Annotated in this window: 52 protein-coding genes and 1 pseudogene (2 of these 53 only partly in view); 38 read left to right on the forward strand and 15 right to left on the reverse strand. The window is 65.0% G+C overall.

Annotation, left to right across the window (positions count from 1 at the left end; all coding sequences use genetic code 11):
• The 5 genes from NO366_RS12330 to NO366_RS12350 all read left to right on the forward strand — a co-directional run.
• Window positions 1-488: the 3' portion of a polymer-forming cytoskeletal protein gene (locus NO366_RS12330; protein WP_256531090.1), read on the forward strand. It extends 376 nt beyond the left edge of the window; the window shows 488 of its 864 coding nt (coding positions 377-864); the start codon falls outside the window, past its left edge; its stop codon occupies window positions 486-488.
• A 343-nt stretch (window positions 489-831) separates the two neighbouring features.
• Window positions 832-1,698, forward strand: coding sequence for an electron transfer flavoprotein subunit beta/FixA family protein (locus NO366_RS12335; RefSeq protein ID WP_256531091.1), 867 nt, complete (start codon window positions 832-834; stop codon window positions 1,696-1,698).
• Window positions 1,699-1,700: 2 nt separating this feature from the next.
• Window positions 1,701-3,317, forward strand: a complete 1,617-nt coding sequence (locus NO366_RS12340; RefSeq protein ID WP_256531092.1) for an electron transfer flavoprotein subunit alpha/FixB family protein — start codon at window positions 1,701-1,703, stop codon at window positions 3,315-3,317.
• Window positions 3,314-4,993, forward strand: coding sequence for an FAD-dependent monooxygenase (locus tag NO366_RS12345; protein WP_256531093.1), 1,680 nt, complete (start codon window positions 3,314-3,316; stop codon window positions 4,991-4,993). Before NO366_RS12340 ends, NO366_RS12345 begins: the two co-directional genes overlap by 4 nt.
• Window positions 4,994-5,024: 31 nt before the next feature.
• Entirely contained in the window at window positions 5,025-5,396 is a 372-nt protein-coding gene (locus NO366_RS12350) for a DUF8055 family protein (RefSeq protein WP_256531094.1), read from the forward strand.
• A gap of 75 nt (window positions 5,397-5,471) precedes the next feature.
• Here NO366_RS12350 and NO366_RS12355 read toward each other — a convergent pair whose 3' ends face one another.
• The 4 genes from NO366_RS12355 to NO366_RS12370 all read right to left on the reverse strand — a co-directional run bounded on the left by NO366_RS12355 (window position 5,472) and on the right by NO366_RS12370 (window position 7,452).
• Window positions 5,472-5,666, reverse strand: a complete 195-nt coding sequence (locus NO366_RS12355; RefSeq protein WP_090378222.1) for a cold-shock protein — start codon at window positions 5,664-5,666, stop codon at window positions 5,472-5,474.
• 142 nt (window positions 5,667-5,808) lie between these two features.
• Entirely contained in the window at window positions 5,809-6,288 is a 480-nt protein-coding gene (locus NO366_RS12360; RefSeq protein WP_256531095.1) for a hypothetical protein, read from the reverse strand.
• A gap of 141 nt (window positions 6,289-6,429) precedes the next feature.
• Window positions 6,430-6,876, reverse strand: coding sequence for a UPF0179 family protein (locus NO366_RS12365; RefSeq protein WP_256531096.1), 447 nt, complete (start codon window positions 6,874-6,876; stop codon window positions 6,430-6,432).
• A gap of 174 nt (window positions 6,877-7,050) precedes the next feature.
• Window positions 7,051-7,452, reverse strand: a complete 402-nt coding sequence (locus tag NO366_RS12370) for a DUF5820 family protein (RefSeq protein ID WP_256531097.1) — start codon at window positions 7,450-7,452, stop codon at window positions 7,051-7,053.
• A gap of 689 nt (window positions 7,453-8,141) precedes the next feature.
• Between NO366_RS12370 and NO366_RS12375 the strand changes: the two genes are divergently transcribed.
• The 5 genes from NO366_RS12375 to NO366_RS12395 all read left to right on the forward strand — a co-directional run bounded on the left by NO366_RS12375 (window position 8,142) and on the right by NO366_RS12395 (window position 16,383).
• On the forward strand, window positions 8,142-10,217 hold the full coding sequence (locus NO366_RS12375) for a PrkA family serine protein kinase (protein ID WP_256531098.1): 2,076 nt from the start codon (window positions 8,142-8,144) through the stop codon (window positions 10,215-10,217).
• Window positions 10,214-12,502, forward strand: a complete 2,289-nt coding sequence (locus NO366_RS12380) for a PrkA family serine protein kinase (protein WP_256531099.1) — start codon at window positions 10,214-10,216, stop codon at window positions 12,500-12,502. Before NO366_RS12375 ends, NO366_RS12380 begins: the two co-directional genes overlap by 4 nt.
• 52 nt (window positions 12,503-12,554) lie before the next feature.
• Window positions 12,555-13,877: a YeaH/YhbH family protein gene (locus tag NO366_RS12385; RefSeq protein WP_256531100.1), complete on the forward strand. Its 1,323-nt coding sequence runs from the start codon at window positions 12,555-12,557 to the stop codon at window positions 13,875-13,877.
• The gene (locus NO366_RS12390; protein WP_256531101.1) at window positions 13,870-15,921 is read left to right on the forward strand and encodes a SpoVR family protein; all 2,052 of its coding nucleotides are present in this window, start codon (window positions 13,870-13,872) and stop codon (window positions 15,919-15,921) included. Before NO366_RS12385 ends, NO366_RS12390 begins: the two co-directional genes overlap by 8 nt.
• Window positions 15,922-15,996: 75 nt before the next feature.
• A complete protein-coding gene (locus NO366_RS12395) occupies window positions 15,997-16,383 on the forward strand; it encodes a secondary thiamine-phosphate synthase enzyme YjbQ (protein WP_256531102.1) in 387 nt (128 codons plus the stop codon).
• A gap of 162 nt (window positions 16,384-16,545) precedes the next feature.
• Here the strand turns inward: NO366_RS12395 and NO366_RS12400 are convergent, their stop codons facing one another.
• A complete protein-coding gene (locus NO366_RS12400; RefSeq protein ID WP_256531103.1) occupies window positions 16,546-17,067 on the reverse strand; it encodes a hypothetical protein in 522 nt (173 codons plus the stop codon).
• A 104-nt stretch (window positions 17,068-17,171) separates the two neighbouring features.
• On the opposite strand from NO366_RS12400, the gene NO366_RS12405 reads away from it, so the two are divergent.
• From NO366_RS12405 to NO366_RS12425, 5 genes are all read left to right on the forward strand, one after another.
• Entirely contained in the window at window positions 17,172-17,885 is a 714-nt protein-coding gene (locus tag NO366_RS12405; RefSeq protein WP_256531104.1) for an SDR family oxidoreductase, read from the forward strand.
• A gap of 262 nt (window positions 17,886-18,147) precedes the next feature.
• The gene (locus NO366_RS12410) at window positions 18,148-19,266 is read left to right on the forward strand and encodes a branched-chain amino acid ABC transporter permease (protein WP_382274320.1); all 1,119 of its coding nucleotides are present in this window, start codon (window positions 18,148-18,150) and stop codon (window positions 19,264-19,266) included.
• Complete coding sequence (locus NO366_RS12415) at window positions 19,263-20,615, forward strand: branched-chain amino acid ABC transporter permease (protein ID WP_256531106.1); 1,353 nt, start codon at window positions 19,263-19,265, stop codon at window positions 20,613-20,615. Before NO366_RS12410 ends, NO366_RS12415 begins: the two co-directional genes overlap by 4 nt.
• A complete protein-coding gene (locus NO366_RS12420) occupies window positions 20,608-21,465 on the forward strand; it encodes an ABC transporter ATP-binding protein (protein WP_256531107.1) in 858 nt (285 codons plus the stop codon). The genes NO366_RS12415 and NO366_RS12420 overlap by 8 nt, the downstream gene beginning before the upstream one ends.
• Window positions 21,462-22,166: an ABC transporter ATP-binding protein gene (locus NO366_RS12425; RefSeq protein ID WP_256531108.1), complete on the forward strand. Its 705-nt coding sequence runs from the start codon at window positions 21,462-21,464 to the stop codon at window positions 22,164-22,166. The genes NO366_RS12420 and NO366_RS12425 overlap by 4 nt, the downstream gene beginning before the upstream one ends.
• 604 nt (window positions 22,167-22,770) lie before the next feature.
• Here the strand turns inward: NO366_RS12425 and NO366_RS12430 are convergent.
• Window positions 22,771-24,015, reverse strand: coding sequence for an ABC transporter substrate-binding protein (locus NO366_RS12430; protein ID WP_256531109.1), 1,245 nt, complete (start codon window positions 24,013-24,015; stop codon window positions 22,771-22,773).
• Window positions 24,016-24,526: 511 nt separating this feature from the next.
• Between NO366_RS12430 and NO366_RS12435 the strand changes: the two genes are divergently transcribed.
• The 12 genes from NO366_RS12435 to NO366_RS12490 all read left to right on the forward strand — a co-directional run bounded on the left by NO366_RS12435 (window position 24,527) and on the right by NO366_RS12490 (window position 37,739).
• Window positions 24,527-26,071, forward strand: coding sequence for an acyl-CoA carboxylase subunit beta (locus NO366_RS12435; protein ID WP_256531110.1), 1,545 nt, complete (start codon window positions 24,527-24,529; stop codon window positions 26,069-26,071).
• Window positions 26,072-26,132: 61 nt separating this feature from the next.
• Window positions 26,133-26,489, forward strand: coding sequence for a DUF8022 family protein (locus tag NO366_RS12440; protein WP_256531111.1), 357 nt, complete (start codon window positions 26,133-26,135; stop codon window positions 26,487-26,489).
• Between the two features lie 559 nt (window positions 26,490-27,048).
• Window positions 27,049-27,531 (forward strand): hypothetical protein, encoded by a 483-nt coding sequence (locus NO366_RS12445; RefSeq protein WP_256531112.1) that lies wholly within the window; start codon window positions 27,049-27,051, stop codon window positions 27,529-27,531.
• A gap of 179 nt (window positions 27,532-27,710) precedes the next feature.
• Window positions 27,711-29,552, forward strand: a complete 1,842-nt coding sequence (locus tag NO366_RS12450) for an acetyl-CoA carboxylase biotin carboxylase subunit (RefSeq protein WP_256531113.1) — start codon at window positions 27,711-27,713, stop codon at window positions 29,550-29,552.
• Window positions 29,553-29,660: 108 nt separating this feature from the next.
• A complete protein-coding gene (gene gfcR / locus NO366_RS12455; RefSeq protein ID WP_256531114.1) occupies window positions 29,661-30,311 on the forward strand; it encodes a transcriptional regulator GfcR in 651 nt (216 codons plus the stop codon).
• Between the two features lie 182 nt (window positions 30,312-30,493).
• Window positions 30,494-31,822 carry a mandelate racemase/muconate lactonizing enzyme family protein gene (locus NO366_RS12460; protein WP_256531115.1) on the forward strand — a complete coding sequence of 443 codons (1,329 nt, stop codon included), beginning with the start codon at window positions 30,494-30,496 and terminating at the stop codon, window positions 31,820-31,822.
• Between the two features lie 5 nt (window positions 31,823-31,827).
• Window positions 31,828-32,502 (forward strand): bifunctional 4-hydroxy-2-oxoglutarate aldolase/2-dehydro-3-deoxy-phosphogluconate aldolase, encoded by a 675-nt coding sequence (locus NO366_RS12465; RefSeq protein ID WP_256531116.1) that lies wholly within the window; start codon window positions 31,828-31,830, stop codon window positions 32,500-32,502.
• Window positions 32,503-32,657: 155 nt separating this feature from the next.
• Window positions 32,658-34,706 (forward strand): thrombospondin type 3 repeat-containing protein, encoded by a 2,049-nt coding sequence (locus NO366_RS12470; RefSeq protein ID WP_256531117.1) that lies wholly within the window; start codon window positions 32,658-32,660, stop codon window positions 34,704-34,706.
• A 251-nt stretch (window positions 34,707-34,957) separates the two neighbouring features.
• On the forward strand, window positions 34,958-35,380 hold the full coding sequence (locus NO366_RS12475; RefSeq protein WP_256531118.1) for a hypothetical protein: 423 nt from the start codon (window positions 34,958-34,960) through the stop codon (window positions 35,378-35,380).
• A 472-nt stretch (window positions 35,381-35,852) separates the two neighbouring features.
• Window positions 35,853-36,197, forward strand: coding sequence for a glutaredoxin family protein (locus tag NO366_RS12480; RefSeq protein WP_256531119.1), 345 nt, complete (start codon window positions 35,853-35,855; stop codon window positions 36,195-36,197).
• Between the two features lie 158 nt (window positions 36,198-36,355).
• Window positions 36,356-36,937, forward strand: a complete 582-nt coding sequence (locus tag NO366_RS12485; RefSeq protein ID WP_256531120.1) for a DUF7110 family protein — start codon at window positions 36,356-36,358, stop codon at window positions 36,935-36,937.
• Window positions 36,938-37,484: 547 nt separating this feature from the next.
• Complete coding sequence (locus tag NO366_RS12490) at window positions 37,485-37,739, forward strand: hypothetical protein (protein WP_256531121.1); 255 nt, start codon at window positions 37,485-37,487, stop codon at window positions 37,737-37,739.
• A gap of 70 nt (window positions 37,740-37,809) precedes the next feature.
• Here NO366_RS12490 and NO366_RS12495 read toward each other — a convergent pair whose 3' ends face one another.
• On the reverse strand, window positions 37,810-38,067 hold the full coding sequence (locus NO366_RS12495; protein ID WP_256531122.1) for a hypothetical protein: 258 nt from the start codon (window positions 38,065-38,067) through the stop codon (window positions 37,810-37,812).
• Between the two features lie 306 nt (window positions 38,068-38,373).
• On the opposite strand from NO366_RS12495, the gene NO366_RS12500 reads away from it, so the two are divergent.
• Window positions 38,374-39,618: an MFS transporter gene (locus NO366_RS12500; RefSeq protein ID WP_256531123.1), complete on the forward strand. Its 1,245-nt coding sequence runs from the start codon at window positions 38,374-38,376 to the stop codon at window positions 39,616-39,618.
• Between the two features lie 94 nt (window positions 39,619-39,712).
• On the opposite strand, the gene NO366_RS12505 is transcribed toward NO366_RS12500, so the two are convergent.
• Window positions 39,713-40,918, reverse strand: coding sequence for an aminotransferase-like domain-containing protein (locus tag NO366_RS12505; RefSeq protein WP_256531124.1), 1,206 nt, complete (start codon window positions 40,916-40,918; stop codon window positions 39,713-39,715).
• A gap of 183 nt (window positions 40,919-41,101) precedes the next feature.
• On the opposite strand from NO366_RS12505, the gene NO366_RS12510 reads away from it, so the two are divergent.
• Entirely contained in the window at window positions 41,102-42,325 is a 1,224-nt protein-coding gene (locus NO366_RS12510; RefSeq protein WP_256531125.1) for a metal-dependent hydrolase family protein, read from the forward strand.
• Between the two features lie 112 nt (window positions 42,326-42,437).
• Here the strand turns inward: NO366_RS12510 and NO366_RS12515 are convergent, their stop codons facing one another.
• Window positions 42,438-43,091: a phosphate ABC transporter permease gene (locus NO366_RS12515; protein ID WP_256531126.1), complete on the reverse strand. Its 654-nt coding sequence runs from the start codon at window positions 43,089-43,091 to the stop codon at window positions 42,438-42,440.
• A 283-nt stretch (window positions 43,092-43,374) separates the two neighbouring features.
• On the opposite strand from NO366_RS12515, the gene NO366_RS12520 reads away from it, so the two are divergent.
• Complete coding sequence (locus tag NO366_RS12520) at window positions 43,375-44,346, forward strand: phosphoadenosine phosphosulfate reductase family protein (protein WP_256531127.1); 972 nt, start codon at window positions 43,375-43,377, stop codon at window positions 44,344-44,346.
• Between the two features lie 356 nt (window positions 44,347-44,702).
• Complete coding sequence (locus tag NO366_RS12525; protein ID WP_256531128.1) at window positions 44,703-45,392, forward strand: YqjF family protein; 690 nt, start codon at window positions 44,703-44,705, stop codon at window positions 45,390-45,392.
• A 117-nt stretch (window positions 45,393-45,509) separates the two neighbouring features.
• On the opposite strand, the gene NO366_RS12530 is transcribed toward NO366_RS12525, so the two are convergent.
• Both NO366_RS12530 and NO366_RS12535 read right to left on the reverse strand, forming a co-directional pair.
• Complete coding sequence (locus NO366_RS12530; protein ID WP_256531129.1) at window positions 45,510-46,280, reverse strand: hypothetical protein; 771 nt, start codon at window positions 46,278-46,280, stop codon at window positions 45,510-45,512.
• 122 nt (window positions 46,281-46,402) lie between these two features.
• Window positions 46,403-47,248: an aldo/keto reductase gene (locus NO366_RS12535; protein WP_256531130.1), complete on the reverse strand. Its 846-nt coding sequence runs from the start codon at window positions 47,246-47,248 to the stop codon at window positions 46,403-46,405.
• A gap of 153 nt (window positions 47,249-47,401) precedes the next feature.
• Between NO366_RS12535 and NO366_RS12540 the strand changes: the two genes are divergently transcribed.
• Window positions 47,402-48,310 carry an RsmB/NOP family class I SAM-dependent RNA methyltransferase gene (locus NO366_RS12540; RefSeq protein WP_256531131.1) on the forward strand — a complete coding sequence of 303 codons (909 nt, stop codon included), beginning with the start codon at window positions 47,402-47,404 and terminating at the stop codon, window positions 48,308-48,310.
• A complete protein-coding gene (locus tag NO366_RS12545) occupies window positions 48,310-48,921 on the forward strand; it encodes a DUF7122 family protein (protein WP_256531132.1) in 612 nt (203 codons plus the stop codon). Before NO366_RS12540 ends, NO366_RS12545 begins: the two co-directional genes overlap by 1 nt.
• A gap of 38 nt (window positions 48,922-48,959) precedes the next feature.
• Here the strand turns inward: NO366_RS12545 and NO366_RS12550 are convergent, their stop codons facing one another.
• A complete protein-coding gene (locus NO366_RS12550) occupies window positions 48,960-49,346 on the reverse strand; it encodes a hypothetical protein (protein ID WP_256531133.1) in 387 nt (128 codons plus the stop codon).
• Window positions 49,343-50,029, reverse strand: coding sequence for a SatD family protein (locus NO366_RS12555; protein WP_256531134.1), 687 nt, complete (start codon window positions 50,027-50,029; stop codon window positions 49,343-49,345). Before NO366_RS12555 ends, NO366_RS12550 begins: the two co-directional genes overlap by 4 nt.
• A 336-nt stretch (window positions 50,030-50,365) precedes the next feature.
• Between NO366_RS12555 and NO366_RS18660 the strand changes: the two are divergent.
• The 4 genes and pseudogenes from NO366_RS18660 to NO366_RS12570 form a co-directional block, all read left to right on the forward strand.
• Window positions 50,366-51,144: pseudogene (locus tag NO366_RS18660) on the forward strand (ABC transporter ATP-binding protein); the annotation flags it as partial.
• Between the two features lie 222 nt (window positions 51,145-51,366).
• Window positions 51,367-51,666, forward strand: coding sequence for a TOBE domain-containing protein (locus NO366_RS18665; RefSeq protein WP_382274251.1), 300 nt, complete (start codon window positions 51,367-51,369; stop codon window positions 51,664-51,666).
• A gap of 281 nt (window positions 51,667-51,947) precedes the next feature.
• Window positions 51,948-52,862: a carbohydrate ABC transporter permease gene (locus NO366_RS12565; protein WP_256531135.1), complete on the forward strand. Its 915-nt coding sequence runs from the start codon at window positions 51,948-51,950 to the stop codon at window positions 52,860-52,862.
• A gap of 3 nt (window positions 52,863-52,865) precedes the next feature.
• Entirely contained in the window at window positions 52,866-54,059 is a 1,194-nt protein-coding gene (locus NO366_RS12570; protein ID WP_256531136.1) for an ABC transporter permease subunit, read from the forward strand.
• A gap of 176 nt (window positions 54,060-54,235) precedes the next feature.
• Here NO366_RS12570 and NO366_RS12575 read toward each other — a convergent pair whose 3' ends face one another.
• Both NO366_RS12575 and NO366_RS12580 read right to left on the reverse strand, forming a co-directional pair.
• Window positions 54,236-54,553 (reverse strand): hypothetical protein, encoded by a 318-nt coding sequence (locus NO366_RS12575; protein WP_256531137.1) that lies wholly within the window; start codon window positions 54,551-54,553, stop codon window positions 54,236-54,238.
• Window positions 54,553-55,812, reverse strand: coding sequence for an ABC transporter substrate-binding protein (locus NO366_RS12580; RefSeq protein ID WP_256531138.1), 1,260 nt, complete (start codon window positions 55,810-55,812; stop codon window positions 54,553-54,555). Before NO366_RS12580 ends, NO366_RS12575 begins: the two co-directional genes overlap by 1 nt.
• A 457-nt stretch (window positions 55,813-56,269) precedes the next feature.
• Between NO366_RS12580 and NO366_RS12585 the strand changes: the two genes are divergently transcribed.
• Window positions 56,270-57,671 carry the 5' portion of a nucleotide exchange factor GrpE gene (locus NO366_RS12585; protein WP_256531139.1) on the forward strand. The gene runs 65 nt beyond the window's last position, so the window shows 1,402 of its 1,467 coding nt (coding positions 1-1,402); the start codon lies at window positions 56,270-56,272; its stop codon lies beyond the right edge, outside the window.

The following is a 57,671-nucleotide window of genomic DNA, read 5'->3' on the forward strand; positions in this document are numbered from 1 at the left end:
CGACGATCGTCTTCCTGTTCGTCTACTTGAAGCACCTGCTCGTCGTCGGCGAGGAAGACGCCGCCCAGCGATTGATCGACGAACTGATCGACGAGGACGCGGCGGCCGAGCCCGAGACCGAACCGCTCGTCGTTCCCGCCAACGGGACCGTAAGCGACGACGCGTGGCGGGTATCGACGCCCGCACGAATCGGCGACGAGTGCCGTCTCCATGGCAACGTTCGCGCGGAATCCATCACCGTCGGTCGTGATACCGAACTGTACGGGAGTTTGCGAGCCCGGGGGGACATTCACGTCGAGTCGGGGACGGTAGTTCACGGTGACGTGACGACGCGAGACGGTTCGATCACGCTGGCTGAAGGCGTTCGCGTCCTCGGGGACATCTCCTGTGGCGAACTCGAGCTCGGTACAGACACCGTCGTCGACGGTGTCATGCGTGCGGCGGGCCAGATCACGATGCAGAACGATCCGCGTCCCGAAGCCGACTGAACCGGTGTGTCAGTTGCGAACCGGTGGCCGGATTGTCGCGCCAGACTCGATCGAGGATGCGGCCGTCGCGCTCGTACGGCCGTCACGCTCGGGGATTCGACGGCGCGCGATCGCCTAGCCCGACCCGTCAGCGACCGCCACGAACGGTCAGTAACCGCCGAATACCTCCATTCTCGCTGAAATACCCACGAAGCGGGTCACTCACGCGCGTCGCGTCGGGAACGCATACGTTCTATGACCTGTACGGAGCGGGGAGTGTCACCCCCACATCTTATTACCGTTTCCTTCGATAGGGAAACACGAGCATGGGACGAGTGACCGTCGAACGATTGCGAGGTGTACCGTGCGGTCGGTAGTCCTGACCAAAGGCGTCCCCGACTTCAGCGAAGGAGCGGTCTCTTTCAACGAGGAGGGTCACCTGGAACGGGGAAAGACGCCGACGGTGATGAACCCCAACGACGAATTCGCCCTGCAAGCGGCGTTGCAGACCCGGGTTCGTCACGGGGGGCACGTTTCGGTCATGAGTATGGGTCCGCCGGGATACAAGGAGATACTCGGCGAGGCGATGGAGTCCGTCTACGCCGACGATCTCTACTTGCTATCGGACCGTGCCTGCGCCGCGGCCGACACCTGGGCGACGGCGATCACGCTCAGCGCCGGTCTGGAGACCTACCAGGAGGAAGTCGGCGACATCGACCTGGTGTTCGCCGGCTTCAAGACGGCCGACGGCGAGACCGGCCACACCGGTCCGCAGACCGCCTGGGCGATGGACTGGCCGATGGTAACCCACGCGCTCGCCCTCGACATCGAACCCGACGAGGACCGACTGCGGGCGAAACGACTCGTCGAGGGCGACGTAGACGAGATCGAGACGGTCGAATCACGGCTTCCGAGCTTCGTCGTCGCCGATCCGGAGTTCGAACCCTCCTACCGGAAGGCGGCCCACCGTCTCGAGCACAAGCGCCTTCGCCGCGAGACGAGAGCGCGCGCCGAAGAGTACGAGGACCACGTCACCGTCTGGGACCACCAGGCCCTGAACCTCGACCCGGACAGCATCGGCCTCGACGGGTCACCGACGATCGTCTCGTCGGTCGATCCGATCCCCAAGGCGCCCTCCGAGCGGGAGGCGACGATGGTCGATCCCGCCGACGAGGACGGAATGACAACGGTGGTAGAGGAACTGCAACCGTTCGCGGCGGGGGGTGAGTGACGATGGTAGACCCCGACGAACACACGGTCGCGGAACTGCGCGACGAACTGGACGCCGTCGACGACCTCGACACCCTGAGCGCCGTCCTCGACGCCGAGCGCGAGGGCCAGGACCGAAAGACGGCACGCGAAGCCGTCGAGAAACGGATGGACGAACTCCGCGAGGCGGGCGAGGTCGACGCCCCCGAAACCGAGGGCGAGTACGAAGACCCCGACGACGCCGACGCGGCGGACGAAGCGGACGCGGATACGGACGGAGACGGCGACGAAACCGAACCCGACGCCGACGACGGCGATGGTGGCGAGGCGGACGACGCGGCGAAAGACACCGACGAGACGGACGACGCGGCGAACGACGCGGACGACGAGGCGGACAACGACGACGGGCTCAGCCACCCGACCCGGGACAAGAAGCACATTCGGGCGCTCCAGGGCGGACACTACGAGGACATGTGGGTCTTCTGTGAGACCCAGCAGGGCGAGTTGCTCGACGTCTCGAAGGAGATGCTCGGCAAAGCCCGCGAGTTGATGGATCAGTACGCCGCGGACTACGGCGACGACGAGCAGGTCGTCGCCTTCTTGATGGGGGACGACTGTCGCGAACTGGCGACAGAGGCGATTACGTACGGCGCCGACGTCGCCGTCTTCCACGACGACGACCGACTCGCACGCTTTCTCAACACGCCGTACACGCGGATTGCGGCCCACATGGCACGCGGGGAGGGAACCTTCGACGACGACAGCTGGTACGACTACGACGAACCGCGCTACGCCCTGTACCCCGCGACGAACAACGGCCGAGACCTCTCGGCGACGGTCCAGGCCGAACTCGACTCCGGACTCGCCTCTGACTGCTCCGACCTCTTCATCGAAGAGGAGAAGATATCGAACCCCGTCAAGACTGGCGAACCAGGGGAGAAGAAGGTGTTCGAGAAAGTCCTTCACATGAAGCGGCCGGACTTCTCCGGGTTCGAGTACTCCACGATCCTCTGTCTCGACAACCCCGATCGGGACTTCCACCCGCAAGGGGCGTCGGTCATCCCCGGGACGTTCGACGTGCCCGAGCCGGATCCCGATCGCGACGGACTCGTCGTGGAGCACGACATGGACCTCGACGAGGAGTGGTTCACCGTCACCGTCGAGGAGTACGACGAACTCGACGAGGGCGTCGATCTCACCGGACACGACGTCGTCGTCTGCCTCGGCCGCGGGATCGGCGACGCGCCGACCGAGGGCATCGAACTCGGACTCGACCTCGTCGACGCGTTCGAGGACGCCGCCCTCGGCATCACGCGCGGTATCGTCACCTCGTCCTACCAGTTCGACGGCCACGTGCAGGACTACACGGGCGAGGACCGACAGATCGGCGAGACCGGGCAGGTCGTGGCGCCCGACCTCTACATCGCTGCCGGTGTCTCGGGGGCCGTCCAGCACAAGGTCGGGATGGACGACTCGGAGACGATCGTGGCGATCAACACCGATCCAGACGCGCGGGTCCACGACTTCTCCGACTACTTCGTCGAGGGGGACCTCTTCGAGGTGCTCCCGCGGCTGACCGACGCGGTCGAGAGCGGTGACGTGAGTATGGAAGCGGTTGCCGACGGAGGTGACGACACATGACGGATACAGGCGAGTACGAACACTACGAGGCGATCGTCGTCGGCTGCGGTCCCGGCGGGGCCGCCGCCGCGGCGCGACTGGCAGATCATGGGGTAGAGACGCTGGTACTCGAACGCGGGGTGGAGGCGGGGTCGAAGAACGTCTCCGGCGGACTCGTCTACGCGGAGGAGTCGGCGCCGTACACGATGGACGACCTCTTCGACGGCTTCCGTGAGGAGGCGGCCGAACGACCGGTGACCGACTACGAGATTCACAACGTCGCCGGAAACAAGGTAAAGTCGATCTCACTCGAGGATCTCCACGAACACGACACCGACTGGTGTGACGCCGTCCTCCGGCGCAAGATGGACTCGTGGCTCGAAGACCGCGTCCACGAGAAGACGAGCGAGACGGGCGGTGGCGTCCTGACTGGCGTGCGCGTCAACGGCCTGCTGCGCGAGAACGGCGAGATCGTGGGGGTCACCTGCGACGAACTCGATCCGATCACGGCGGACGTGATCGTCGCGGCGGACGGCGTCAACTCCGAGCTCGCACGCGACGCGGGCCTGATGGACTGGGACGAGCCGGACGAGTGGTTCCAGGGCGTCAAGGCCGTCGTCGAGATGGATCCCGACGACATCGCGGATCGATTCGACGTCGACGAAGACGAGGGTGCAGCCCACCTGTTCTCTGGTGACCTCTTCTCCGGCGTCCGCGGCGGCGGGTTCCTCTACACCAACGAGGAGTCGGTCTCGATCGGGACCGTCTTCCACTTAGACAGCCTCCTCGCCGAGGAGGCGGAACCGCACGAGTTACTCGACGCCTTGCTGACACACCCGTTGCTCGCCCAGTGGCTCGGCGACGACTACCGCGAACGGGAGTACAGCGCGAAACTCGTCCCCGACTCGAAGAAGGTGGCGCACCCGTCGCCATATCGCGGGCGGCTCCTCCTGGTCGGGGATGCCGCCGGCCAGATGCAGGCCCAGGGTCCGATCATCAAGGGCATGAATCACGCCGTCTCCGCGGGTGCGCTCGCCGCGGACGCGTTCGCGAGTACACGCACCGAATCTGCGCCGGATGCGGCCGGGCGCAGCTACGTCGACATGCTGGAGAAGTCCGGCACGATGGACAAACTGCGCCCGCGGCGGTATCGACTGGCGAGTGCGGTCGGCGAGAACGACCTCGTCGAGCGTGTGACGAACGGCCTCCTGAAATCGAAGATCGGCCGCGTCGCGGCGACGAATCGGCTCTCGGCGACAGTCCTCGAGAAGGCGTACAACTCCCCATTCATGGTCGGGATGCTCCCCGACACGAGCACGGGGTACGTGACGCTCCCGACGGTCCTCGGCGAAGAGCTCGGACGGACGGTCCGCTGGGACTCCGAGGTCGATCCGCCGAGTCTGGAAGAACGCATCGGCGACCTCACGTACAATACGGACGTCGGCAACCCGCACATCCGCCTGTTAGACGAGTCCTACGAGGCGAGCGGGGCGGCGGTCGCGGCCTGTCCCGTCAGCGCCGAGGACTTCGGCGGTGGCTGTTATCGCTCCGAGGTCGTCGAGACGAACGGCTCCGCCGAGCGCCTGGTTAGCTTAGACACCCAGCCCTGCGTGGAGTGTGGGACCTGTGCCGTCGTGGCGGAGACGGAGTGGGAACACCCGAGCGGAACAAAGGGCGTCGAGTTCAAGCAGGGCTGACGGACTCGACGCCGCTCCTGACGCCACTTCGATGGAACACCACGGTGCGCGCATCCTGGCGCTGGCCCGGCGGGCAGAGCGGGACCGCCGTCGCTGTGAGAGTGATGGTCACGCCAGCGTCGCCGATCCCGAAGGGCGCTACCTCCGGGAGGGCGCCGGGCACGCTATCTGGCTCTACGTCGAGGGCCGCACGGGTGGCCGCTTCGTGCAGTTCTCACCGGCCGAGTACGACGCGCTCGAAGGCGCGATGAACGACTGGCTCGCGTGTTACGCGCGTTCCCGTGGCGTCGATTTGGACCCTGCGTTCACGCTTCGGACGGCCGCAGAACTGTTGCTGGAGACGCGAAACGTCCACGACGTTGCCGAAGTACTGATCGACGCTCCGACCCGCGGGTCGCGCTGACGGCGGCGCCGTCGCTCGCCGGCTAGCGTGTCGTGAAGAATGGTTCGTGATACCGGGAAAACGCTGGTCGCCGTTTTACAGGCGGGTGACGTTGGTCGCCCGGGGGCCCTTGGGGGCCTGTTCGATGTCGAATTCGATGTCTGTGCCTTCTTCGAGGTCCGGACCGCCAACGTCTTCCATGTGGAAGAAAACGTCATCGTCCGCGTCGTCCGTCGAAATGAAACCGTAGCCGCCTGTGTCGTTGAAGAAATCAACGTTACCTTCTGCCATTGCTTCTAAGGGGAGGGGAGGGCCACGGATAAGGCTTCCGTGGGTACCACTCACGCGTGAACACGGGACTCGGTGGCGCTGTAGACGTTCCCACGCGGCGTCTATTGCCTGGTAGACGCGATCCCCGGATCGAACGGTGGGATCAGTCGCTCACCGGTTCGGACGACGCCACCACGCCGTCGCGCTCGGGTGAGGGATCGTCGACCGGTCCGGCCGCATCGAGTGCGCGTCGGGCGTGGAAGGCGACCGAGAAGTCCTGGGGGCTCGGGATCGCACAGGCGAGCCAGCCGAGGACGAACGCGGTCGGGATGGGATGAGCGAGCGATGGCGCGTGGCCGACGGTCGCGAGCGCGAAGGGAGCTATCGAAAGGGTCAGCGGGGCGAGTGCACCAAGCTGGAGGGCCCACGTTGGCGAGTCGGGGCCGGGATCGGGGTGGACGACGGCCCACGGGGTTCGGGCGAGCCACCGGATCGGGTGGCCGTCGCGGCGGGGGAAGATCGACACGGTGTAGGGGATCCCACTCAGGTGGAGGACGGCGGCGTGGGTTCCTTCGTGGGCGAGGAGGCCGGCACTCACGCCGAGGGCGAGCGACGCCGTGACCAACGTGAGTTCCGGGACCATGCGCGCGAGCCACAGCGGGTGTCCACGGCTGTGTCTCGCATCAGGGGCTGGATCCGGGATCGAGAAACGCCTCGGGGTTTGCAGATCGTGCAGTTAAGAGGGGACGCGTCGTCTCTCGCCGATCGCGTTCGACGGGGCGACTCACCCGTCGGGATCGAGTTCGACGGTCGTCAGCGATCGATCGAGGTGACAGACCTCGTGCGGCGGGTCGCCGGTCACGCGTACGATTCGGGCCGACTCGGCGGGGTCGATCCCGTCCGGCTCGCACAGGTGGTGACTCGGGCACTCGACGTACGGACAGGGACCGCCGAGGGTGGCTTCGCTTCCGGCGAACGCCCCTTCGTCCGGCACGTTCGCCTGCACGGTCGTCGGTTCAACCTCCACGGCGCGTACGCCGCCGTCGTGGAGGGCACACTCTAAGAGCTGGGCGTTCTCCCTGACGTCGGTCACGCGGTAGCGCTGGCCTGGTTCCAGCGTGAGGCACTGGCTCCGGTACGGGCAGCCGGCGCAGGCGTCGGCCTCGCCCTCGTAGACGAACTCCGTTCCGGGTTCGGCAAGGCCATCGCCGATCAGGGTGATCGTCGACATGGGTCTATCTATTCGCCGAGCGAGGTTAAGCCCGGCGGGCCGAGGTGGTCGCTCCCACCGTGGACGGAGAATCGTCGGGTCGGTGCAGACGAGTTCGCTCTCCACGGAGACGGCAGACTTCCGGGGCGAGCAGGCTCCGCCAGTGGTGGTGAGAGTGACTGGTAGATGCGGGAGTCACTCCGATCGGCCGGTCAGCTCGTCCAGTCGATCCAGGTACTCGTGACGGGGTACCTGATAGGCGTCACGATACGCGATCTCGCCGGCGGCGAACCGATCGAGCAGGTCGAACGTAATCGCCTCGGCGTCGGCTCGCGTTTCCGTGCGGCGGACCTCGTCTACGTACACGTCCGGCTCCAGGTACAGGGTGACGAACCAGTCGTCGTGGACGGTCCGGTCGGTCGGATTCTGTGCTGGTCGGCGCGTCCGTGCGCCGTGCGTGAGATAACAGACGGGGAGGCAGGGTGCGGGGAAGTCACTCCCGTCGAACACGTCGGGGCGGTAGGCGTAGACCGTCCGACCCGTATCGTCGTCGGCCCAGACGACCCACCCGTCCGGAACGTCGGCCGGCGCTGGCATGTGCCCCGCTACGACACCCGTTCCTATAGCCTCCGTGGTTGGGGTGGAACACTCCGTCGCCACAGAGTCTGTGTCTGTCGGGCGTGGTGGCCGACGTCAGCGAGTGTCGAGCCTCAGATCCGGCCGCAGTGCGTGACGAGTGGACGGCGTTCGACGGCAGCGATCGACCGGCGTCGGAGCCGGATCCGACGCTTCGAACTGCGTGCCAGCGCCGATCGGTGTGCTGTCGCGCGAGCCGATCGTGGCACACGCAAGCACACGGTATACCCGCGCGTCTCCTGTTTCCGAACTATACGGACTCCAGCCGATTCAGTCTGCAGGGAGATTCGGACCGAAACACGCCGCCTATAAATCCCTTGGGGGCAAGCTTATATGGCTGGAATACTACCATATTAAACACCATCGATATCCGTTCGTCGATCGGTGCCGCACAGCTCGCGGGCGTACTCGCCCGTGTGAACGAGGCTCACAATGGTGTGGACGTCCCACCGAACGCGCTGGATCGGTCCCGCGAGGAGTTGCCGGTCACCGGTTCGGATTCGGGCCGGGAACGAACGAACCGATCGATGGAAACGGACGCCGTGCGAGCCGACGGCGACTGCTCCCTGCGGTTCGGGGGTCGGCGATCGGCCGTCCCAACGGCCAGACGCGCGACGGCAGCCGTGCGACCGACGGTCCTCAGTGATACTATGACCAGTGATACGGACACGCTCGAACGACTCAGTACCGCCTACCAGCAATCGATGCCCGAAGACCTGCGAACTGCCAGATCGTTCGGCTGGTACCTGGAGGAACTTACCGCCGACCCGAAGATCGCCCGGAACGCCCACCAGCGGGTCGCGGACATGTTCGATTACTACGGAACGACGTACGACGAGTCTCAGGGGCTCGTCGAGTACCATCTCGCCTCCCTCGATCCGTTGAACGACGGCGAGAACACGTTCTACGGTCGCGTCGTCCACCAGGCGATCCACGAGTTCGTCAACAAGGTCAAATCCGGTTCTCGCAGGCTAGGGCCCGAACGCCGGATCAAACTCCTGCTCGGCCCGGTTGGCTCCGGGAAGTCACACTTCGATCGACAGCTCCGTCGGTACTTCGAGGAGTACACCCTGAAGCAGGACGGCCGGATGTACACGTTCCGCTGGACGAACCTCTGTGACGTCATCCGTGATCAGGATCCGTCGGACGACGTCGTCCGCTCGCCGATGAACCAGGACCCGCTCGTCCTCTTGCCGATCGAACAGCGACGCGACGTCATCGACGCGATGAACGAGGCGCTGGACGCTCCGTACACGATCCAGAACGAGCAGGCGCTGGACCCGGAGAGTGAGTTCTACATGGATCGACTCCTCGCCCACTACGAAGACGACCTCCAGGCCGTCCTCGAGAACCACGTCGAAGTCGTCCGGCTCGTGGCCGACGAGAACAAGCGCCAGTGCCTGGAGACGTTCGAACCGAAGGACAAGAAGAATCAGGACGAGACCGAACTCACCGGCGACGTCAACTACTCGAAGATCGCCGTCTACGGCGAGTCCGACCCGCGCGCGTTCGATTATTCGGGGGCGTTCTGTAACGCCAACCGCGGCATCTTCTCCGGCGAGGAGCTGCTCAAACTCCAGCGCGAGTTCCTCTACGACTTCCTGCACGCGACCCAGGAGCAGACCATCAAGCCGAAGAACAACCCGCGGATCGACATCGACCAGGTGATCGTCGGGCGCACGAACATGCCCGAGTACAAGGACAAGAAGGGCGACGAGAAGATGGAGGCCTTCAACGACCGGACGAAACGCATCGACTTCCCCTACGTCCTTTCCTACGAAGACGAGGCTCGAATCTACGAGAAGATGCTGGAGAACGCGGACGTCCCCGACATCCACGTCGAGCCGCACACCCTGGAGATGGCGGGCCTGTTCGGCGTCCTCACGCGGATCGAAGAGCCGGATTCGGACCGGGTCGACCTCCTCTCGAAGGCGAAGGCGTACAACGGCGAGATCGACGAGGCCGACGACGTCGACGTCAAGAAGCTCCGCGAGGAGGCAGACCAGGTCGCGGAGATCGGCGAGGGCATGGCCGGCATCTCGCCGCGGTTCATCGGCGACGAGATGGCCGAAGCGATCATGGACTCGAAGCACCGCGAACGGGGCTACCTCTCGCCGCTGACCGTGTTCACTTTCTTCGAGGAAAACCTCGAGCACCACGGCTCGATCCCGGAAGCGGAGTTCGAGCGGTACTACCGCTATCTGGAACGTGTCCGCGAGGAGTACCGCGAGCGCGCCATCGAGGACGTTCGAAACGCGCTGGCGTACGACGTCGAGGAGATCCAGCGCCAGGGCGAGAAGTACATGGACCACGTGATGGCCCACATCGACGACGCCACGATCGAGGACGAACTCACCGGTCGCGAGCAAGAACCGGACGAGACCTTCCTGCGGGCCGTCGAGGAGGAACTCGACATCCCTTCCGACCGCAAGGACGACTTCCGCCAGGAGGTCTCGAACTGGGTGTCGCGGCGCGCACGGGAGGGCGAAGCGTTCGATCCGACCGACAACGAGCGGCTGCGGCGGGCCTTAGAGCGCAAACTCTGGGAGGACAAGAAGCACAACATCAACTTCTCCGCGCTCGTCAGCGCCGGCGAGATCGACGACGAGGAGCGCTCGGCGTGGATCGACGCGCTGGTCGAACAGGGCTACTCGGAAGACGGGGCGAAGGAGGTACTCGAGTTCGCGGGCGCCGAAGTCGCCCGCTCGGAGATCGAAGATCAATGAGCCACGGAACCGACTACGTCTCCGACGCCGATCGCGCCCTCGCGGAGACGTACGAGGACCCACAGAGCCTGGACGCCTTCGTCGACCGCCTCTTCGAGCGGCCGACGCTCGCGTCGCACGCCTCGAAGTACCTGCTCGACGCCATCGAGGCCGCGGGGACGCGGACCGTGCTCGAAGAGGGCGAGTACCGGACCCGGTACCGGTTCTTCGACGATCCTCACAACGACGGCGAACACGCCGTCCTCGGTAACACCGAGATGCTGAACGCGTTCGTCGACGACCTGCGCTCGATCGCCGCCGGCCGCGGTAAGGGCGAGAAGCTCATCTGGTTCGAGGGTCCGACCGCGACCGGCAAGTCGGAACTGAAACGCTGCCTGATCAACGGGCTCCGGGAGTACTCGAAGACGCCTGCGGGACGGCGCTATACGGTCGAGTGGAACGTTCGGTCGGCGACGGCGGAGGATCGACGTCTGAGTTACGGCGTCGATCCGACCGCGGCCGACGACGAACACTGGTTCGCGAGTCCCGTCCAGGCGCACCCCCTCTCGGTCTTCCCCGGTGACGTCCGTGACGACCTCCTCACCGCGCTCACCGATGCGTCCGACGAATCGGTTCCGATTCGGCTGGAGACCGATCTCGATCCGTTCTCGAGGGAGGCGTTCGACTACCTGGAAGAACGGTATCGCAATCAGGGCGAGGAGGCGCTGTTCTCTGCGATCACCGACGAACGCCACCTTCGGGTCCGTAATTACGTCGTCGACCTGGGGCGGGGAATCGGCGTCCTCCACGCCGAAGACGACGGGACGCCCAAAGAGCGCCTCGTCGGCTCCTGGATGCACGGAATGCTCCAGGAACTCGACTCCAGGGGCCGGAAGAACCCGCAGGCCTTCTCCTACGACGGGGTCCTCTCGCAGGGAAACGGCGTCCTGACGATCGTCGAGGACGCCGCCCAGCACGCAGATCTCCTGCAGAAACTGCTCAACGTTCCCGACGAGGGGACCGTCAAACTCGACAAGGGGATCGGGATGGACGTCGATACGCAACTTGTCATCATCTCGAACCCGGACCTCGAGGCCCAGCTCGATCAGCACGCCGATAAGAACGGGCTCGACCCACTGAAAGCGCTGAAACGCCGCCTGAACAAGCGCCGCTTTACGTACCTGACGAACCGGTCGATGGAGGCCGAGTTGATCGGGCGGGAACTGACCGATCAGACGGACGTGTGGACGGCGACCGAACCCGAACAGCTAGACGAGAAGGTACGCCAGCCCCTCGTGGTCGGGGTCACGACGGACGGTGGAACAACACGGGAGCGCGAACTCGCCCCACACACCATCGAGGCCGCCGCCCTCTACGCGGTCGTCACGCGGCTCGTCACCGAGGACCTGCCGTCGGATCTCGACCTCGTCGAGAAGGCGGTGCTCTTCGACCAGGGATACGTACAGCAGGGGGACACCCGCCGGGAACTCGACGACTTCGCGTTCGACGAGGACGCGCCGGACGGCACGCACGGCATTCCGGTGACGTACACGCGGGACGTGCTCGCCGACCTCCTCCAGGAGGGGAGCGACCGCCACCACGCGGAGCTTCCGGTCGAGGACGTCGTCATGCCGCGGGACGTCCTGGATGCGATGGCGGACGGGCTCTTCGAGGCGCCGATCTTCTCGACCGGGGAGCAATCCGAGTTCGAATCCCGCGTCGCGCCGGTCCGTGAGCACGTCTTCGGAAGACAGGAGGACGACGTGATCGAGGCCATCATGCACGATCGGCGGGTGGACGAATCGACCGTCGCCGAGTACGTAGAGCACGTCTACGCCTGGGAGACCGGTGAGGCGCTCACGGACGAGCGGGGCGATCCTGTAGAGCCCGACGCGCTCAAGATGAAACTCTTCGAGGTCGAGCAACTCGGGCAGTTCCGCGAGACCGATTACGATGGCAATCGACCGACGGAAGCCGTCCGCGAGTTCCGCCAGGAGAACGTTATCACCGCGCTGAACCGCTATGCGTGGGAGCACCGCGACGAGGGGTTCTCGGCGGCTGACGTCGACCTCACGTCGATTCCGGTGCTGACGGACGTCCTCGAGTCGTACGACTGGGACGACGTCCGTCGTACCTACCCAGACTTCGATCCGCACGCCTGGGACGACCCGCCCGGCGGCACCGAAACTGAGCGCGTAAAGGAGGCGGCGATCGAGCGACTGGTCGCGGACTTCGGCTACTCCGCGGCCTCCGCGGAGCTGACCAGTCGACACGTCGTGAGCCAGGTGAGTTATCAATGGGAGTGAACCGACCGAAACGCCTCGATCGAAAGCGGTCCGTACCAGGGGTGAGTTCGCCGTGGGACTGAGAGACGACGTAGAACGGTTTCAGTCGGTGGGCGAGGAGCGACGGGAGGATCTCGCCGACTTCATCCAGTACGGCGACCTCGGCCAGAGCGGCGCGACCGAGATCAACGTCCCCGTCAAGATCGTCGACCCGCCCGAGTTCGAATACGACCGTCGCGATCAGGGTGGCGTCGGCCAGGGCGACGGTGACACGCCCGACGTCGGTCAGCCGGTCGGCCCGCCACAATCCCAGCCGGGCGACGGCGACGAGGAGGGCGAACCGGGCGAGGAGGGTGGCGATCACGAGTACTACGAGATGGACCCCGAGGAGTTCGCCCAGGAACTCGACGAGGAACTCGGGCTCGACCTCGACCCGAAGGGAAAGACGGTCGTCGAGGAGACGGAGGGGCCGTTCACGGACCTTACGCGGTCCGGACCGAACAGCACGCTCGACGTCGAGCGCATGTTCCGCGAGGGACTGAAGCGGAAGGTGGCGATGGCGTTCGACGAGGACTTCGTCCGCGAGGTCTGCACGGTGGCGGGAATCACCCCGCGTGAGGTGTTCGAGTGGGCGCGCGAGGAGCGCCTCCCCGTCTCGATGGCGTGGATCGAACGCGCTCACGAGGACGTCGCCGACGAGCGCGGCCGGTGGGAGTCGATCGCCGACGTGGAGGCGTCCGTCGAGCGCGAACCGATCAGCCAGCGCATTCGCCGGGACGGCATCGACCACGTCCCGCTGCGGCGAGAGGACGAACGCTACCGCCACCCGGAGATCGTCGAGGAGCGAGAGAAGAACGTCGTCGTGGTGAACATTCGCGACGTCTCTGGATCGATGCGCGAGACCAAACGGGAACTCGTCGAGCGCGTGTTCACGCCGCTCGACTGGTACCTCACCGGGAAGTACGACACCGCGGAGTTCGTCTACATCGCCCACGACGCGGAGGCCTGGGAGGTCGAACGCGCGGACTTCTTCGGCATCCGCTCGGGCGGCGGGACGAAGATATCGAGCGCCTACGAACTGGCCGACGAGGTCCTCTCGGAGTACCCCTGGAACGATTGGAACCGGTACGTCTTCGCGGCGGGCGACTCCGAGAACTCCTCGAACGACACGTCGGAGCGGGTCATTCCGATGATGGAGGAGATCGACGCCAACCTCCACGCCTACGTCGAGACCCAGCCGAGCGGGAACGCGATCAACGCGACCCACGCCGAGGAACTGGAGAAGCACTTCGGCGCGGACGCAGACGACGTCGCCGTCACGTACGTCAACTCGTCCGACGACGTCGCCGACGCGATCTACGACATCCTGAGTACCGAGGGTGAGACCGATGAGTGATTCCGAACCGATCGACCGAACCGAGACCGCACCGCTTTCCGACACCGTTCGCAAGCGCGCGATCGCGACCGACCTCGCGGAGCCGGTGGCGGCCGCTCGCGACCTGGCGACGAAACTCGGACTCGATCCGTATCCGGTCCACTACTGGATCGTCGACTACGACGAGATGAACGAGCTCATCGCCTATGGCGGGTTCCAGCGCCGGTACCCCCACTGGCGCTGGGGCATGCAGTACGACCGACAGCGCAAGCAGGATCGGTACACTGGCGCGCGGGCGTTCGAGATCGTGAACAACGACAATCCATCGCACGCGTTCCTCCAGGAGTCGAACTCGATGGCCGACCAGAAAGCCGTCATCACTCACGTCGAGGCTCACGCGGACTTCTTCGCCAACAACGAGTGGTTCGGGCTGTTCACCGACGGACGAGCCGGCGACGACGAGGTCGACGCCGCGGCGATGCTCGATCGCCACGCGCGAACGATCGAGGGGTACATGACCGATCCCGAGATCGACCGCGCCGAGGTGGAACGCTGGATCGATCACGCTCTCACGCTCGAGGACACGATCGACCAGCACAGACCGTTCCGCGACCGCCTTGAACGCGAGACCGATTCCGAGGACGTCGACGACGACCTCAGGGAGAAGCTGGACGAACTCGACCTCTCGCCGGAAGTGACCCGGGAAGTGTTCGACGAGGAGTGGCTCGACGCGCGCGAAGCGGAGGCCGACCGGGGACCGACGTCGGCGGCGCCCGAATCGGACGTCCTCGGGTTCGTCCGGGAGTACGGCATGCAGTACGACCGGGAAGAGGGCCGCGCCGTCGAGATGACCGACTGGCAGCAGGACGTCCTCGAACTGTTGCGCGAGGAGGCCTACTACTTCGCGCCCCAGCAGATGACGAAGGTGATGAACGAGGGGTGGGCCGCGCTGTGGGAATCCCGGATGATGGCGGACGAGGCCTTCGCCGGCGACGACGAGGTCGTAGACTACGCCGATCACATGGCGAGCGTGCTCGCCTCGCCCGGACTGAACCCCTACAGCCTCGGACTCAATCTCTGGCAGTACGTCGAGAACGTCACCAACCGACGCGACGTCGTAGAACAGCTGCTTCGCGTCGAGGGCATCACCTGGCGAACGCTCTTGGACGAGGTAGCGTTCGACGCGATCCTCGATCGCCTGGAGCCGCCGAACGCCATCGCCTCCATCTCGGCCGAGACGCTCGACGACCTGGCGTCTCTCCCGGACGAGTGGATCGATCGCGAGGCGCTCGGGGCCGCTCGTGAGGGCGAGATCGACGTCGAGCGCTACCCGTGGCGCGTCCTCTCCTACGAGGGTCTCGCCCGTCGACACTACTCGCTGGTGAAGCCCGCGAATCGATCGGTCCTCTCGCGCGTTTCGCGCGATCAACTGGAGCGTATCGACCGGTACCTCTTCGACGACGATCGATACGACAGCGTCGAGGACGCCATCGCGAACGTGACCTACACGGCGGGGTGGGATCGCCTGTTCGACGTCCGCGAGAGCCACAACGACGTCACGTTCTTGGACGAGTTCCTCACCCCGGAGTTCATCCGGACGAACGACTACTTCACCTACGAGTACTCGCGAGCGACTGCCCAGTACCACGTTGCCAGTACCGATCCGGAGGACGTCAAGCGCAAGCTTCTCTTGCAGTTTACCAACTTCGGCAAGCCGACGATAACGGTGGCCGACGGTAACTACGACAACGCCGGCGAACTCCTGCTCGAACACGAGTACAACGGGATCGAACTCGACTTCGAACAGGCCCGGGCCGTTCTCGAACGCCTGTTCGAACTCTGGGGCCGGCCAGTGAACCTCCTGACGATCCGGAAGGAACTGGACGACCACGACGTCGAGGTGGCCAAGCGTCGCAACCGCGAACCCACACCGGACGAACGCGGCGTTCGCCTCCGCCACGATGGCGACGAGATCACGGTCGAACGCGTCGACTGGACCGCTGTGGAACACCTCGCTGCTGACGACGTCGACTACGACACGAGACCCGACGAGTGGCTCGCCTGAGTCGTCACCGACCGCGGTCCCTCGGCTGCGAGCCGTCGACGGTAGCTATTCCCCGTCGGCGTTCCTACTGGGGACATGGCATTCGACGTACGGACCGACGAACGGACGACGACCGTCGACGTTACCGACCGGGTGTCCGCGGCCGTACCCGAGGACGCGTCCGGCGTCTGTACCGTCTTCGTCGAACACACCACGGCTGCTCTCGTCGTCCAGGAGGACGAACCGCGACTGCGACGCGATATCGTCTCGTTCGTGCGAGACGCCGTCCCGGACGAGGGCCACGCTCACGACGAGCTGGACGGCAACGCGGACTCGCACCTTCGAGCCACGGTACTCGGTCCATCCGTGACCGTTCCCGTTCGCGACGGCGAGCTCGCGTTCGGCACCTGGCAATCCATCCTGCTCGTCGAGTGTGACGGTCCCAGAACGCGAACCGTGACGGTGACCACCGTCGACCGCTAGGGTGAGCCTGGTGTCGGTTCAAGCTAGATAGACTCGCGGCCGGATCCAGCCCGATCAGTTCGATGCCGATTCCAGGCAGGTAGATCCGATGCCGGTTCCAGGCGGGTCGGTCAGTTCGTGGTCGACTCCAGGCAGGTAGATCCGATGCCGGATCCAGTCCGGTCAGTTCGTGGTCGACTCCAGGTCGGTCAGTGTGGTCCCGGTGGTGAACGCGATCGGTTCGTCGTACTCGTCCTCGGCTCCGAAGAAGACGGCGAGCATCGTCTCGTCCGTGTCGTCGACGTCGATCGTAGCGCGGCCGTCCGTCTCGCCCGAGACGCTTTCGCCATCGGCGAGCGAGACGGACACCTCGTAGGAACCGGCCGTCGTCCAGACATCCGTGTAGATTCCTGCATCTTCGGTGCTCGTCTCGTTCGTCTCGCCCGTCTCGTTCGATTCCTCGGGACCGCCCCCGTCGCTCGAGGGAAGATCGAAGTCGGATTCAAGCACGGTCGTCCCCTCCGGGTCGACGACCGAGATCGTTCCCGCAAGGCGATCAGACGTGGTATTGAAGAGGTTAACGTCTCCGAGGACGGCATCGCCGATCCAGTTCGCGACCGCCGAACAGCCTGCGAGACCCACGGTGGCCCCCGCGGCGAGCCACTGGAGCACTCCTCGTCGAGACGGCGTTCGTTGCACACTCATAGTGTAAGCTGATTAAGCAGAATTCTATTTATCTATTGTGATCTTTACGCTGTCGCGCGGGGATCGCCCCCGAAATTGATCGTGGTGGAGGATGGACCGTCCCTATGGCACGATCAGCGACGTTCGACTTCGACGAGACTGTGACGATCGTCACCGGCGCGACCGGAACGCTGGGCGGTGCCGTCGCAGAGCGATTCCGTGAGGCGGGCTCCACCGTCTGCGGCATCGATGTCGCGGAACCGGAGGAACCCGACGGGACGTTCGCACAGGAGCGAACGAACTTTTATCAGGCCGACCTCACAGACGAAGGAGACGTCGAACGCGTGGTTGCCGAGATCGTCGACGAGCACGGCCGCCTCGACCACTTGCTCAATGTCGCGGGAACCTGGCGCGGCGGGCAACCGATCGAGGAGACTGACCGTACCGAGTACGATCTCGTAATGGACGTCAACCTGAAGACGGCGTTCCTGGCGTCGAAACACGCGCTTCCCGAACTGCAGGCGGCCGGCGGCGCGATCGTCAGCGTGAGTGCACGTTCGTCCCTCGAGGGCGGGGAGGGAGACGGCCCGTACCGAATTTCCAAGGCGGGGATCCGGCTGCTGACGGAGACGCTCGCGGCGGAAAACCGCGGGACGGTCCGCGCGAACTGTGTCATGCCGAGCGTCATCGACACCCCGGCGAACCGCGAGATGATGCCCGACGCGGACCAGGACTCGTGGGTCGACCCGGTCGACATCGCAGCCGTCTTCGCTTTCCTGTGCAGCGACGCGTCCTTGGTGACGAGTGGGGCGGCTGTCCCCGTGTACGGGGAGACCTGATCAGCCCGTATCCGTGAACGTGACCGTTCCATCCGATCTCCCGGAGTATCGTTCGTTCTGAGGCGTGCGTGGTACTTGTAGACGAACCAGGAACCGCCCCGTCGTTCGACCTGGATTGTCGTCGGTGTGGCTCGGAAGGGGTACTGTCGGTACCCGTCAATTGGGGGGTGCAGAAGTACCAGCACGCTGAGGTTATGTCCGTTCGATTTGTGGATGTGTAGCGTGAAGTATATTAGCCATGAGCCGAGAGTCGCAGACAGGCATGGGTGAGAATATCAGTGGGGGTCGAGCGACGGACGGCCTGTCGGCCGTGCGCGACCGACTTTCACCGACGTCAGGTGCTAACATCGGTGGGCTGCTTCTGGCTCTCCTGATGGTACTGTTGGTGGTCGATCTGATTCGCCGGCTGGTGACCGGTGACATCACGTTCGCATCGTTACTCGAATATCTGTGGTGGGGGCTCCGTGATGCCATGTACATCGGCCTCGCCGCTGTCGGTCTCTCGATGACGTACAGTATCCTTCGATTCGCGAACTTTTCACACGGGGATCTGATCACGACGGGTGCGTTCGGCGGCTGGGCTGCCGCGTACCTCGTCGGTGGCGTGGGGGTCGCTGGCGTCGGCGAGCTGATACTGGTTCGGGCGACGTCGGGCGGCGTCTCGCCCGAGGCGGTGGGACTGGACGTGTTCGCGTCTCCCCTCGCGATACTCGTCGGGCTGGTCGTCGCCGGCGCGATAACCGTACTCGTCGCGCTGGCCATAGATCGACTCGTGTACAAGCGAATGCGAGACCAGGGTGGTATCGCGATGCTCATCGCGAGTGTCGGCGTCGCGCTGACGCTCCGATACCTCCTCGCCATCATATTCACGAACAGCAAACGTGGAGTGACCGCGAGCGCGCCCGACGTCGGACCGTTTACGGCCCACGAACTGACGCTCGTCCTCATCGCGCTCGTCCTCATCGTCGGATTGCACCTCCTGTTACAGTACACGAAACTCGGCAAGTCGATGCGAGCGATGGCCGATAACAAGGATCTCGCGTTGATCACGGGCATTCCGACCGAACGAGTCATCACGGCGACCTGGATCATCGGCGCCGCGTTCGCCGGAATCTCCGGCTACCTCGTCGTCCTCGATCGCGGGTCCATCTCGATCAACCTCGGCTGGTTCCTCCTGCTCTTGATCTTCGCTGCGGTCATCCTGGGTGGTATCGGCTCGATCTACGGGGCGCTTGCCGGCTCGCTCGTCATCGGAATGACCGTCAACGTCTCGTTGATCTGGTTACCGTCAGACCTCTCGAAGGTCACCGCGTTCGTACTCATGATCCTGATACTGGTGTTCAAACCGAACGGTCTGCTAGGGGGGGTGGAGACGGCATGAGCGCCGAGACCGTCACCGAGTCGGACGGCGCGGACAACGCGCCGACGCCGATGGTTCGTCCGAGCTGGTTCGCCGACCTCGGTCGAATCGCCGCGGTCGTCGCCGCGACCTACGTGTTCTTCCTCGTACTGGGTCTCGTCGCCGGTCTGAACGTCGACTACATCATGAGTTTCCTCCAGCGAATCACGTTCTACGGCGCCGTCTTCGCCATGGGGGCACTCGCTCTGAACTTACACTGGGGCTACACTGGCATGTTCAACATCGGCGTGATCGGCTTCATGGGTGTGGGCGTCTACGCGATGTCGTTCGTCACCGCCTCGCCGGACGGCTCTCCGGCCGGACTCGGCCTCCCGATTCCGGTCGGGATCCTCGTCGGCTTCCTGGCGGCGTGTCTCGCCGGATTCGTCATCGCACTCCCCGCGCTTCGCGTTCGCGCGGACTACTTCGCGATCATTACCCTCGGATTCTCCGAAATCGTCCGGTTACTCGCCCTCTCGAGTTCGCTCAGAACCCTGCCAGGTGGCTACGGGACGGGTGGCGGGAGCGGGATCAGTGCGCCGCGGACGGACAGCGTGGTCACGTGGCTGCAGTCGAAACCGGTCACCGGCGAGCTCGTCGATGCCGTCGTCTGGGCCGGGGTCACCCTCGGCGGGATTCCGGACTCAGTCATGGAGAATTACGTCTATACGGGCATTCTGATCGGAATCGTAATCCTGATCTTCCTGCTCCTGACGCGGATCGCCTACTCGCCGTTCGGACGGGTGCTGAAAGCGATTCGCGAGGACGAACTTGCGGCACGGTCTCTCGGGAAGCGAACTGACCGTGCGAAAGTCGTGGTGTTCGTCCTCGGCTGCGGGCTGATGGGCCTCGCGGGCATGCTGTGGCTCGGCCAGCGGACGCTCGTCAATCCGAACAACGTCAGACCGATCTGGACGTTCTACATATTCGTCGCATTGATCGTCGGCGGGGCGGGCTCGAACACGGGCAGCGTTATCGGGGGCTTCGTCTTTGCAGCCTTCGTGTACGATTTCCCGAACTACCTGGGGCAAGTAATCGAGTCCTTCAGAGACGTATCGACGCCGTCGACGATCGCCGCCGCGCTCGGCTCGTCGGATCCCCTGGCCGTGTTCGACTACCTCGTCGTCGGTTCGATCGACGACATCAGATACATCGTCCTCGGCGTCGTCCTGATCGTTCTGATGATCAAACGGCCACAGGGGCTGTTCGGCAACCGGAAAGAGATTGCCGCCGCGGTCGACCTCAGTCGGCACGACGCCACCGCCGGGGGCGCCGAATCGACCGACGACGCTGCAACGACCGGTCACTCAGGAGGTGAGTCGGATGAGTAGCACCGAATCGAGCGACTCGGACCAGGGTGTTACGGGCGACGAATCGACGGACGAGGCTGCGTCGGACCGCCAGGTCGAGAACGCGGTACTCGAAGTGTCCAATCTCCACAAACGCTTCGGGGGGATCGTCGCGGTCGACGATACGAGCTTCTCGGTCGAACGGGGCTCGATCACCGGCCTGATCGGCCCGAACGGCGCCGGGAAATCGACGACGTTCAACTGTATTACCGGGGTCTATCAGCCGGACGGCGGAGCGGTTACGTTCGATGGCGACGACGTCACCGGCTGGGAGCCGCCCCGGATCGCGAATCGAGGGCTCGTTCGCACGTTCCAGATCGCGCGTGAATTCCCGGAGATGACCGTCCTCGAGAACATGATGCTCGCCCCGAAGAACCAGCTGGGCGAGCACCTCTGGCGATCGGTCCTTCCCGGGGCGCGCTCCGGGGTCGTCGAACAGGAGCGCGAGCTCAGAGACCGTGCCTGGGAGACGCTCGAGTTCTTCGAGATCGATCACCTCGCCGAAGAGTACGCGATGAACCTCTCCGGTGGGCAACGGAAACTCCTCGACCTGGCACGGGCGCTCCAGACGGACCCGGAGATGCTCATGCTGGACGAGCCGATGGCCGGTGTCAATCCGACGCTCGAAGAGAAGATCTTAGACCGGATCCACGCCCTTCGTGAGGACGGTTACACCTTCCTCATCGTCGAACACGACATGGATCTGATCATGGAACACTGCGAACACGTGATCGTAATGCACCAGGGGCGCGTCCTAGACGAGGGGGCGCCGGAGGCGGTTCAGTCGAACGAGCAGGTCATCGAAGCGTACCTCGGAGGTGAGGTCGAATGACGTTACTCGACGTCTCCGATCTCGACTCGGGCTACGGCGACCTGCAGATCATCGACGGCGTCGACATGATTGTCGGCGACGGCGAGTACGTCACCATCGTCGGCCCGAACGGGGCCGGCAAGTCGACCGTGATGAAGTCGATCTTCGGACTCACCACCTACATGGGTGGGTCGGTCGAGTTCAAGGGCACCGAGATCAGCGGGTATCGCCCGGAGGATATCATCTCGACGGGTATCGGCTACGTCCCGCAGAGCGACAACGTCTTCCCCTCGATGTCGGTGATGGAGAACCTGGAGATGGGCGCGTACATCTTAGACGAGGTCCCCCAGGAGCGGGTCGATCGTATCTTCGACCGATTCCCGATCCTGGAGGAGCGGTCCGGTCAGACAGCCGGCGACCTGAGTGGCGGCCAGCAACAGATGCTCGCGATGGGTCGAGCGCTCATGCTCGATCCCGATCTTCTCTTACTCGACGAACCGAGCGCGGGCCTCGCGCCCGATCTCGTCCAGGACATGTTCGATCGCATCGATCGCATCAACGACGACGGAACGGGTGTGTTACTGGTCGAACAGAACGCGAAGGAGGCGTTACGCCGGTGCGATCGCGGCTACGTGCTCGTCCAGGGACAGAATCGATACGAGGATTCGGGAGACGCGTTACTCGCCGACGAACAGGTCAGGCAGGACTTCCTCGGCGGATAACGAGGTCCGTTCCCCGACGCGAATTACCCAAGAGGGCTGTGATCCGCCACTAGGACGCTACTGGGTGGCGACGCTCGGCTCGTGTGGCGCCACTGTGACGTCTCGACACGGTAGTACACCACTTGGCTTTGTACCACGTCACAGAATTGTACGGAGGACGCTCACGACTTCACCCGTGAGGCATCCGACTCCGTCGTCGACACTCGGTGTGTCCGGGTTCCGGTCGAGATTCGACCATTTTTCAGGTGCTCTCAACCGGCGATGTTCGGATACGCGAACGGATCCGGCGCAAGCGTTCACGGGTAGGAAGGTGGGTTGTCGTCGAGCAGGAGCGAAGCGTCCGCTCACGATCAGGGCGCTCGAAGCGGTGGCAGCAGTCCGGTTCCTGGCAGTAGTATCTGAACACGGCTTCCCAGCCAGACCGTACGTTCTTCGTCGCGGTGACATCCAATCAGACGGCGACGCTGGGATGACTCGGTGCCACCAGCCCACTCTGTGTACGACGGCACTAGGATGACACTCTGTGTCGAGGCGAACCGACTGCCGGGTCACTCTCTCGGACCTGTCGAACACGCCGTCGAAAAAAGTCGATCGAGCCGCGTCGTCAGGCTTCGTAGGTGACGCTACGTTCGACGCTGTAGCCGTCTGCACTGTAGCTACCGATCTCGTACGTGACGGCCGAGGGGTTACCGTTTTCGAGGAAGTCGACGGGTCCGGATGCGCCCTGGTAGTTGATCGCGTCGCCGTTCTGGGCCATCTCGACCGCATCGGCGAGGTTACCGGGGCCGACTTCTTCGCCGTCCGGGTTGGCGACCTCTCGGATGTTCTGGGAGATCGTGGGCCCGTCCACCTCACCGCCGTACAGCGTCGCGAGGATGAGGACGGCGCTTGCGTCGTAGGCCTGCGCGTTGAATACGCCCGGTGCGTTGTCGTACTCGGATTCGTAGAGGCTGGTGAAGTCTTCGATCCCCTGGCCGTCCGCTCCGGGGGCCGTCCCGATGACGTTCTCCATGGGGTTCGAGACGTCGTCGGGGAGGCTCTGGTCGATGAGTCCGTCCGGAACGAGAATCGGCATCTCGTTGTCGTAGTTCTCGTAGAACTCGCGGAGGATCACCTGCCCGGCTTCCGGGTAGCCGACGAGCATGAGCATGTCGGGATCCGTTCCGGCCGAGTTCTCGAGCTGGGACGTAAACGAGGTGTTGGACGAGTCGAAGGAGACCTCGCCGAGGATTTCGGCGCCACGGTCCTCACAGCCGGCGACGAATTCCTCGTTGAGTCCCTGCCCATAGTCGTTGTTCAGGTAGAGCGTGGCGATCGTACTCGCGCCCTGATCGTTGACGGCGATCTCCGCCATCGCGTCGCCCTGCCAGGCGTCGCTAGGGCAGGTCCGCAACAGGTAGTCGCCGTTCATATCCGTGATGTCGGGACTGGTACTCGCCGGCGAGATGCCGACCACTTCGTTCGGGATGAGGATGTCTTCTGCGATATTGATCGTGACGGCCGAGGACGCCGCACCGGTGATCGCCGGATATCCCGAGTCGACGAGCGTCTGGGCCTGACTCACGCCGACCTCGGGTCTCGTCTCGGTATCCTCTCGACCGACGTCGATGGTGAGGTCCGTGTTGTTTTCGATCTGCGTCGCCGGCAGTTCGGCGCCGTCGGCGATCGGCGTCCCGAGCGACCCTAACTGGCCGGATTCCGGCTGCAGGATCCCGAGCCTGGGCTCTATGTCGCCGCTCCCGCTCGAACCACCGTTCCCACTGAGCGCGTCGAGACAGCCCGCGATTGAGACCGTTCCCGCTGCACCCATCCCGCCGAGCACCTGTCGCCTGTTCAGCTTTCGTGCCATGAGGTACCGTATAGCGGTCCATTATATAGTAGTTATGTATTCGTTTCCACAGCGGGTTGTTTTATTATATCGGGAAGAAACGGCCTTACACCTTTGGAATCTAATGTGATTCCCCGACTTTAAACAGAATTGATGTATGTATTCTGGCTAAAACTTGGGCCTAGTGTGACAAAACCGACGGCTATAGGATTTGGACGTATCGATTACTGTTCACGTGTTGTTCCCCGAGCACGAATCGGATTCGGTTCCACGTCCCCGACACGGTCGCGATTCCGGATTCCTGATCTCACGGAGGGTGTGCGCGCACCTGTCCATGGGTCGGTCGGGTTCGTCGCAGTGACATCCGACCGCGAATCGCGTTCGAGGACCCTGTCTCACTCGTTCTGTAGCCGAATACCTTCGACTCGCGGCCGGACGCGTTGACGCATACGTTCACTGTAGCAGAACGCTTTTTGGGGGGCTGGTCGTTCGTCTCGACAATGAGTCTCGCAGGGTGGAACGGACGATGACGATGGAAGACCGCATCGAAGAACTGGAGCGACTCCGTGCGGAAGCGCGTCAGGGTGGCGGCGAAGAGCGCATCGAGCGCCAGCACGAGAAGGGCAAGCTGACCGCCCGCGAGCGCATCGAGTACTTCCTCGACGACGACACGTTCACCGAGTTCGACCAGCTTCGCACGCACGACGAGACGAACTTCGGGATGGACGCAAAACAGGTCAAAGGCGACGGCGTCGTGACCGGCTACGGCGAGGTCGACGGCCGGAACGTCTTCGTCTTCGCCCACGACTTCACCGTCTTCGGCGGCTCGCTCGGCGAGGTCTTCGCGGAGAAGGTCTGCAAGGTCATGGACATGGCGATGGAGGTCGGTGCGCCCGTCATCGGGCTCAACGACTCTGCGGGCGCGCGGATTCAGGAGGGCGTCAAGAGCCTCGCGGGCTACACCGAGATCTTCCGGCGGAACCAGCAAGCGAGCGGCGTCATCCCGCAGATCTCCGCGACGATGGGACCCTGCGCCGGCGGTGCGGTGTACTCCCCCGCTATCACGGACTTCATCTTCATGGTGAAGGACACGAGCCACATGTACATCACCGGCCCCGGCGTCACCAAGACCGTCACCGGTGAGGACGTCACGCACGAGGAACTCGGCGGGGCGATGACCCACGCCGGCGAGACCGGCGTCGCCCAGTTCGCCTGCGAGTCCGAGGAGGACGCACTCGACAAGATCCGCCGCCTTCTCTCGTACCTCCCGCAAAACAACGTCGAGGATCCCCCAAGGGTCGAGCCCTGGGACGATCCGGAACGACGCGACGATGCACTCGAGTCGATCGTCCCCGACAATCCCCAGAAGCCCTACGATATGACGGACGTCATCGCGACGACCGTCGACGAGGGCTCGTTCTTCGAGGTCGCGGAGAACTACGCGAAGAACCTCGTCGTCGGCTTCGGCCGACTCGACGGCCGATCGGTGGGCCTCGTGGCCAACCAGCCGCGAGTCAACGCCGGGACTCTCACCGTCGACGCCTCGATGAAGGGATCGCGCTTCGTTCGCTTCTGTGATTCGTTCAACATCCCGATCGTCACCTTCGTGGACGTTCCCGGCTACATGCCGGGCACCGATCAGGAACATCGGGGGATCATCCGCCACGGCGCGAAACTGCTCTACGCCTTCTCCGAGGCGACCGTCCCGCTCTTGACCGTCATCACGCGCAAGGCCTACGGCGGTGCCTACTGCGTGATGGCCTCGAAGAACCTCGGCGCGGACGTCAACTACGCCTGGCCGACCGCCGAGATCGCCGTCATGGGGCCGAAGGGCGCTGTGAACATCCTCTACCGGGACGAACTCGCCGAGGCCGACGATCCGGACGCACTTCGGGAGGAACTCATCGAGGAGTACCGCGAGGAGTTCGCCAACCCCTACACGGCGACGGACAAAGGGTTCCTCGACGACGTCATTCGGCCCACCGAGACCCGGCCGCGCCTGATCCGCGACCTGGAGATGCTCCAGTCCAAGCGCGAAGACACGCCGGACAAAAAACACGGGAACATCCCGCTGTGACGGGGGGCGATCGATGAGTCGAAACGAACCCCCTATATCGGGCGACGATGATGGCGATACCGTGACGGACGACGCGAACGATGGCCCCGCCGATACGGCTGGCGACATCGACGCAGGTGGTGACGCGGACCGGACGGCGGGGACCGACGCGGAGATCTCGCTCGACGGCGACGTCTCGCTGTCGATCCCGCCGTCGGCTACGCCGTCCGAGACCGCGGCGATCGTGGCCGCGATCGGCGCGCACCTTCGCGACCGGGAAGCGGCGGCCGCGGCGGCAGAATCTTCGGATACGACGTGGGACGGCCAGCGCTGGGCGTTCGCCGGCCGAACCGGCGCGTTACAGGGTCGATCGACACGCGTCCCGTCCGCTGCCCCAACGGACCCGTGGACGGCGGCCGGCCGGACCGACCGGTATTGAAACCACGTAACGCCGGACGATGACACGAGAGTCGTACAGTGACGGACGATTCGTAGAGTGACGGGCGTACTCACGCCCGTAGCGGGCGCTGGTGGTGTGAGGAAATTCTTTGAACCGGCCGTATTCTCTGCGATCTCCGAAGCGGGATCCCCGCATCTATCCTCTCGACTTTGGGTACCCGCAAGGATCGCCGGGCCTGTGAGAGCGGCCGCTGCCCGAACCCGTCGGATATGTGAGGGATATACCAGGATATATATTAAGAATGATAAAAATAAAAACAATTATTATAGATAGGATTAGTGTTCCGAGCGCAATGTCGGATGATAACGGGCGACGTTCGCACTTTCGGCGGAGAGACCTTCTGAAACGAGCCGGCGCCAGCTCCCTCGGGATCGGGGCTATCGTGACCGGGACAGGCGCTGCGCGAGAGGATCGCCCTCGCGACATCGCCGAGGGTCCGGGTCCGAAAATCGACACCGATCCCGAACGGTTCCGATCGGAGCCGTCGTACCGACGCCAGGTCGTAGCGAAGACGACGGCGGGACTTCGCCGACAACTGGTGACACTGGAGTACCTGGATACCGCCGACGTGTCCTTCGAATTGCAGACGCGGTTACCGGACGACCGAACGATCGACGCGAGTTTGCCGGTCGACGGATACGACGTCACCGAGTCGAAAGCCGATGGCGTCCTGATCAGTCTCTCCTATACCCGCGCCGCCAGGCCGATGACGATCTTCGTCCGTCCATCGTACGGACGGGCCCACGCCGTCGTCGAAACCGACGATGGTGACGTCATCGTCACGGCGGATGGTGAAGTGTCTCCCGCCGACTGCGAGGAGGATACGTACTGTGAGTTCTATTCGTGTGATCGATGTTTCTGTGACCCGTACGGCTACCCCGCCTGTTTCGAGGAGGGGAAGGAGACGACCCAGCGGTGCTGCCAGTCCGAGAGCGGTTTCAACTGCTGGATCGTCAGTCAGGGAGCGTGTGGGAGTTGCTCCACTGCGGGATTCGATTGTTCCTGTTGCCCCTGGAGCTGAGTGCGTTTTCGGACGGGATCGATCGACTTCGGGGCGGCTTCAGTCACGGCCCGGGATCGATACTCAGTGGGGGAAGTGACGGGCTAGACGGCGTTCCGTAGCGGTCCGGGGTTGGTTCGACCCACCGCGACTCCGTTGCGAAAAAGTAAGGTACGCCCCGAGCAACCGTCCGAGCAGGAATGTTCCGGAAAGTCCTCGTCGCGAATCGCGGCGAGATCGCCGTCAGGGTCATGCGGGCCTGCGAGGAACTGGACGTCGAGACAGTCGCGGTCTACTCAGAGGCGGACAAGAACGGTGGGCACGTTCGCTACGCCGACGAGGCCTACAACGTGGGCCCCGCCCGGGCGGCGGAGTCCTATCTGGACCACGAGGGCGTCATCGAGGCCGCGCACAAGGCCGACGCGGACGCGATCCATCCCGGCTACGGGTTCCTCGCCGAGAACGCCGAGTTCGCCGCGAAAGTCGAGGGCGAGGAGGGGATCACCTGGGTCGGTCCATCTAGCGACGCGATGGAGAGCCTGGGGGAGAAGACCAAGGCCCGGACGATCATGAGCGACGCGGACGTGCCGATCGTCCCGGGGACGACCGATCCGGTCGAGTCGGCCGAGGAAGTCGAAGCGTTCGGCGAGGAATACGGCTACCCCGTCGCGATCAAGGCCGAAGGCGGCGGTGGCGGCCGCGGGATGAAGGTCGTCGAATCGGCCGACGAGGCCGCGGATCAACTCGAGAGCGCCAAACGCGAGGGCGAGGCCTACTTCGACAACGACTCGGTCTACCTCGAACGCTACCTCGAGAACCCGCGCCACATCGAGGTGCAGATCGTCGCCGACCAGCACGGCAACGTCCGTCACCTCGGCGAGCGCGACTGTTCGCTCCAGCGCCGTCACCAGAAAGTCGTCGAGGAGGGCCCGTCCCCGGCGCTGACCGACGAATTGCGCGAACAGATCGGCGAGGCCGCCCGTCGCGGCGTCGCCGCCGCGGACTACACGAACGCCGGCACGGTGGAGTTCCTGGTCGAGGAGGATCCCGACCGCGACGGCCTGCTGGGCCCCGACGCGAACTTCTACTTCCTCGAAGTCAACACGCGGATCCAGGTCGAACACTGCGTCACCGAGGAGATTACGGGTATCGACATACTCAAGTGGCAACTTCGGATCGCTGCCGGGGAAGAACTCGACTTCGCCCAGGACGACGTCGAATTCGACGGCCACGCGATCGAGTTCCGCATCAACGCCGAGAACGCGGCGAACGACTTCCAACCCGCCTCCGGTGGGACGCTCACCACCTACGACCCACCGGGTGGCGTCGGCGTCCGCGTCGACGACGCGATGCGTCAGGGCGACGAACTCGTCACCGACTACGACTCGATGATCGCGAAACTCATCGTCTGGGGTGCCGATCGCGAGGAGTGTCTCGCCCGCTCGTCGCGCGCGCTCGCGGAGTACGACATCGAGGGTGTCACGACGATCGTCCCCTTCCACCGGCTGATGTGCACCGACGAGCGCTTCGTCGAGGGCACGCACACGACGAAGTATCTCGACGAAGAAGCGGATCGCAGCCGATTCGAGGACGCCCAGGAGCGCTGGGGCCCGGACGAACCCGCGGCGGAACCCGAGGACGTCGACGTCGTCGAGCGCGAGTTCACCGTCGAAGTCAACGGAAAGCGGTTCGAGGTCGACCTCGAGGAGCGCGGTGCCGCACCGCTGGCCAACGGCGGTAGCGGCGGTTCCGCGGGGGCGCAGCGACCGTCACAGGGATCGAGTGCCAGCGCAGACACCGGGAGCGAGACGGCGGACGTCTCTGGCGACGGCGAGTCGGTCACGGCCGAGATGCAAGGGACCGTCCTCTCCGTCGAGGTCGGAGAAGGCGACGAGGTCGCCGCAGGGGACGTCGTCGTCGTGCTCGAAGCGATGAAGATGGAGAACGACATCGTCGCCTCCATCGGCGGCACCGTGAGCCAGGTGCCGATCGCCGAGGGCGACAGCGTCGACATGGGCGACACGCTGGTCGTGCTGGAGTGAGGCTTCGACTCGAAGTGTTTCGTTTTCGCCGGTATCGATTACGGAGCCGTTTTGCCCAACTGTTCGGTCCCTGTTAGCACTTTGAGGCTGTGCGATGTAGCCCGTCCTATGAAGAACGTCGACGACCTCATCGAGGGCGCGGCCGAACTCGCGGATCAGGGCCTCTCGCGCGGAGAAATCGCGGACGAACTCAACGTCTCGCGAGAGACGGCGAGCTGGTTGGTCGACCGGAGCGGGCTGGACACCGATACCGAGTCGGGGGGGCAGACCGCTTCGGAGCCGAGCCGGCCGCAGGACGTCCACGTGGACTGGTCGGCGATCGGGCGCGACTCCCGCCGACTGAACGCGATCGCCGTGGCGATGGCCGATCTGCTGGCGAAACACGGCGAGGATGTCGATCTGACGGTCGGGATCGAGAAGGCGGGTGGCCCGGTCGCGGCGCTCGTCGCGCGGGAACTCGAGACCGACCTCGCGACGTACGCACCCGCGAAGCACCAGTGGGAGGAAGGCGACATCGCGGAACTCACCGGCTCGTTCAGCCGCAACTTCGCGGGCATCCGCGATCGGGAGTGCTACGTCGTCGACGACACGATCACGAGCGGGACAACGATGAGCGAGACCATCGAGGCGATCCGAACCGAGGGCGGGGAGCCACTGGCCTGCGTCGTCCTCGCGGACAAGCAGGGGCTCGACGACCTAGATGGCGTTCCCGTCTACTCGCTGTTGCAGGTGATCAACGTCGGCCGACACGACGCGTGAAGCCGCCTCGCACTCGTCACTTGATCCCAGCGGTACCCCCTGCTACCGAACGGATCCGATCCGCATCCGACCCCTGAATCGATCCGTGACGAACTGCGTTCTGGCCTCGGTGACGATCCGTGTTCCGTACCGGTCGCGTCGGCTGAACCAACAGCTACAACGGTCGACGTGCTTTGAGGGCCATGGGAATCGACTACAGCGCGCTTCGGGACCCGAACGCCGAGTACACGATGCGCGATCTGTCGGCCGACTCGATGGGCGTCACCGCGAAACGCGGCGGCGGCCGCGACGTCGAGATCACGGACGTCCAGACGACGATGGTCGACGGCAACTTCCCGTGGACGCTCGTCCGGGTCTATACGGACGCCGGGATCGTCGGGACGGGCGAGGCCTACTGGGGGGCCGGTGCGCCGGAGTTGATCGAGCGAATGGTACCGTTTCTTCGCGGGGAGAACCCCCTAGACGTCGATCGCCTGACGGAGCACCTCGTCCAGCGGATGTCCGGCGAGGGGTCGATCGGCGGCGTGACGGTGACGGCCATCTCGGGTATCGAGGTGGCGTTGCACGACCTTGTTGGCAAGATCCTCGACGTGCCGGCCTACCAGCTGCTCGGCGGGAAGTACCGCGACGCGGTTCGCGTCTACTGCGACTGCCACGTCGAAGCGCCCACGGACGAGGGTGACACTGCCGATGGAGGTGACACCGGCTACGGGAACGGACCGCCGACACGGGCCGCCACCGGCGAAAACCCGCCACCGGCCGAGCCGCTCGTCCAGGCCGAGGAGGCCGAACGCGTCGTCGAGGAGCTGGGCTACGACGCTCTGAAGTTCGATCTCGACGTGCCATCCGGTCACGAGAGGGACCGGGCGAACCGTCACCTGCGCGACGCCGAGATCGAACACAAGCGATCGATCGTCGAGGCGGTCACCGAGGCGGTGGGTCACCGGGCGGACGTGGCCTTCGACTGCCACTGGTCCTTCACCGCGGGGAGCGCCAAGCGACTGGCGAACGCGCTCGAACCGTACGACGTCTGGTGGCTCGAAGACCCCGTTCCGCCGGAGAACCACGACGTCCAGCGTGAGGTAACGCAATCGACGTCGACGCCGATCGCCACGGGGGAGAACGTCTATCGCACGCACGGCCAGCGCCGGCTCCTGGAGGATGGCGCCGTCGACATCGTCGCACCGGACCTTCCGAAGGTCGGCGGCATGCGCGAGACCGCGAAGATCGCCGATCTCGCCGACCTCTACTACGTCCCCGTGGCGATGCACAACGTCTCTTCGCCGGTCGCGACGATGGCCAGCGCACAGGTTGGCGCGGCGGTCTCGAACGCGCTGGCCGTCGAGTTCCACGCCTACGAACTGGAGTGGTGGGCGGACCTCGTCGAAGAGACCGTGATCGAGGATGGGTACATCGAGATTCCCGAGGAGCCCGGTCTCGGGGTGACGCTGGACATGGACGTCGTCGCCGAGCACATGGTCGAGGGCGAGGAGCTGTTCGAGGAGGCCTGAGTCGAATGGACGCGAATCCAGCTGCCGATACGGACGGTGACGAACCGCTCGCCACCATCGTCGACAGCGGCGTCGTCGCCGTGCTCCGCGGGGTCGATCGCGAGGCCGTGGGTCCGGTCGCGAACGCGCTCGTCGAGGGTGGTGTGCTGGGCATCGAGATCACGGCCGACGATCCCGGCGCAACGGAGAAGGTGTCACGGCTGCGTAGCGAACTCGACGGGACCGACGCGGTGATCGGTGCCGGAACCGTGCTCGACCCCGCCACGGCGAGTGCGGTCGTCGACGCCGGTGCGTCGTTCGTCGTCACACCGCACACGGCGCCGGACGTCGTCCGGACGTGCAACCGTCGCGGCGTCCTCTCGATGTGCGGCGTGCTGACGCCGACGGAGGCCGTGACCGCGATGGAGGCGGGGGCGGACGTCCTGAAAGTCTTCCCCGCCAGTAGCGTCGGTCCGGACCACCTCTCCGCGCTCGCCGGCCCGCTCGGGAACGTGGCGATGATTCCCACCGGCGGCGTCTCGTTGCAGAACGCGGCCGACTACATCGACGCCGGCGCGTGCGCGGTCGGCGTCGGGAGCGACCTGGTCGACGGCGACGCGATAGCCACGGGGGACGTCGACACGCTCGAACGCCGCGCCGAAAAGTTCGTGGACGAAGTCGCCGACGCCCGCGCGGAGTGAGGTGCGTTCGCGATCGAGAGTGACGCCGTGGCGGATCGGCACCCAGATCACGCGGGCGTCGACGGCACGAGCGTCCGTCCCGTCTCCACGTCTCGGTCCTCGTCGACAGCGCGGGGAGCGGGATTCCGGACGTCGCCGAGGAACTGGACCTGCACATGCCCGCGGCGGGGGAGGGCCAGCACCTGTTCTCGCCGCTGGACCTCGATCCGACGGTCGCGGACACGGACGGCGACGGCCTTCGGGACGACGATGAGGTCGACATCGCCGTCAGTTACGTCCACTCGAGTTCCGGCGGGAAACTGCGCGGGTACGTCTCCCAGGCCTACTCGCACCCCGCCCGTGTCGATTCGACCGGTGACGGGCTGACTGACCCCGAGCAGACCGAGGGTTGGCTCGCCACGTACGCGACGAACGAAGAGCAGACGGAGACGTTCCTGGAGGAACTCGACGCGGCAGAGGACATCGGCGATCTGGACGAGGATATCCTCGAAGAGACACGTGTCTTTGCCGACCCGCTGGTCGAGGACACCGACGGTGACGGGCTCTCAGACGCCGACGAGTTGCGCTACGGGACGGATCCGGAGGCGACTGACACGACGGGCGACGGCGTGTCGGACGGCGAAGCGCTGACGGGCGCGTACGATCCGAGGCTGTACGACCTTCGGCCGCCGTCGATCGAGGTCTGGGACGCGTCGTACGACGGCGAGCCGATCTTCGAGGGGACGTACCACACGGAGTACTACGTCGAGGATCCGGCGGGGCTGGCGGAGTCGGAGGTGCTGTACAACGAGGAGGTCAGGGAGACCCACTCACTGGACGGCGTGTCGAGCGAGCCGATCGACAGCGCGGTGACGATCGGCGCGGCAGAGATGGTTGGCGATATGTTCTCGGGGTCGACGATCGCGGTCACCGCGGAGGATCGAAACGGGAACGTAGAGCGGGTGGTGGCCTACGAGCGGACCAACCTCATGGGGCAGATCTCCGAGGAGTTGCGCGCCCAGGGCCTGAGCCACGCGACGGTCGAATATTACATGGGCGTGCTCTCGGGGCTGACGTCGGGTGCGGGCGAGATCTACGGCTTCCTGCTGGCGCTGTACAAGAAGCCGATCGAGACGATCGCGGCGATGACGGATATCATCGACGTGATCACGAACTTCACGGAAGTGATCGCGTCGCTTCCGGCGGCGATCGACGCCCAGCAGGATCAAAACAACCCGCACGCGCCGGGGAGCGAGTTCTACCAGGAGTACCGGATCGGGTGGTACGAGGGCTACGTCGGCTGGTTCATCCTGGAGGCGCTGGTGCCGGGCGGCGCGATCGTGAAGGCGGTGAAGAACACGAAGCGCTTCCAGAAGATCGCCAGCAAGCTGGACACCGGCGAGATCAACCGGGCGGCGAAACTCGCCGGTCGGGTCAAACACACGACGAAGACGCAGGCGAAATTCGCGCGGACGCAGCTGTCGCGCGGGTTGCACACCTCGATCGGGGTCACGCGCGACGCCGGAGAGCGCGTCCTGAGCGAGATCCGGACCGCGGGCGCGCAGTATCGGGTCGCGACGTTGCTCCACCGGCACGACGTCGATGGTGACGCCCTGAACGATCTGGACCCGGAAGCGCAGTCGACCGTCGGGCCGACGATCCAGCGTGGCGGTGCGAAGACCGCGGAGGCGATGACCGACGGTGGCGTCGACGACGTCTGGCGTGTACACAACATGGATTTCGACGTCGATTCGGAGAAGCTCGCGTCGAATCTGGTGGATCACTCGGATGAGATCGAACTGGAGCAGCTCGTCGACGATCTGGAGGTGCTGTCGGAGGCTGGGGTTCCCGGACGGAATCGTATTGCTGATGACCTTCTTGAAGCGGAGGCAAGTAACATTGATGGCCCGGCGTTCGAAGCGAGAGTTACTATCGAAAAGGGCGTAGACAACGTGAAAGAAGTGCAAAAACCGAATCCCTACTCAAGGGGTGATATAGATGTCGTGACCACTGATGGCCGGGTTATCGAGGCGAAAAGCGGCGATTATTCAGGAGCGGTAAAAGGAGATGAAATGTATAAGAAACTCGAAAACAAGATCGGACAATACCAGCAATACATCGAGGTCGAGGGAGGCACTCTCGAGGTAGCTTTAAAGACGGAGCCTCACGAGGATATCACGGACATGGTCGAATCCAACGGTGGGGAGGTGGTCACGTATCCATGAGCGATTTCCTCTCAATTCCCTATCTCCTCGAGTCGGAACCGGAACCAGCGGAAATCGAGTCGCTCCTCCGTTTCTGTTTCGACGACTTGGAATGTTCGCGTTCGCCGCCGGATAGCGACGATGCTCGCCGGTTCGGCTACTCGACACAGTGTACCGATGGAATCTGCTACGAACCGACCGTTGACGAGGCTGTCAACGGAATCGTTCGAACAGAAGGCGGTACGCTGTGGTTGTGGTACGGTGATCTCTACGTGGGGATTCACGTCCCAGGCCAATCACCGAAGCGTATCGACGTGCCAAATCTATCGCTGTCTATCGACGAGTGGTACACCAAACCCAGGAATTACGAATCCCCGGAACTCATCCCGGAATTCATTCACGCCCTCTACGACTATCTCTCGCCGATCTACGTTTATGGCGACATGTATCTTGATGAATCGGTACTCTCGGAATCAGGCATCGAACGAGGCGAGATTGAAGATCTCTTCTGGGTGAACGGATTCGGGCCGGAGATGGTCGAGAACCTCGGTCGGGAACGAGTCCTGGAAGCACCCGCGTGGCGTGTCGATGAGCGCGAAGACGGCGGGGTCTTCCTCTGGCTGTCCAAATATGCGTTCACTGGACGCAGTGAGTATCTGGAAGCGCTTCACGAGCAATTCGGACTCGAATCGTAAGCTGATTCTCCCCGAAGTTCTCACTGATCCCCTTCTATCAGAGATTTAGCGGGTGGAGACCCTTGCTGGCTGAGTCACGCACACGACGGAGACGCAGGCGCAGTTCACGCGGACGCAGCTGTCGCGCGGGTTGCACACCTCGATCGGCGTCACGCGGGACGCCGGTAAGCGCGTCCTGAGCGAGATCTGGACCGTGCCACGACCATCACGGCAGTACTTCACTCGTCACGACGAGTCCCGTTCAAACGGAACGGGGCTGTAGAGAGTAGTCTCCGCGAGCGACCGAAGGGAGCGAGCGGGCCGACGACCGATGTGGAGTGACGCGAAGCGTCACGAAACGGAGGGAGGAGTGCTTTTCATCGAAGTTTTTCCGAGGGACGTCGCGTTGTTCGGCGAAGCCGACAGCGCGACAGACCGCAGAGAAAAAGTTCGGGTCGCAAGGCATATGCGGCCGAGCGTCCCTAGAGGGGATATGGACTTCCCACCGAATCAGGGGCTCGATCAGGACGAGGTCACCGAACAGGTCGACGAGGCGATCGCGGAGAACGACGTCGTACTCTTCATGAAGGGGACGCAGCTGATGCCTCAGTGTGGGTACTCCCGGAAGGCGCTAGGACTCATCTCCCAGCACCGCGAGGAGTTCGAGACGGTGGACGTCCTGGAGTCGATAGACGAGTACCGCCAGGCGCTCTCGGCCCAGAGCGGCTGGGAGACGATCCCGCAGACCTACGTCGACGGCGAGTTCGTCGGCGGGAGCGATATCCTGGAGGAACTCCAGGAGCAGGGCGAACTCGCGGAGACGCTCGACGCGGCGTGAGCGGGCCGCCGAAAAAATCTCAGAATCGTGGTACGTGCAGCCGCGAACCCGTCACCCGATGGTGATTCATCCGGTCTCTCGCTTGTAGTATCGAACAGCAGGTCATTTAAGCGCCGCCCTCGTATGGACGAGTAAGCGAGCACTCCAGAACTGTCACCATGTCATCAGAGGAATCCGGACACGTATATCGTCTCCACTCGACGCTCGAACTGCCCCTCGAGGACCTACACGATCACCTCGACGAAGCCACCTACCCCGACGGGATCGCCGACGTGGAACTCACCCGGCGCAACAACACCCTCATTCTCAAGGCCGACGCCGAGGACGATAGCGTCAGCAAGTACACGCCCTCCGCCCAGCTCAAGGCCAGCGTGACCGAGAACCGCGTCTACGAGGAGGACCCCGACGAGCGCCGGAACGCCTTCCGCTGGGAGGACGAGGAGGAAGAGGAGATCGAATCGGAACTCGTCGAGTACGCCGCCTTCAAGGGCGACCGCGAGACCGTCCTGCAGAACTCACTCCTGCAGTACGAGATGTTCCTCGTCCTCTGTGACATCGCCGAGCAGTCCGAGAAAGGCACCCTGACTGCCATCTCCGACCACGACGGCGACCTCGAGGCGACGCGCATCGTCGACGGCGAGGTCCGCCCCGCCGACGTCGAGGTCGTCGAAGGCCCCCGCGACACGTCGAACTCCTCCGGCGGCGTCAACTGGCGCGACAACAAGTTCATCAGCGACTGATTGGTCTCTCCACTAGCCCATCTCCACCTCACCCGGATAGCGTCTCGTTCAGATGTCAGTTTCACAACTTTTTCTGTTCCCGGAAGACGTTTCAAAACCGGTGTGTATACGAGCGTCGCTTCTCCACTCACGGTGGCCCGCCCCCGATTAGCGCACCGATCGGATTTCGACACGCTGGCGGCTACTCGGTCCCCTTTCGTGGAAATGGGTTTGCGATACCGTGAGGACCGTTATATCTCCGTAACCACTCTTTGATTCCAATCCGAATACCAGTAACTATATTACTCATCACGTCAAACATGCGCACGGAAGCTACGTCCGCACGGGCACGAAGTGCCCCGGATGTTAGAGGCACCCGGGACGTGGCTTCCAAATCCTGAAGAGGGATTTTGGTCGCCATGTTACGAAACACACCACCACGACAAAAAGGTCTCGCCCGCTCTCGGTCTAGAGAGTCGAAACGTTATCCGTCGCTCACGTTCGATTTCCGGGATTGGGGGCCGAGATCCACCGGGTGGCACGTTCTGCCGTTCCGTGGTGATCTCGGATGAGATCCGTCGAATCGTCGAGCGGCGGGGCCGGCGAGGCGCCTCGCATCTGCGAGTGCTACCGGTGTGATCGCGACGTGGCGCGCCCGTTCCTCTTTCGGGTTACCGTCGAGGTGCCCGACGTACTCTCGGAGACGTACGCCGACTCGGAACGTCTCTGCTGTGAGCACTGCGCCGCGGCGATGAACCTCTCCGAGTTCTCCCGACGGATGAAAACGCACGCAGAACGCCGCGACGAGGCGTCGGGCGGCTGAGGACACGGGCGTCGTTCCGGTGCCAATCCGGCCGCGCACGCCGTGTGCCCGCAACGAGGCACGTTCTGTGTTATAGAACGATCACTATTCCGACAGCGACGAAATAGGAGGCCAACAGCAACAGTCCGGGCCCGTCGTAGTCAGTCCCTGGAATCATGCCGATGATGTGCAGGACGAACGCGATGGCGAGGCCAACGAAGACGAAAATCGAGTAGATATTCGATAGGGCCAGGATCACTCCAGCGACGACCAACCCTGCGGCTATCACCACGTCGAAAACCTGCCCATCGAGATCGAACGATTCCGAGACCGTTCCTGAGCCGGACATGCGTACTTGTGTAACCCATTTGTGTGTACAAAAGTTGTGATGATGGCGATCGAGGGTGGAACGTCCGTGCTGTCTGGTTCGAGTCACCGGTACTGTAGCGGCCGCGCTACTATCCGTCCCCACTGTCGACGGTTGGTGGTCCCCCATCACCGTACCGATCGGCACGTCGACTCCTTCCGACTCAAAGTCAGTTCGTTCCGACAAAGGTGAGTTCGCTCCGACAAAGGTGAGTTCGAATACGGCCACGCTCGCCGGCCGCATCACCGCTTTCGAAGCCGCTTTGTGCCGGCCGTTCGACGTGAACGCGTGTCCCGTTTCGCGAGTCTTCGGGGATTCGACCGCGGCGTCTGGGTCGTCGCGATCGCCCGCTTCGTGAACGTCCTCGGCTCGGGGATGGTCTACCCTTTCGCGACGCTGTACTTCTACCGCGAGGTGGGTATCCCGTTCACGCTCGTGGGGACGGGTCTGTTCGCGAACTCGCTCGGTCTGGCGACCGGCACGCTGGTCGGCGGCTTCCTGGCCGATCGGTACGGTCGTCGTCCGGTGATGGTGGCGAGCATGGCGCTCGCGGCGCCGTCGCTGGCCGCGTACGCGCTGGTGACGACCGCCGTCGAGTTCACCGTCGTCGCCGCGATCGCGGGCCTGGTGCTCGGTCTGTTCGCTCCGGCGAGTCAGGCGATGGTCGCCGACCTCTCGACGGACGCCCAGCGCGAGCGAGCCTACGCGCTCCTGAAGGTGGCGAGCAACGCCGGGTTCGGCTCGGGGTTCGTCCTCGGCGGGGTGATCTACGGCGTGACGCGGACCGGTGTCTTCGTGGCCAACGGCGCGACGAGCGCCGTCGTCGCCGTCGTCCTCCTCGCTCTGCTTCCGCGGTCACCGGCGGCCGATCGGATCGAGACCGGCGTCGCGTCGCTGCGCGAAACGCTCGCCGCCTGGGGCCGCTCGGTCACCCACCCGACGATCCTCGGTCTCGCCGCCCTCAACGTCGGCTTCGCAGTCATGTACGCACAGATGAACTCGACGATTCCCGTCCACACGGAGGCCGCGTTCGGCCTGACGAGCGAGCAGCTCGGCACGCTGTTCGTCATAAACCCGCTCGTCATCGTCGTCTTCCAGCTGCCGATCGTCTCGCGTATTTCGGCCTGGCGGCGAACCCGCGGACTGCTGGTCTCCGTCGGATTCTGGGCGCTCAGTTTCGTCGCCGTCGCCCTGTCGAACGCCGCGCCGTGGGCGCTCGGCGTCGCCCTCGTGGGAGCGTTTCTCGTCCTGCGGACGCTCGGGGAGATCCTCCACGCCCCGCTCGTCACGTCCCTTGCGAGCGACGTCGGGCCGGCGGCCGAACGCGGCACGAAGTTGTCGGTCATCGAGGTCGCCAAGCGCCTCGGTTTCGGTATCGGACCCGTCGTCGGCGGCCTGTTCTTCGATTACGGGGTCGATCACCTCCTCTGGCCGGCGCTGGTCGTCCTGAGTTTGGGTATCGGCGCCGGTGTCGTCGCCCTGGAGCGACGGATCACGCCGGGCCAGAACGGCGTGGGCGTCGCCGCCGAGTGACCGGCGGGGACTTCCTTCGTAGCCGACGACCAGCGGAGATCGACGAGGTCCCTGTCGACGACCGGCGAGGAGGACTGTCTCCCGATCACTCCAGTCAGTCGACCACGGTGGCCAACGCAGCGATCGCGTCGTCGAACGCGTCCGGGTCGGCGTACGAGAAGGAGAGCCTGAGCGCGTTCGAGCCGGCGTCCGGGTCGGCGTAGAACATCGAGCCCGGCAGGTACGTCACGCCGGCGTCGATGGCGTCGTCGAGTCGGTCGTCGGTGTCGACTGACTCGTCCAGCTCGACCCAGACGAAGAAGCCGCCGTCGGGATCGGTCCACGTGGCGCTCGCCGGCATGTGGCGTTCGAGCGCGTCGAGCAGCCGGTCCCGGCGGGCCGCGTACGCCTCGCGCAACGGCGGGAGCGAGGCTTCGAGGTGGCCGGCGTCGCAGTAGTGGCCGATCACGCTACGGGTGAACGTGTTCGCTCCGCCGGCCGCGAGCGCGTCGATCGCGTCGCGGATCGGCTCGGCGGCGACCAGCCAGCCGAGACGGACGCCGGGCGCGATGGTCTTCGCGAACGACTCGACGCGGATCACCCGACCGGCGTCGTCGAGGGCCGCGAGCGGCGGGACGGTCTCGCCTTCGTACCTGAGGTCGGTGTAGGCGCCGTCCTCGACGACGGCGAAGTCGAACTCGTCTGCGAGCGCGAGCAGGCGTTCGCGCCCCTTCCGCGAGAGCGTGGTCCCCGTCGGGTTCTGGAAGTCGGTGATCGTGTAGAGGAGTTTCGGGATCGGATCGCCCGCCGCTCGCCGCGCGTGGAGTCGATCCGCGAGCGCGTCGACGTCGAGCCCCGCGTCGTCGACCGGCAGCTCCTCGATCTCGACTCCGAAGTTCCGGAAGACGGTGAGCGAGCCCATGAACGTGGGCCGTTCGACGGCGACCACGTCGCCCGGTTCGAGGAACGCTCGACAGACGCTATCGACCGCGTGGGTCGCGCCGTTCGTCAGGAGGACGGCCGTCTCGTCGGGGTCGATCCCGCGGGCCGTGGCCCGGTTCCTGACCGCCGATTCTAGCAGATCGGCGTATTCACCGCCCCCGTACTGGAGGGCCTGTCTCCCTTCAGACGCGAGGACCGTTTCGATCGATTCACGGAGTCGATCGAGACGGAACGAATCGGGATACGGGAAGCCGAACGCCAGGGAGACGGCGTCGGCCGTCGCGAGCCGGCGCCAGCTGCCGTACCCGGACCCATCGAGCGTCGTCCGGGCTTCGGGCGTGAGCAATTCGGAAACGGGGTGTTCGGCGGAGTCTCGCATTCGTTGTCGGAGGGACGGTCGACCGGTAAAAAAGCGTACGCATCCCGTCGAGTGCGACACGGTTCGGGTGGCGGTTTCGAGGGACGACGGAGCCACGGACCGTACGGGACGTGTAGTCCGGCGATTGTGCGGTGGCGTGCCGGGAGCCAAAGGTGTTTGGGAGTCGGTCGCATTCGACCCGCTATGCGCTACGTCGATTGCGGTTCGTTGTTCGACGCCGAGGAGGGAACGGTCGTTCGCGACGCCAGGCTCGTTATCGAGGACGGCAGGATCGCGGACGCCGGGCCGATCGAAGACGTCGCGGAACCGGTTGACGGCGAACGGATCGACCACTCCGGCGAGTTCGTCCTCCCCGGGCTGATCGACGCGCACCTCCACCTCTGGGGTGTTCGATCGATGGACCCGTTCGACCAGCTGATCGAGTCCGATCGTCAGGCGATAAAAGCAGCCCGGGGGACGATGGACTGTCGGACGCTACTCGAGGCCGGGTTCACGACCGTTCGGGACGTCGGCAGTGACGTCGCGATCGGCCTCCGCGACGCGATCCTGGAGGGTGAGATACCTGGGCCCCGGGTCTTCTCCAGTGGGCGGGCGTTCTCGCAGACCGCGGGCCACGGCGACCGTCACTTCCTCCCCAGGCGCTGGCTCGACACCGACGACGATCAGGCGGTGGTCGACGGCGTCACCGAGTGTCGGAAGGGGGCTCGGCGGCGAATTCGTCAGGGGGCAGATCTCATCAAACTCTCGACGACCGGCGGCGTCCTCTCCGAGAAGGACGAACCGCACCACAGTCAGTTCGTCGACGCGGAGATCGCCGCGTTCACGGAAGAAGCCCATCGGGTCGACATCCCGGTCGCCGCCCACGCCCAGGGCGCATCGGGGATCAAGAACGCGCTCAGAAACGGCGTCGACACGATCGAACACGGGATCTACCTCGACGAGGAGGCGATCGATCTCTTCGACGAGACGGGCGCGATCCTCGTCCCGACGCTCTCCATCGTCGATCGCATCTGCGAGTACGGCGCCGACCACGGCGTCCCCGAGTGGGGGCTGGAGAAGGCCCGGCGCGTGCGCGAAGATCACGTCGAGTCGATCCGGTGGGCCTACGACGAAGGGATTCCCCTCGCCGCAGGGACCGACTTCATCGGCCCGGACCTCGTTCCCCACGGCGAGAACGCGATGGAACTCGAACTCTTCGTCGACGCGGTCGGTATGGAACCGATCGAGGCGCTGGAAGCGGCGACGTCGGTCGCCGCGGAGACGATCCCGGCGGACGACGTCGGGTCGCTCACGGTCGGCGATCACGCCGATTTCGTCGCCGTCGACGGTGATCCAACCGCGGATATCTCGATCTTACGTGGCGATCCGGCGGCGGTCTACGTCGACGGCGAGCGTCCGGCGACGTGAGGCCGGCCGTCTCGCGGACGGCTCTCACGGTGTGTCGCGTCTGAGCAGTCGGCGACGGATCCGAGAACGGTGTCTCGACCGGGACGTGTCGATCGTGTTCGGTTCGTCGCGCCTACCCTTCTGCGCGACGCTCGCTGCGATCCAGGCTGCCGGCGCCGGGGAGTACGCCCACGATCTTCTTGGCGTACCCGAGTTTTAGCAGGCCGATCTGGATCAGGATGCCGACGACAGCGAGCGCGAGGAAGAGCGGTTCGGTGGCGTCGAACAGGATCGGATCGAGACTCGCCGCCGACTGGGCCTGTGCGAACGACTCGAAGGTGAGCGTCCGGCTGGCCAGCGCGGCACCGATGAACGAGGTCAGCGCGATCATGGTCGTGTTGGTCAGCGTCATCCCCGCCAGCGCGACGCCGGCACCGATCGCGATCGCCGCGCCCGCTTCGACGAACCAGGCGCCGTCGACGAGGATTGGCGCGAGGACGGTCAGTCCGAGGTAGGTCCCGATGCCGAATCCGATCGCGGCGATCGCGAGCGAGAGCAGCATGTGTGCGACCAGGACGCCGACGACGATTCCGATGGTGATACCGATGCCCGAGGCGACGAGTTCGCCGACCCCGGCTGCGGTGGCGACCGTCGGCGCTACCATGTAGCCGCCGCCGGCGCCGAGTAGCGCGCCCATGAGTGCGACTCCGTACCGTGCGAGTGTCGCCCCGGCGATCAGGAGGACGATCCCGATCGCGACCGGCGCGACGACCAGTGGGTCGAGCATGGCGGAACGTTCGTTCACAGTGGCAAGTACTTTGCGCCCGACTGTCCGTTCGTACGAACGATCACGTCCACCGAATCGTCTTCGAGGCCCGCAATCGGTCGACACACCGCGTGGCCCTGATTGCCGTCGTCTCCCGACGAATCGGTCCGTTTCCGCGTGCTGCGACCGACCCGTACCGTTTTCACCGAGGACGTACCGTCTCTCGGAATGCAGTGCGTACCGCGATGCGGTCCAGTTCGCAAACCGGGGGATTTACGTCGTCTAATTACATCTAATTACGCACATGCCCACCGACAGCCAGATCACGGTCGACGTCGACTACGAGGACGGTTCGGACGAATCGCCCGAGGACTATCCAGCGCTCGAAGACAAGATCGAGAAGGCGATCGAGGTCACCCGCGAGGGACTCGAACAGTACGAGAACCCCGCCGTCATGTGGACCGGTGGGAAGGACTCGACGCTCACGCTGTACTTCATCAAGGAGGTCGCCGAACAGTACGGCCTCGACCTGCCGCCGGCGGTCTTCATCGACCACTACCAGCACTTCGACGCCATCCACGACTTCGTCGACCACTGGGCCGACGAGTGGGACCTGGAGGTCATCTACGCGCGAAACGAGGACGTCGGTTCGTACGTCGAGAATCACGATCTCGAACCGGGCGACGACATCGATATCGCGGACCTCTCCGAACACAACCGACACCACGTCCGCGAAATCCTGGAGTACGAGGAGGACTCGTTCCCCTTCCTGCTCGACACCTACGTCGGCAACCACCTGCTGAAGACGGTCGCGCTCAACGACGCCTTGGAGGAGTACGACATCGACGGCGTCATCTCCGGGGTCCGCTGGGACGAACAGGAGGCCCGCGCCGACGAGACGTTCTTCTCGCCGCGCCACGACCCCGACATCTATCCGCCCCACGACCGCATCCAGCCGATCCTGCAGTTCGACGAACCCGCCGTCTGGGACGCCTTCTGGCACTTCGTCGTCCCCGACACCGTCTCCGACTTCCCCGACGACGGCTACGTCCCCCAGAGCGGTGACGACCTGCCGAACGACCTGACCCAGGACGACATCCCCGTCAGTCCGAAGTACTTCGCCGGTTTCCGCTCGCTCGGCAGCGAAGTAAGCACGGAGAAGGCCGACGAAGACCCGGCCTGGTTGCAGGATATGGAGAACACCACCGAGCGCGCGGGCCGCGCCCAGGACAAAGAGGACCTGATGGAGCGCCTGCGCGACCTCGGGTACATGTAACGAACTTAGTCATCGTCGGGTTCGCACAGAGCGCGAACCACTTCTCGAAAAACGTCGATGAAAACGGCCGCTCACTCGCTTCGCTCACGGGCTTTACCCGTTCGCTTTTCGCGGATCTCGGCCGTCGGGCTCGCGGTTTTCCCGCTCGCATTCCCGCGGTTCTCGCTCACGTCGTTCGCTCCGAACCGCGCACGTTCCGAACCGCGCTGCGCTCGCTCACGGATACCGTGCCCGGTGCCGACCGCGGCGGCGATTCCGTTTTGCCGAAATGAAACACCTCTGACATTCTGGCGCGGTACAACCCCTGTTACGCTGCCGTGGCAAAGTGACTTTTATCTGCACAACTGACTGTTTCCATGGTCGTTCCGCTGGAGATGGGGTGGCGCCACCTGCTGTTCGAGAACTGGCCGATCGAACCGTCTGTGATGGACGCCCACCTCCCCGATTCCCTGTCGCCCGACGTGTACGACGGCTCGGCCTGGCTGTCGATCGTCCCGTTCACCAACGTCGCCGTGCGCCCGAAGGGCCTGCCCGAATCGCTTGGAATCAGACTCCCTGAGCTCAACGTCAGGACGTACGTCACCCGCGACGGCGTTCCGAGCGTCTACTTCTTCAGTCTCGACGCGCAGGGGATCGCGAGCGTCCTTGGGGCCCGCTTCTTTCACCACCTGCCGTACTTCTACGCGCGCATCACGCTGGCACACTCCGACGGCCGAATCCGGTTCCGGAGTCGCCGGCGCCATCCCGGGGCTCGCCCCGCACGATACGAGGGAACGTACCGGCCGACGGGCGACCCGTTTCAGGCACCCACGGACTCGTTCGGCGAGTTTCTCGTCGAGCGGTACCGGTTCTACACCGAGGCTCAGGACGGATCGGTCCGGTACACGGACGTCGAACACGCTCCCTGGACGCTGTACCCTGCCGACGCCGACGTCGTGACGAACACGCTGTTTTCGGCCCACGGGTTCGCGACGTCGGACGGCGAGCCCGTGTACTACTACAGCCCGGGGCTCGACGTCGTCGCCTCGCGAAGTCGCTCGGTGTGAGGTCGTCGACGCGCTCCGGTATCGGACAGCAGTCCGACCGACGGGGTGTGAACCGAACGTGCCACCGATCGAAGATCGAGTCGAGAACGGACGTCGTTTCCCGTCGCCGCAGCGCGTTCAGGATTCGTCCTCGCCGTCGTCGGGAGAGGGACGAACGAGGTTGGCGAGCGAGACCAGAATGCCGAAGAGCCAGCCCGAGGTGACCGCGAAGCCGAACCACATGGCGGCGTACGCCGCCCCTTCGAGCGTGAAGTTATCGCGGAAGAAGTCGTTGAGCCCGCCGACGACGAAGACCGTGTCGAGCAGCCAGACGGCGAGTTCGTAACTGGGCTCCAGGACGTACGGTTCGAGAGACGGCGTGACGAGCGAGGCGGCGACCGGCGGGAGGAAGATGGCCGTCATGGCGAACGGGTAGGCGATCAGGACCGTGAGGAAGCGGCCGCCGTACTTCGACGTGGTCGCGGCGATGGCCGTCGAGACGACGGCGACGGAACTCGCCGCGGCGATGGCGACGAACGGTTCCCAGTCGAGCTGGAGGTAGGCGAGGGCGCTCAACAGCCCCCAGACGACGACGGAGACGAGCGTGATGCCCACGATGCCGAGTCGCGTGACGGTCGAATCCAGCTTCGACGCGTAGAATCGGGTACCGAGTCCGACGACGGCGAGGGGATACAGGAAGAGCAATCCGAGTGCGCCGACGACGTACCAGCTGTAGTACCCGAGCGCCTGCGGGAGCGTCTCGGGTTTCCACTTGCCCATCACCGAGTGGCCGCGCCCGCGCTGTCGCGGGAATATCACCTCCATCCACGTTCCGTGCAGCATCGCCAGATCGAGCATCACCGCACCGATGAAGCCGGTACGGTTTCGCTTTCGCGTGCGGGTTGCCATATCCTGTCCCTGCGACCGGCGGACCGTAAACTTTCCTGTGTATTCTGCCGGGGTGATCGGTTCTGATCCGCCGTGTCAGTGGCGAATCCAGACGCCGTCTGCCGGCACACGGGCCGTCCCCGTCAGATCCGGTTCCAGGGTCCGAAGCCGGGGTCGACCTCGCGGGCGCCGCGGTCGAGGTCGTCGATCCGGTCGAGTTCGTCGTCGGAGAGCGACAGGTCGAGCGACGCCCAGTTGTCGGTGATGTGGTCCGTTCCGGTCGCCTTCGGAATCGCCGTCACGCCCGTCTCGCGGAGCCAGGCGAGGCTCACCTGGGCGGCCGACACGTCGTGGTCGTCGGCGATGTCGGTGAGTGTGTCCTCGTCGAAGACGTGTCCGCGAGCGAGCGGCGAGTAGGCGACCACGTTGATGTCGAGTTCGTCGCAGGTGTCGAGGACGTCCTGTTGTTGGAGGAACGGGTGCAGTTCGAACTGGTGGGCGAAGATGGGCGCGTCGAGTACGTCGGCTGCCTCCTCTAGCTGGTGGGGCAGGAAGTTACTGACGCCAACGTGGCGGGTCACGCCGTCGTCGACCAGTTCGTCGAACGCGGCCAGCGTGGCCTCGGGGTCGTACTCGCGGGCCGGCCAGTGGACGTACAGGAGGTCGACGTCGTCGACTCCGAGCCTGTCCAGGCTCTCGCGAGCCGTTCGCTTCACGTCGTCTGGGGCGAGGTTGTCGATCCAGACCTTCGTCGCGAGGAAGACCTCCTCGCGGTCGACGTCGGCTGCGGCGATACCCGCTCCGACGTCCGATTCGTTGCCGTAGGCTTGCGCCGTGTCGATGTGGCGATAGCCCACGTTCAGGGCCGTTTCGACGCTGGTTGCACACTCGTCCGGGTCGGTGTTCTCCCAGGTTCCGAGGCCCAGGCGCGGCATTCCGTCAACTGTCGGACAGTCCATCGGCTCGATGTCTCTCGGGTCCGAACTCATGTGTGGATCGTTCGGTCTGCACCGGGTAATGCGTTCCCCTTCCGGCGCCCGATTCGGGCTCACTCTGGGGCGTCCGACTCGGGATCGGTCGTCGAGCGTCGACGAGTTGCGATGTCGAAACGCACAAACGCCGACCGACCGAACTGCCGGCCGATGGAGCCTTTCGAGCGGTATCGACCGATCGTCGACGATTTCGAGGCGTTTCTCGCGGCCTGCGAGCGACCGCTCGGAACGGCGGTACGCGTCAATGCGATCAAGGCGACCGCAGCGCAGGCGATGGCGGCGCTCGAGGCGGACGGCGTCGCCTACGAACAGGCCGACTGGCACTCGCGCGTGCTTCGACTCGAGACCGACTCGCCGGGGTCGACGTGGGCGTCGTACCACGGTTTCACGCACGGGCAGGAGGAAGTCTCGGTCGTGCCGCCGCTCGTCCTCGATCCCGAACCTGGCGAGCGCGTCTGGGACGCCTGCGCCGCACCGGGTGGGAAGGCGACCCAGCTCGCGGCGCTGATGAACGATCGGGGGACGGTCGTCGCCAACGACAACAACCTCGGTCGATTGTCGGCGTTGCGATTCAACGCCGAGCGCCTGGGCGCCACGTCGCTCGCGGTGACCAACGACGACGCCCGAAACTACTCGCTGGCGTCGTTCGAGTTCGACGCCTTCGATCGCGCGCTCGTCGACGCGCCGTGTTCCTGCGAAGGGACTATTCGGAAGAACCCTGACGCGCTCGACGAGTGGAACCTTGGTCACGTCCGGTCGATCGCCGGTGTGCAGAAGGGGATCCTCCGGCGGGCCGTCCAGGCGACGCGGCCGGGCGGGACGGTCGTCTACTCGACGTGTACGTTCGCCCCGGAGGAGAACGAGGCGGTCGTCGACCACGTCCTCGACGTCGAAGACTGCGCGGTCGTCCCGTTCGACCTTTCGCTCGAGCACGACCCCGGGCTCACCGAGTGGAACGACGAGTCGTACGACGGGTCGCTCTCGAAGGCCGCCCGGATCTACCCCCACCAGAACGACACAGGCGGTTTCTTCGTCGCGAAACTGGAGGTGGCCGCCTGATGCCGGACGACGACCCGCCGGCGGACGATGACCCGATCGCGGACGGCGAGCGGACGGCTGGTGACGGCGACCCGGCTCCTGACTGCGAGGCGACGTCGGACGACGCGCTCGCCGAGAACGTGGGCGAGCGGTTCGCCCGGCTCCCCCGAACGAGGGCCGATCGAACCGTCGCCGGTCGCGTCTCTCGTGCGGACGTCGTCGAGTACTTCGACGAGCGATTCGGAATTCCGCCGGAGACCTTCGATTCGTACACGTTCTGGGAGAAAGGCGCCGGCAAGATCTGGGTCTACGCGGGCGAGGCGCCGTCGCCGATCGAGGTGGAGTCGCTGGGGATGCTGTGTCTGCGCACCCGCCAGGAGCACTGGAAGCCGACGACGGATTTCGTCCAGCGGTTCGGCGGCCGTGCGACCGAGTGCGTGATCGACCTCGACGAAGACGGGGCCGCCAGGTTCGTCGCCGGCGACGATCAGGAACTCGACTGGGACGGCGATTGGGGGTACCTGATCGCCGCCCACACGCTCGCCGGCGAGCGAGAACCGCTCGGCGTCGGCCTCTACGTCTACGGCGAACTGCGATCGTTGATCCCGAAGGGACGCCGGCGCCACCTGTAGCCCGTTCCCGACGGGCTCTGGGGTACCGGAGCGATCCGTCACAGTCCGGCGCCGAGCAGGACGCGAACGACGACGCCGACGACGAGCGAGTACGTGACGTTGACGAGCGTCCCTGCCAGGTAGAAGAGGCTGTTGTTCTTCATATCGTCCGAACGGACGATACTCTTCGCGGCGAAGACGATCGCGAGCGCGGCGTACGCTCCGGCGAGGACGAACGTCAGCAGGAGAATGTTCTCGGTCTTGCCGACGATCGTGCCGATGTCGCGGTCGGTGTCGGTGACGGACTCGGCGTAGCCATCGTCGGCCCAGGCCAGCGACTCCGTCACGACCCGGCCGCTCGTGACGAGCAACACACCGTATCCGAGGAGAGCGATCAGGATGGATTCGTATTCGGAGGCGACCTCGACCAGCACGTCGGTCGTCATTCGGCCACCCCTCCGACGTCGGCGGGCGCGTCGGTCGGCCATCCCGTTTCGAGCGTCTCGCGAAGGCGGGTCTCGATCGTCTCGATCAGCGGCCACTCGGCGCTCCTGAGGGTGTTCGAGACGGCCTGCTGGCTGATGCCGAGGTCGTCGGCGACGGCTCGCTGGGTCGACGCGCGTTCGTACCGCGTCACGACCTCACGCTGGCGGTCGGTCCAGGACTCGCGGTGGGCCAGGAGGAGGTTGACCTCGTCGGCGACGGCCGTATCGAGCGGCCGGGTACCGGTGTCGAGTCCGAAGCGGAGTCCGTCGCGCTCGACGGATTCGAGCAGTTCTGTCGCCCGGTGGAACGCCTCGCCGTCCATGTGTGCGACCGAGTCGGTCTCCCCGACCGTGATGTCGCCGCTGGCGACGGCGAGTCTGATCGCGTGCGGATACAGCACGTTCTGGAGCGTGATAGCGACGTCGTAGAGCGGTTCGACCGAGGAGAGGACGGTACCGAGTTCGTCGATCCCTTTCAGAACCGATGGCCCGGCGACGATCGCGTCCCCGTACGTTTCCGCGACTCGCTCCCGGGCGCGCGTGAACGTCTCTCGAAACTCGTCTCGATCCGCTATCTCCCGTGAATCGACGACGTCCCCGAGGATCACGTATCGGTCGGCGCCCCGTGCGACGTGGTCGCTCATTCGTGCGATCGAACGGATCAACAACGGAAAAATGTTGTTACTCGTCGTACAATGGCTAAGTATTGTCTGGTGTGGCCGACAGTGAACAACCTTTAACGATTGTTTTTCGATCTACAATGTTTTTTGATTGTTTCAATCGCCGAATTCCCGGTCGAGCCAGTCGACGACGGCGACTCCGATGGCACCGATTCGATACCCGTCGGGAGCGACGTGAGCCCGGGCGTGACTGTGCGTGGGTCGGAACGGTGTGTGGGGTGGGACGATGTGCTGAGCGTGGTGATGTGAGCATTAATGCGTGTATGCGTGGTCGTCACACTATCCATGACCCGGGTTTCGATGCGCGGGGTCAGCAAGTACTTCGATGGCGGCGAGACGGTCGCGAACTACGACGTCCACATAGACATCGAGGACGGCGAGTTTCTCGTCTTCCTCGGACCGTCCGGGTGCGGAAGACGACGGCACTCCGGCTCATCGCCGGTCTCGAACGGCCCTCCGAGGGCGAAATCTACTTCGACGACGAACGGGTCGACGGTTGGTCGCCGAGCGCCAGGAACGTCGCGATGGTGTTTCAGAACTACGCGCTGTACCCGCACATGACGGTCCGTGAGAACGTCGCGTACCCGTTGAAGGTGCGCGGAGTCTCGCCGGACGAGCGCGACCGCCGGATCGACGAAGTCGTCTCGCTGTTGCACATCGAAGACCAGGTCGACAAACCGCCCTCGGATCTGAGTGGCGGCCAGCGCCAGCGCGTCTCGCTGGCGCGCGCCATCGTGCGAGAGCCGTCCGTCTTCCTGTTAGACGAGCCGCTGTCGAACCTGGACGCGAAGCTCCGCCAGGAGATGCGAATCGAACTCAAACGACTGCAGGACGAACTGGACGTCACGACGATCTACGTCACGCACAACCAGGAGGAGGCGATGAGCATGGCCGACCGGGTCGTCGTCATGAATCGGGGAACGATCCGCCAGATCGCAGCCCCGGGCGAACTCTACGAGCGCCCACGGACGGCCTGGGTCGCCCGCTTCATCGGTTCGCCGCCGATGAACCTTCTGGAGGGCGTCCGGACCGACGGCGGGATCGACGTCGGCGAGGCCGGTACGATCCACCTGGACGCGATCGCGAGCGCCGACGCCGCGTCGACGGCCGGGCCGGCGAGACGGCGGGAGCCGGCGGTCACCGAGACGACCGGTGCCGTCGTCGCCGGCGGCGAACCGGAGGCCGGTGGCAGTCCGCCGAGTGGGACACGTTCGGAGCACTCGCTCGACGAGGATCGTACGGCCCGCGCACCCGACGACAGGCCGGCGGGCGAGACGAACGCCGAGAACGCCGTCGCACCGGTGGACTCGGACCGGTCCCACCACTCGTCCGTCGGGAAACCGAACACGATTTCGCTCGGCGTCCGTCCGGAGGACTTCTCCCTGTCGACCGACCCGCCGTCGTCCGGCAACGCCATCGTCGGCGCGGTCGACACGATCGAACCGCTCGGCGAGTACACCCTCGTGAACGTCGTCGCGAACGACCAGCTGGTCACCGTGAAGGTCCCGGATACGCGACTCGGCCGCGACGACAGAGTGTACCTCACGTTCGACGACGCGGACGCGTACCTGTACGACGCGAACGGCGAACTGGTCACCTGATTCCGAAGGACGATGGATATACGCGCACTCCTGGACGCGACCGGACGCACGGATCGGTCGTCGACCACCGGCGAACGGGACGACGGGGGGTATACCGGCGAGCCGACCGAAGAGCCGGGACCGAACGAGTCGGGACGGGCTGTGTCGACCGACGGATCGGAATCGGCCGTGTCGACAGGCGGGTCGGAATCGGCTGTGGCAACCCCTGAAACGGACGGCGGTTCGGTGGTCCACCCAACCCTGGCCCCTCCAGTGCGTCCGGCGACGGCCGCCTCCGCGCCGTGAGTCGACGGTTTGGGATCGACCACGAGAAGGCGGTGGCACTCGCCGTCTTCCTCCTCCCGGGGATGACCCTGTTCGCCATCTTCTCGGTCGGACCGATCGCCTACTCCGCCGTCGGGAGCTTCTTCTCGTGGGAGGGGTTCACCATGGGCGAGTTCACTGCACTCTCGAACTGGGTCGAGACGCTCCGCGATCCGCTGATCGTCAACTGGGACACCCTCCGCCGCTTTCGGTTCCCGATGGGCGCCCTCCCGCAGAACCTCCTCTGGGTGGTGATCCACGTCCCGCTCAGTACCCTTCTCGGTCTCGGGCTGGCGCTGCTGTTCGCGGACCTGAAGGGCCGGCGCATCCTCCGATCGATGGTCTTTCTCGGCTTCACGACGCCGACGATCATCATCGGTCTCGTCATGCTGTTCGTCTACGATCCACAGGCCGGGATCTTCAACGAACTCCTGCGGGTGATCGGGCTCGAAGGGCAGGTCAGAAACTGGACACAGTCGCCGCAGCTCGCGATCTACGCCCTCATCGCCGGCGGGGTCTGGGTCCAGACCGGGTTCTCCATGTTGCTCTACTCGTCCGCACTCGCTGCGATCGACCCGTCGCTGATCGAGTCGGCGAAAGTCGACGGAGCGGGCCGGTTCAGGCGATTCGTCGACGTGGTCTGGCCACAGGTCAGGCCCGTCACCGCCGTCGTCGTGATCATGGGCATCATCTGGGTCCTCCGGATGTTCGACATCGTCTACGCGGCCGGCGGCTCCGCCGGCGGGCCGAATCACGTCTACTCCGTCCTCGGAATCGAGGTGTACCGCGCGGCGTTCGAACCGCCGATCCAGTACGGCCACGCCATGGTCGTGGCGTTGATCGAACTCCTCCTCGTGGCGCCGCTCGCGCTCTACATCGCCCGCATGAGGTAACCGATGACCGAAGACGACTCCTCCACCGACGACCCGTTCGACGCTGGAGACGGCGCACGGACCGGCGACCAAACGACGGAACCGATGGACGGCCCTGCCGACGCATCGACGGACGCCGGAAACGGCGAGCCGGCGAACGCGCCCAGCGACGAGTACGCCAATGGCTCCACCGGTGATCCCGATCCGTCCGGGCCCGACTCCGGCGCCGATCCGGGACCGACCGCTGACGGTCCATCACCGTCGATCTACTCGGACGGCGGCGGGGCGTCGACGTCGGCGGCCGACGGCGACCGGCACATCCCGGTCGCGGAGATCCCGGACGCGCGACCGGGCCGCGAGCGTGACTGGTCGTCCTGGCTCGTCGAACGGACGCCGTCGCTCCGGCGGAGTCTGGTGTACGCCGTCGCGATCGGCGTCGCGTTCCTCTGGGTCGTCCCGTTCCTCGGCCTCCTCATGGCCTCGGTTCGCCCGCTCTCGGAGATCGTCGGCGGGTGGTGGCAACTGGAGGGGATGTCGATCACGCTGGAAAACTACCAGCGGGCGTGGGCCTATCAGACCGCGCCGCTCGGACAGGCGCTGCTCAACACGGCGATCGTCACGATCCCTGCCGTGCTGGTCGTGATGCTTCTCGGCGCGATGGCGGCGTACCCGTTCGCCCGGTTCGAGTTCCCGCTGAAGACGGCGTTGTTCTTCCTGATTCTGCTCGTGATGGCCGCGCCGCCCGAACTCGTCGCGATGGGGAACTACAACACGCTGCGGAGCACCGGGATGTTCGACACGTACGTGGGACTCGTGCTGGTTCACGTCGGCTGGGGGCTCGGCTGGGTCGTCCTCTTCCTTCGCAATTACCTGCTCGGCATCCCGGAGGAACTCGAGGAGGCCGCCAGGATCGACGGCGCCTCGCGCTTTCAGATCTTCCGGACGATCATCCTCCCGCTCTCGGTCCCGGCGCTCGTCTCCGTCGCCGTCATCCAGTTCACCTGGGTCTGGAACGCCTTCTTCTTCCCGCTCGTGTTCATGCGATCGCCGGACCTGTACCTCGCGCCGCAGGTGTTGCCCCTGATGCGCGGCCGACTGCAGATCGACTGGGGGCTGGTCGCCGCCGGATCGATACTGACGATGATCGTCCCGGTCGTGCTGTTCCTGCTCCTCGAACGGTACTACACGCGCGGGATGGTCGCAGCGGTCGTCGACTGACGCGCTCGCGGTCGTCGTCCGAGATGCGGGAGACGATGGGCGTCCGAGGTGCGGGAGACGTTGGGTGTCCAAGGTGGGGAGGCGATGGGTGGGCCGACGACCCGGCCACCGACTGATGCGCGGCCGTTCGATGGACCAGCCGTCGATCCGATCGTCGGTTCGACCCACGCGACCGCTCAGAAGGGCAGAAAACCGGCGACCGTCAGGACCGCGCCGAGAACGCCGGCGACGACGTTCGCGACGAAGAAGGGCGCGGACGACCGCCAGGCGAACAGCAACACTGTCGCGATCGGGATCGCCGCGATGACCGCCGGCCAGGTGCCCTGTACGGCGATCACGAAGAGAAACCCCGTCGTGAACAGGTACATCGCGTCGATGACGAGCGCGTTCCTGTTCCGGCGCCGGACCTCCTGGATGAGGATCGCGAGCGACGACGACTCGGTCCCCGATCCGCCGTCCGACGGGGCCGGCGTCGTCCGGTCGGTGTCGGCCATCAGCTGCCGCCGCCGACGGACTCTTCCTGGACGCCGGCCAGCGTTTCGGCCATCGCGGCGACATCCTGCTGGGGATCGGCCCAGAGGCCGGTGAGCTGGGACCAGAACTCGGACTGGAAGGGGTCGCCGAGCGTGTCGTCCAGGTCCGGGACGAGTTCGATTTCCTCGGCCTGCTGGGCGAGCGTTTGCATGACCTCGAGTTGGTAGGCGTCCGTCGGGACGTCAGAACTCGACGCGATGAACCCGCCGCGTTCGGCCCAGATCTGCTGGGCGTCGGGGCTGACGAAGTGTTCGACGGCCGTCGTGGCCGCGTCGGCGTCGTCGACGTACGATGGGACGGTAAACCAGTTCTCGGCCGCGACCATCGACTCCGTCCCCGGAAGCCTGAACACGCCGAGGTCAGACGGATCCTGGATGGCGTCGAAGCCGGTCGTGAACGAGCCCTGGAAGTACAGCGGGATCTGGTTGTTCCAGAGGTACTCGAACTGGACGCCGAAGTCCCGGACCTCGCTGAAGTAGCCGTCCTGGATGAGCGTCTGGACCGTCTCGAGAGCTGTGACGACGCGCTCGTCGGTCATCGACGCGTCGCCGGAGACGAGGTCGCGCTGGAGTTGCGCGCCGTCTTCCTGGCGCTGGAAGAACGCCTCGGTGACGTCGGACAGCGGCCAGCCGGTCCCGTTACCCGACGCCAGCGGGGCGTCCACACCGTCGACCTCTCCGATCTCGTCCAGCAGGCTCACGAACCCGTCGTAGTCGGCCGGTTCCTCGAGGCCGTTGTCCTCGAAGAACGACTGCCGATACCAGAACCCTGGTTTGTGATCCATCTTGAACGGCGCCCCGTACTGGTCGCCGTCGACGGTCACCTGCTCCGAGTCGGGCGCGAAGTTTCCACCCTCCCAGACGGTCGTCACCGGTTCGAGGTGCCCGGCGGTGGCGTCGGACTGCACTCGCGCTGGCGAGGGCATCACGACGATGTCGGCCGTCGCGACGCCGGCCTCGTAGTCCATCAGCGTCCCGGTCAGGATCGCCTCCGTGTCTCGCGGATCGTACGCGATCTCGACGTCTATCTCGTCCTGGACGTAGTCGACGACTTCGAGGAAACTCTCTTCTTCGCCGCCTGTCCACACGCCGGTGACCGTGAGGTCAGCGCTACCGCCGTCGCCGCCGGGGCCGCCCTGGCAACCGGCCAGGGCAGCGATGCTACCACCCGAAGCGACGAGGACCGTCCGCCGATCGACGCGTCGTTGGGATCCGTGCATGGGGATACGGGCCATGCGGGCGGAGATATCAGTATCTCATCGGATCGTGAACGCTATGGACGGAACCAGTGAGCATCTCCGGCGGTGACCGATCGGAACCCTGACCGATACCGTATCGGATCGATGGCTCACCGGTCACACAGTTCACAGGCGACGCGACGGCGGAACGCGTCCGTGCGTCCGTCGTCGACGGTCCGTTACCCGTACGCGTTCGGTTCCGTGTTTACGTACGACCTGACGCCGTCGGCGAACATCGTCGGGACATCCCGACGGCCGCCGTTCGGCGATCTGAACTGGCGGTGGCACTCTGTGGCACGGGGACGTTCGTGTGAGTACGCAGAGAACCCCTTCACGGGGCGGGCCGGACGACAGGACGTACCACCGAGTGCGTGACCGCGACGGACGCCGCTGGACGCGGACCTCAATCCTTTTATTTCCCGTCTCCCTTTGACCCGACATGAGCGAAGACGAGGGCACGGAACCGACGGCTCGGGGTGGTGGGCCGGACGAGGAGCCCGCTGCGGACGAGCCGTCCGCCGGGTCAGATGCGGCGACACCGAGCGACGAACCCATCGCGGTCGGGGACGGGAGCGATCGGTCGGATCGGACCGAAACTGCGGACGATTCGAACGGAGAGCACGCTTCTACCGACGCGACGGCGCCGGCGGAGGACGAGCGTCCCGACAGCGCGTCGGGCTCGGCGGAGTCGACCGGTCCCGAGACCGAGGCGGAACTACGAGAACTGATCGATCGGATCGCCGACCACGACGACGGACTCGCCGACGAGGTGACGGGCGTCGTCGAAACGGCTCGCGACGTCAACGAGACCGTCGAACACCAGCGCAGCGAACTCTCCGATCTCCGGGAGCGAAACGACGAGCAGGCGGAGACGATCGACGACTTACACGACGAGTTGAGTGACCGCGACGACCGCATCGACGCACTCGAGTCGGAACTCACCTCGCGCGAGGACCGAATCGACGAACTGGAGTCCGAACTCGACTCGGCGACCGAACGGATCGAGGAGCTGGAAGGTGCGTTGAAACGGAAGCAAGCGGACTTCCAGAACTACAAGAAGCGGGCGAAGAAGCGCCAGGAACAGCTCAAGTCCCGGGCGACGGAGGACCTCGTCGGCCGGATCGTCGGCGTCCGTGACAACCTGAAACGCGCACTCGACGAAGAGAGCGACGATGCCGGATCCCTCCGCGACGGGGTCGACATGACCCTTCGCGAGTTCGATCGGGTCCTGGCCGACGAGAACGTCTCCGAGATCGAACCCGAACCCGGGAACGAGGTCGATCCCCAGCGACACGAAGTGATGGTGCAGATCGATAGCGAGCAACCCGAGGGAACGGTCGCGGACGTCTTCACTCCCGGCTACGAGATGGGTGACAAGGTCATCCAGACTGCCCAGGTGACGGTGAGCAACGGCGCCCACGCCGAGGGGTCGGACGGAGACGATGGCGCTGATGACGCGACCGATTCCGATGGTGAGACAGCTGCGAGCGGTGACGCCGACGAGGACTCCGAACGCGGTGACGGAGCGGAACCGTCGACGGCCGAGACGGACCGCTCGGCGGACGCTCCGGGCGGCGACGAGCGTACCCGGGCCGACGATGATGGTACCCGGGCCGACGACGGGAGTACGGGGGAAGACGTGGATGCCGACGCTGACGACGGTGCACCGGAGACCGCTTCCGGGGACGCCGCGTCGGATCACGACACGGCTGCTGCGTGGGAGTTCGACGGACCCACCGATGACGACGGAACGGGCGCCACGCCTGGCGAGTCGGTCGGCGACGGTGACCGATCCGACGAGTCCAGCAGCGACGACGCACCCGAGTCGGACGGATCCGAGG

It is taken from the genome of Halovivax cerinus, from assembly GCF_024498195.1.
GTDB lineage: Archaea > Halobacteriota > Halobacteria > Halobacteriales > Natrialbaceae > Halovivax > Halovivax cerinus.

What these genes read in the sequence shown, in the direction of transcription:
- NO366_RS12365 (WP_256531096.1), bottom strand. Translation starts at nt 6,876, where the DNA reads ATGTCGACGATCACCCTGATCGGCGATGGCCTTGCCGAACCCGGAACG.
- NO366_RS12515 (WP_256531126.1), bottom strand. Translation starts at nt 43,091, where the DNA reads ATGCTCGACCCACTGGTCGTCGCGCCGGTCGCGATCGGGATCGTCCTC.
- NO366_RS12510 (WP_256531125.1), top strand. Translation starts at nt 41,102, where the DNA reads ATGCGCTACGTCGATTGCGGTTCGTTGTTCGACGCCGAGGAGGGAACG.
- NO366_RS12450 (WP_256531113.1), top strand. Translation starts at nt 27,711, where the DNA reads ATGTTCCGGAAAGTCCTCGTCGCGAATCGCGGCGAGATCGCCGTCAGG.
- NO366_RS12490 (WP_256531121.1), top strand. Translation starts at nt 37,485, where the DNA reads ATGAGATCCGTCGAATCGTCGAGCGGCGGGGCCGGCGAGGCGCCTCGC.
- NO366_RS12535 (WP_256531130.1), bottom strand. Translation starts at nt 47,248, where the DNA reads ATGAGTTCGGACCCGAGAGACATCGAGCCGATGGACTGTCCGACAGTT.
- gfcR (WP_256531114.1), top strand. Translation starts at nt 29,661, where the DNA reads ATGAAGAACGTCGACGACCTCATCGAGGGCGCGGCCGAACTCGCGGAT.
- NO366_RS12380 (WP_256531099.1), top strand. Translation starts at nt 10,214, where the DNA reads ATGAGCCACGGAACCGACTACGTCTCCGACGCCGATCGCGCCCTCGCG.
- NO366_RS12555 (WP_256531134.1), bottom strand. Translation starts at nt 50,029, where the DNA reads ATGAGCGACCACGTCGCACGGGGCGCCGACCGATACGTGATCCTCGGG.
- NO366_RS12405 (WP_256531104.1), top strand. Translation starts at nt 17,172, where the DNA reads ATGGCACGATCAGCGACGTTCGACTTCGACGAGACTGTGACGATCGTC.
- NO366_RS12350 (WP_256531094.1), top strand. Translation starts at nt 5,025, where the DNA reads ATGGAACACCACGGTGCGCGCATCCTGGCGCTGGCCCGGCGGGCAGAG.
- NO366_RS12400 (WP_256531103.1), bottom strand. Translation starts at nt 17,067, where the DNA reads ATGAGTGTGCAACGAACGCCGTCTCGACGAGGAGTGCTCCAGTGGCTC.
- NO366_RS12355 (WP_090378222.1), bottom strand. Translation starts at nt 5,666, where the DNA reads ATGGCAGAAGGTAACGTTGATTTCTTCAACGACACAGGCGGCTACGGT.
- NO366_RS12410 (WP_382274320.1), top strand. Translation starts at nt 18,148, where the DNA reads ATGGGTGAGAATATCAGTGGGGGTCGAGCGACGGACGGCCTGTCGGCC.
- NO366_RS12470 (WP_256531117.1), top strand. Translation starts at nt 32,658, where the DNA reads ATGCCCGCGGCGGGGGAGGGCCAGCACCTGTTCTCGCCGCTGGACCTC.
- NO366_RS12505 (WP_256531124.1), bottom strand. Translation starts at nt 40,918, where the DNA reads ATGCGAGACTCCGCCGAACACCCCGTTTCCGAATTGCTCACGCCCGAA.
- NO366_RS12415 (WP_256531106.1), top strand. Translation starts at nt 19,263, where the DNA reads ATGAGCGCCGAGACCGTCACCGAGTCGGACGGCGCGGACAACGCGCCG.
- NO366_RS12375 (WP_256531098.1), top strand. Translation starts at nt 8,142, where the DNA reads ATGACCAGTGATACGGACACGCTCGAACGACTCAGTACCGCCTACCAG.
- NO366_RS12465 (WP_256531116.1), top strand. Translation starts at nt 31,828, where the DNA reads ATGGACGCGAATCCAGCTGCCGATACGGACGGTGACGAACCGCTCGCC.
- NO366_RS12395 (WP_256531102.1), top strand. Translation starts at nt 15,997, where the DNA reads ATGGCATTCGACGTACGGACCGACGAACGGACGACGACCGTCGACGTT.
- NO366_RS12430 (WP_256531109.1), bottom strand. Translation starts at nt 24,015, where the DNA reads ATGGCACGAAAGCTGAACAGGCGACAGGTGCTCGGCGGGATGGGTGCA.
- NO366_RS12345 (WP_256531093.1), top strand. Translation starts at nt 3,314, where the DNA reads ATGACGGATACAGGCGAGTACGAACACTACGAGGCGATCGTCGTCGGC.
- NO366_RS12485 (WP_256531120.1), top strand. Translation starts at nt 36,356, where the DNA reads ATGTCATCAGAGGAATCCGGACACGTATATCGTCTCCACTCGACGCTC.
- NO366_RS12575 (WP_256531137.1), bottom strand. Translation starts at nt 54,553, where the DNA reads ATGGCCGACACCGACCGGACGACGCCGGCCCCGTCGGACGGCGGATCG.
- NO366_RS12435 (WP_256531110.1), top strand. Translation starts at nt 24,527, where the DNA reads ATGGAAGACCGCATCGAAGAACTGGAGCGACTCCGTGCGGAAGCGCGT.
- NO366_RS12360 (WP_256531095.1), bottom strand. Translation starts at nt 6,288, where the DNA reads ATGGTCCCGGAACTCACGTTGGTCACGGCGTCGCTCGCCCTCGGCGTG.
- NO366_RS12580 (WP_256531138.1), bottom strand. Translation starts at nt 55,812, where the DNA reads ATGCACGGATCCCAACGACGCGTCGATCGGCGGACGGTCCTCGTCGCT.
- NO366_RS12530 (WP_256531129.1), bottom strand. Translation starts at nt 46,280, where the DNA reads ATGGCAACCCGCACGCGAAAGCGAAACCGTACCGGCTTCATCGGTGCG.
- NO366_RS12520 (WP_256531127.1), top strand. Translation starts at nt 43,375, where the DNA reads ATGCCCACCGACAGCCAGATCACGGTCGACGTCGACTACGAGGACGGT.
- NO366_RS12425 (WP_256531108.1), top strand. Translation starts at nt 21,462, where the DNA reads ATGACGTTACTCGACGTCTCCGATCTCGACTCGGGCTACGGCGACCTG.
- NO366_RS12370 (WP_256531097.1), bottom strand. Translation starts at nt 7,452, where the DNA reads ATGCCAGCGCCGGCCGACGTTCCGGACGGGTGGGTCGTCTGGGCCGAC.
- NO366_RS12480 (WP_256531119.1), top strand. Translation starts at nt 35,853, where the DNA reads ATGGACTTCCCACCGAATCAGGGGCTCGATCAGGACGAGGTCACCGAA.
- NO366_RS12545 (WP_256531132.1), top strand. Translation starts at nt 48,310, where the DNA reads ATGCCGGACGACGACCCGCCGGCGGACGATGACCCGATCGCGGACGGC.
- NO366_RS12460 (WP_256531115.1), top strand. Translation starts at nt 30,494, where the DNA reads ATGGGAATCGACTACAGCGCGCTTCGGGACCCGAACGCCGAGTACACG.
- NO366_RS12540 (WP_256531131.1), top strand. Translation starts at nt 47,402, where the DNA reads ATGGAGCCTTTCGAGCGGTATCGACCGATCGTCGACGATTTCGAGGCG.
- NO366_RS12550 (WP_256531133.1), bottom strand. Translation starts at nt 49,346, where the DNA reads ATGACGACCGACGTGCTGGTCGAGGTCGCCTCCGAATACGAATCCATC.
- NO366_RS12525 (WP_256531128.1), top strand. Translation starts at nt 44,703, where the DNA reads ATGGTCGTTCCGCTGGAGATGGGGTGGCGCCACCTGCTGTTCGAGAAC.
- NO366_RS12495 (WP_256531122.1), bottom strand. Translation starts at nt 38,067, where the DNA reads ATGTCCGGCTCAGGAACGGTCTCGGAATCGTTCGATCTCGATGGGCAG.
- NO366_RS12420 (WP_256531107.1), top strand. Translation starts at nt 20,608, where the DNA reads ATGAGTAGCACCGAATCGAGCGACTCGGACCAGGGTGTTACGGGCGAC.
- NO366_RS12340 (WP_256531092.1), top strand. Translation starts at nt 1,701, where the DNA reads ATGGTAGACCCCGACGAACACACGGTCGCGGAACTGCGCGACGAACTG.
- NO366_RS12390 (WP_256531101.1), top strand. Translation starts at nt 13,870, where the DNA reads ATGAGTGATTCCGAACCGATCGACCGAACCGAGACCGCACCGCTTTCC.
- NO366_RS12570 (WP_256531136.1), top strand. Translation starts at nt 52,866, where the DNA reads ATGACCGAAGACGACTCCTCCACCGACGACCCGTTCGACGCTGGAGAC.